Annotated in this window: 54 protein-coding genes; 22 read left to right on the top strand and 32 right to left on the bottom strand. The window is 72.1% G+C overall.

Annotated features, from left to right (window positions below):
- Window positions 1–262: 262 nt before the first annotated feature.
- The 3 genes from ACTSKS_RS09695 to cmtR (ACTSKS_RS09685) all read right to left on the bottom strand — a co-directional run bounded on the left by ACTSKS_RS09695 (window position 263) and on the right by cmtR (ACTSKS_RS09685) (window position 3231).
- Window positions 263–736 (bottom strand): signal peptidase II, encoded by a 474-nt coding sequence (locus tag ACTSKS_RS09695; RefSeq protein WP_230297579.1) that lies wholly within the window; start codon window positions 734–736, stop codon window positions 263–265.
- 180 nt (window positions 737–916) lie between these two features.
- Complete coding sequence (locus tag ACTSKS_RS09690; RefSeq protein ID WP_170721174.1) at window positions 917–2872, bottom strand: heavy metal translocating P-type ATPase; 1956 nt, start codon at window positions 2870–2872, stop codon at window positions 917–919.
- Window positions 2869–3231, bottom strand: a complete 363-nt coding sequence (cmtR, locus tag ACTSKS_RS09685; RefSeq protein ID WP_036313923.1) for a Cd(II)/Pb(II)-sensing metalloregulatory transcriptional regulator CmtR — start codon at window positions 3229–3231, stop codon at window positions 2869–2871. Before cmtR (ACTSKS_RS09685) ends, ACTSKS_RS09690 begins: the two co-directional genes overlap by 4 nt.
- Window positions 3232–3383: 152 nt before the next feature.
- Between cmtR (ACTSKS_RS09685) and ACTSKS_RS09680 the strand changes: the two genes are divergently transcribed.
- The 5 genes from ACTSKS_RS09680 (at window position 3384) to ACTSKS_RS09660 (ending at window position 7008) form a co-directional block, all read left to right on the top strand.
- Complete coding sequence (locus tag ACTSKS_RS09680) at window positions 3384–4133, top strand: cytochrome c biogenesis CcdA family protein (RefSeq protein ID WP_036313837.1); 750 nt, start codon at window positions 3384–3386, stop codon at window positions 4131–4133.
- A gap of 42 nt (window positions 4134–4175) precedes the next feature.
- Window positions 4176–4916, top strand: a complete 741-nt coding sequence (locus ACTSKS_RS09675) for a DsbA family protein (RefSeq protein ID WP_036313834.1) — start codon at window positions 4176–4178, stop codon at window positions 4914–4916.
- A gap of 61 nt (window positions 4917–4977) precedes the next feature.
- Window positions 4978–5637, top strand: a complete 660-nt coding sequence (locus ACTSKS_RS09670; protein WP_036313831.1) for a vitamin K epoxide reductase family protein — start codon at window positions 4978–4980, stop codon at window positions 5635–5637.
- Window positions 5638–5691: 54 nt separating this feature from the next.
- Window positions 5692–6069 carry an ArsR/SmtB family transcription factor gene (locus ACTSKS_RS09665; protein WP_036313828.1) on the top strand — a complete coding sequence of 126 codons (378 nt, stop codon included), beginning with the start codon at window positions 5692–5694 and terminating at the stop codon, window positions 6067–6069.
- 30 nt (window positions 6070–6099) lie between these two features.
- Window positions 6100–7008: a cation diffusion facilitator family transporter gene (locus tag ACTSKS_RS09660; protein WP_036313825.1), complete on the top strand. Its 909-nt coding sequence runs from the start codon at window positions 6100–6102 to the stop codon at window positions 7006–7008.
- A gap of 205 nt (window positions 7009–7213) precedes the next feature.
- Here the strand turns inward: ACTSKS_RS09660 and ACTSKS_RS09655 are convergent, their stop codons facing one another.
- The 4 genes from ACTSKS_RS09655 to ACTSKS_RS09640 all read right to left on the bottom strand — a co-directional run bounded on the left by ACTSKS_RS09655 (window position 7214) and on the right by ACTSKS_RS09640 (window position 11697).
- On the bottom strand, window positions 7214–7831 hold the full coding sequence (locus tag ACTSKS_RS09655) for a recombinase family protein (protein ID WP_036313821.1): 618 nt from the start codon (window positions 7829–7831) through the stop codon (window positions 7214–7216).
- Between the two features lie 124 nt (window positions 7832–7955).
- A complete protein-coding gene (locus ACTSKS_RS09650) occupies window positions 7956–9122 on the bottom strand; it encodes a TniQ family protein (RefSeq protein ID WP_080695849.1) in 1167 nt (388 codons plus the stop codon).
- On the bottom strand, window positions 9119–10036 hold the full coding sequence (locus ACTSKS_RS09645) for a TniB family NTP-binding protein (RefSeq protein WP_049147597.1): 918 nt from the start codon (window positions 10034–10036) through the stop codon (window positions 9119–9121). The genes ACTSKS_RS09650 and ACTSKS_RS09645 overlap by 4 nt, the downstream gene beginning before the upstream one ends.
- Window positions 10030–11697: a Mu transposase C-terminal domain-containing protein gene (locus ACTSKS_RS09640; RefSeq protein WP_102708790.1), complete on the bottom strand. Its 1668-nt coding sequence runs from the start codon at window positions 11695–11697 to the stop codon at window positions 10030–10032. Before ACTSKS_RS09640 ends, ACTSKS_RS09645 begins: the two co-directional genes overlap by 7 nt.
- A 248-nt stretch (window positions 11698–11945) precedes the next feature.
- On the opposite strand from ACTSKS_RS09640, the gene cmtR (ACTSKS_RS09635) reads away from it, so the two are divergent.
- Both cmtR (ACTSKS_RS09635) and ACTSKS_RS09630 read left to right on the top strand, forming a co-directional pair.
- Entirely contained in the window at window positions 11946–12305 is a 360-nt protein-coding gene (gene cmtR, locus ACTSKS_RS09635; protein ID WP_017488126.1) for a Cd(II)/Pb(II)-sensing metalloregulatory transcriptional regulator CmtR, read from the top strand.
- On the top strand, window positions 12302–12904 hold the full coding sequence (locus ACTSKS_RS09630) for a cadmium resistance transporter (protein ID WP_036318100.1): 603 nt from the start codon (window positions 12302–12304) through the stop codon (window positions 12902–12904). Before cmtR (ACTSKS_RS09635) ends, ACTSKS_RS09630 begins: the two co-directional genes overlap by 4 nt.
- Before the next feature lie 371 nt (window positions 12905–13275).
- Here ACTSKS_RS09630 and ACTSKS_RS09625 read toward each other — a convergent pair whose 3' ends face one another.
- On the bottom strand, window positions 13276–14157 hold the full coding sequence (locus ACTSKS_RS09625; protein ID WP_063189949.1) for a manganese catalase family protein: 882 nt from the start codon (window positions 14155–14157) through the stop codon (window positions 13276–13278).
- Between the two features lie 482 nt (window positions 14158–14639).
- On the opposite strand from ACTSKS_RS09625, the gene ACTSKS_RS09620 reads away from it, so the two are divergent.
- Complete coding sequence (locus ACTSKS_RS09620) at window positions 14640–15044, top strand: GNAT family N-acetyltransferase (RefSeq protein ID WP_079118296.1); 405 nt, start codon at window positions 14640–14642, stop codon at window positions 15042–15044.
- A 414-nt stretch (window positions 15045–15458) separates the two neighbouring features.
- A complete protein-coding gene (locus ACTSKS_RS09615) occupies window positions 15459–16529 on the top strand; it encodes a GNAT family N-acetyltransferase (RefSeq protein ID WP_036314953.1) in 1071 nt (356 codons plus the stop codon).
- A gap of 24 nt (window positions 16530–16553) precedes the next feature.
- Here the strand turns inward: ACTSKS_RS09615 and ACTSKS_RS09610 are convergent, their stop codons facing one another.
- On the bottom strand, window positions 16554–17429 hold the full coding sequence (locus ACTSKS_RS09610; RefSeq protein ID WP_036314951.1) for an ArgP/LysG family DNA-binding transcriptional regulator: 876 nt from the start codon (window positions 17427–17429) through the stop codon (window positions 16554–16556).
- A 71-nt stretch (window positions 17430–17500) separates the two neighbouring features.
- Between ACTSKS_RS09610 and lysE the strand changes: the two genes are divergently transcribed.
- Complete coding sequence (lysE, locus tag ACTSKS_RS09605; RefSeq protein WP_036314948.1) at window positions 17501–18115, top strand: L-lysine exporter; 615 nt, start codon at window positions 17501–17503, stop codon at window positions 18113–18115.
- Window positions 18116–18148: 33 nt separating this feature from the next.
- Here lysE and ACTSKS_RS09600 read toward each other — a convergent pair whose 3' ends face one another.
- The 7 genes from ACTSKS_RS09600 to ACTSKS_RS09570 form a co-directional block, all read right to left on the bottom strand.
- Window positions 18149–18736 carry a PIN domain-containing protein gene (locus ACTSKS_RS09600; RefSeq protein ID WP_036314945.1) on the bottom strand — a complete coding sequence of 196 codons (588 nt, stop codon included), beginning with the start codon at window positions 18734–18736 and terminating at the stop codon, window positions 18149–18151.
- Window positions 18736–19248 (bottom strand): helix-turn-helix domain-containing protein, encoded by a 513-nt coding sequence (locus tag ACTSKS_RS09595; protein WP_036314943.1) that lies wholly within the window; start codon window positions 19246–19248, stop codon window positions 18736–18738. Before ACTSKS_RS09595 ends, ACTSKS_RS09600 begins: the two co-directional genes overlap by 1 nt.
- 75 nt (window positions 19249–19323) lie before the next feature.
- Window positions 19324–19665, bottom strand: a complete 342-nt coding sequence (locus ACTSKS_RS09590) for a luciferase domain-containing protein (protein ID WP_060973795.1) — start codon at window positions 19663–19665, stop codon at window positions 19324–19326.
- Window positions 19666–19861: 196 nt separating this feature from the next.
- A complete protein-coding gene (locus tag ACTSKS_RS09585; RefSeq protein ID WP_036314939.1) occupies window positions 19862–20893 on the bottom strand; it encodes a methionine synthase in 1032 nt (343 codons plus the stop codon).
- On the bottom strand, window positions 20890–21936 hold the full coding sequence (locus ACTSKS_RS09580) for a DUF1852 domain-containing protein (RefSeq protein WP_052520042.1): 1047 nt from the start codon (window positions 21934–21936) through the stop codon (window positions 20890–20892). The genes ACTSKS_RS09585 and ACTSKS_RS09580 overlap by 4 nt, the downstream gene beginning before the upstream one ends.
- Window positions 21933–23243 carry a cystathionine gamma-synthase gene (locus tag ACTSKS_RS09575; protein WP_041103384.1) on the bottom strand — a complete coding sequence of 437 codons (1311 nt, stop codon included), beginning with the start codon at window positions 23241–23243 and terminating at the stop codon, window positions 21933–21935. Before ACTSKS_RS09575 ends, ACTSKS_RS09580 begins: the two co-directional genes overlap by 4 nt.
- 1 nt (window position 23244) lies before the next feature.
- Window positions 23245–24594 (bottom strand): O-acetylhomoserine aminocarboxypropyltransferase/cysteine synthase family protein, encoded by a 1350-nt coding sequence (locus ACTSKS_RS09570; RefSeq protein WP_020626562.1) that lies wholly within the window; start codon window positions 24592–24594, stop codon window positions 23245–23247.
- Window positions 24595–24890: 296 nt separating this feature from the next.
- On the opposite strand from ACTSKS_RS09570, the gene ACTSKS_RS09565 reads away from it, so the two are divergent.
- Together ACTSKS_RS09565 and ACTSKS_RS09560 are read left to right on the top strand one after the other, a co-directional pair.
- Window positions 24891–25619 (top strand): class I SAM-dependent methyltransferase, encoded by a 729-nt coding sequence (locus ACTSKS_RS09565; RefSeq protein ID WP_442927495.1) that lies wholly within the window; start codon window positions 24891–24893, stop codon window positions 25617–25619.
- Window positions 25616–26938 carry an MFS transporter gene (locus ACTSKS_RS09560; protein WP_223247479.1) on the top strand — a complete coding sequence of 441 codons (1323 nt, stop codon included), beginning with the start codon at window positions 25616–25618 and terminating at the stop codon, window positions 26936–26938. Before ACTSKS_RS09565 ends, ACTSKS_RS09560 begins: the two co-directional genes overlap by 4 nt.
- Window positions 26939–27059: 121 nt before the next feature.
- Here the strand turns inward: ACTSKS_RS09560 and ACTSKS_RS09555 are convergent, their stop codons facing one another.
- The gene (locus tag ACTSKS_RS09555; RefSeq protein WP_069941395.1) at window positions 27060–28682 is read right to left on the bottom strand and encodes a helix-turn-helix domain-containing protein; all 1623 of its coding nucleotides are present in this window, start codon (window positions 28680–28682) and stop codon (window positions 27060–27062) included.
- A 55-nt stretch (window positions 28683–28737) separates the two neighbouring features.
- Complete coding sequence (locus ACTSKS_RS09550; protein WP_387027469.1) at window positions 28738–29745, bottom strand: IS481 family transposase; 1008 nt, start codon at window positions 29743–29745, stop codon at window positions 28738–28740.
- A 293-nt stretch (window positions 29746–30038) separates the two neighbouring features.
- On the opposite strand from ACTSKS_RS09550, the gene ACTSKS_RS09545 reads away from it, so the two are divergent.
- The 8 genes from ACTSKS_RS09545 to ACTSKS_RS09510 all read left to right on the top strand — a co-directional run bounded on the left by ACTSKS_RS09545 (window position 30039) and on the right by ACTSKS_RS09510 (window position 35715).
- Complete coding sequence (locus ACTSKS_RS09545) at window positions 30039–31133, top strand: zinc-binding dehydrogenase (RefSeq protein ID WP_020626558.1); 1095 nt, start codon at window positions 30039–30041, stop codon at window positions 31131–31133.
- Between the two features lie 37 nt (window positions 31134–31170).
- Window positions 31171–32670: an aldehyde dehydrogenase family protein gene (locus ACTSKS_RS09540; RefSeq protein ID WP_036314923.1), complete on the top strand. Its 1500-nt coding sequence runs from the start codon at window positions 31171–31173 to the stop codon at window positions 32668–32670.
- A gap of 308 nt (window positions 32671–32978) precedes the next feature.
- Entirely contained in the window at window positions 32979–33161 is a 183-nt protein-coding gene (locus ACTSKS_RS09535) for a hypothetical protein (protein WP_020626556.1), read from the top strand.
- Between the two features lie 45 nt (window positions 33162–33206).
- Complete coding sequence (locus ACTSKS_RS09530) at window positions 33207–33620, top strand: VOC family protein (RefSeq protein WP_036314920.1); 414 nt, start codon at window positions 33207–33209, stop codon at window positions 33618–33620.
- Window positions 33621–33700: 80 nt separating this feature from the next.
- Window positions 33701–34213, top strand: a complete 513-nt coding sequence (locus tag ACTSKS_RS09525; protein WP_020626554.1) for a GNAT family N-acetyltransferase — start codon at window positions 33701–33703, stop codon at window positions 34211–34213.
- A 479-nt stretch (window positions 34214–34692) separates the two neighbouring features.
- Window positions 34693–35016, top strand: a complete 324-nt coding sequence (locus ACTSKS_RS09520) for a hypothetical protein (protein ID WP_020626551.1) — start codon at window positions 34693–34695, stop codon at window positions 35014–35016.
- An 8-nt stretch (window positions 35017–35024) separates the two neighbouring features.
- Window positions 35025–35291, top strand: a complete 267-nt coding sequence (locus ACTSKS_RS09515) for a DUF7010 family protein (protein WP_230278152.1) — start codon at window positions 35025–35027, stop codon at window positions 35289–35291.
- A 10-nt stretch (window positions 35292–35301) separates the two neighbouring features.
- The gene (locus tag ACTSKS_RS09510) at window positions 35302–35715 is read left to right on the top strand and encodes a DUF805 domain-containing protein (protein WP_020626549.1); all 414 of its coding nucleotides are present in this window, start codon (window positions 35302–35304) and stop codon (window positions 35713–35715) included.
- A gap of 24 nt (window positions 35716–35739) precedes the next feature.
- Here the strand turns inward: ACTSKS_RS09510 and ACTSKS_RS09505 are convergent, their stop codons facing one another.
- From ACTSKS_RS09505 to ACTSKS_RS09495, 3 genes are all read right to left on the bottom strand, one after another.
- The gene (locus tag ACTSKS_RS09505; RefSeq protein ID WP_036381339.1) at window positions 35740–37167 is read right to left on the bottom strand and encodes an outer membrane protein assembly factor BamB family protein; all 1428 of its coding nucleotides are present in this window, start codon (window positions 37165–37167) and stop codon (window positions 35740–35742) included.
- Between the two features lie 244 nt (window positions 37168–37411).
- Window positions 37412–38680: an aminotransferase class I/II-fold pyridoxal phosphate-dependent enzyme gene (locus tag ACTSKS_RS09500; protein WP_041103388.1), complete on the bottom strand. Its 1269-nt coding sequence runs from the start codon at window positions 38678–38680 to the stop codon at window positions 37412–37414.
- Window positions 38681–38836: 156 nt separating this feature from the next.
- Window positions 38837–42271: a DEAD/DEAH box helicase gene (locus ACTSKS_RS09495; protein WP_442927494.1), complete on the bottom strand. Its 3435-nt coding sequence runs from the start codon at window positions 42269–42271 to the stop codon at window positions 38837–38839.
- Window positions 42272–42405: 134 nt separating this feature from the next.
- On the opposite strand from ACTSKS_RS09495, the gene ACTSKS_RS09490 reads away from it, so the two are divergent.
- Window positions 42406–44091 (top strand): SDR family oxidoreductase, encoded by a 1686-nt coding sequence (locus ACTSKS_RS09490; RefSeq protein WP_442927493.1) that lies wholly within the window; start codon window positions 42406–42408, stop codon window positions 44089–44091.
- Here ACTSKS_RS09490 and crtX read toward each other — a convergent pair.
- The 9 genes from crtX to ACTSKS_RS09445 all read right to left on the bottom strand — a co-directional run bounded on the left by crtX (window position 44076) and on the right by ACTSKS_RS09445 (window position 51391).
- Window positions 44076–44867: a C50 carotenoid glucosyltransferase CrtX gene (gene crtX / locus ACTSKS_RS09485; RefSeq protein ID WP_442927492.1), complete on the bottom strand. Its 792-nt coding sequence runs from the start codon at window positions 44865–44867 to the stop codon at window positions 44076–44078. The two genes, ACTSKS_RS09490 and crtX, sit on opposite strands and share 16 nt — an antisense overlap.
- Complete coding sequence (locus ACTSKS_RS09480; RefSeq protein ID WP_377680964.1) at window positions 44864–45415, bottom strand: hypothetical protein; 552 nt, start codon at window positions 45413–45415, stop codon at window positions 44864–44866. The genes crtX and ACTSKS_RS09480 overlap by 4 nt, the downstream gene beginning before the upstream one ends.
- 1 nt (window position 45416) lies before the next feature.
- On the bottom strand, window positions 45417–45773 hold the full coding sequence (gene crtYh / locus ACTSKS_RS09475; RefSeq protein ID WP_350748492.1) for a C50 carotenoid gamma-cyclase subunit beta CrtYh: 357 nt from the start codon (window positions 45771–45773) through the stop codon (window positions 45417–45419).
- Entirely contained in the window at window positions 45770–46159 is a 390-nt protein-coding gene (gene crtYg / locus ACTSKS_RS09470) for a C50 carotenoid gamma-cyclase subunit alpha CrtYg (protein ID WP_350748495.1), read from the bottom strand. Before crtYg ends, crtYh begins: the two co-directional genes overlap by 4 nt.
- Window positions 46129–47013 carry a prenyltransferase gene (locus ACTSKS_RS09465; RefSeq protein WP_442927491.1) on the bottom strand — a complete coding sequence of 295 codons (885 nt, stop codon included), beginning with the start codon at window positions 47011–47013 and terminating at the stop codon, window positions 46129–46131. The genes crtYg and ACTSKS_RS09465 overlap by 31 nt, the downstream gene beginning before the upstream one ends.
- Window positions 47010–48710 carry a phytoene desaturase family protein gene (gene crtI, locus ACTSKS_RS09460; RefSeq protein ID WP_036384342.1) on the bottom strand — a complete coding sequence of 567 codons (1701 nt, stop codon included), beginning with the start codon at window positions 48708–48710 and terminating at the stop codon, window positions 47010–47012. Before crtI ends, ACTSKS_RS09465 begins: the two co-directional genes overlap by 4 nt.
- The gene (locus ACTSKS_RS09455) at window positions 48707–49603 is read right to left on the bottom strand and encodes a phytoene/squalene synthase family protein (RefSeq protein WP_036384340.1); all 897 of its coding nucleotides are present in this window, start codon (window positions 49601–49603) and stop codon (window positions 48707–48709) included. Before ACTSKS_RS09455 ends, crtI begins: the two co-directional genes overlap by 4 nt.
- Before the next feature lies 1 nt (window position 49604).
- Window positions 49605–50681, bottom strand: a complete 1077-nt coding sequence (locus tag ACTSKS_RS09450) for a polyprenyl synthetase family protein (RefSeq protein WP_010079993.1) — start codon at window positions 50679–50681, stop codon at window positions 49605–49607.
- Window positions 50682–50842: 161 nt separating this feature from the next.
- Window positions 50843–51391, bottom strand: a complete 549-nt coding sequence (locus ACTSKS_RS09445) for a hypothetical protein (RefSeq protein WP_036384338.1) — start codon at window positions 51389–51391, stop codon at window positions 50843–50845.
- Window positions 51392–51537: 146 nt separating this feature from the next.
- On the opposite strand from ACTSKS_RS09445, the gene idi reads away from it, so the two are divergent.
- On the top strand, window positions 51538–52167 hold the full coding sequence (gene idi / locus ACTSKS_RS09440; protein WP_036384334.1) for an isopentenyl-diphosphate Delta-isomerase: 630 nt from the start codon (window positions 51538–51540) through the stop codon (window positions 52165–52167).
- Window positions 52168–52197: 30 nt separating this feature from the next.
- Here the strand turns inward: idi and trxA are convergent, their stop codons facing one another.
- Both trxA and ACTSKS_RS09430 read right to left on the bottom strand, forming a co-directional pair.
- Window positions 52198–52638 (bottom strand): thioredoxin, encoded by a 441-nt coding sequence (gene trxA, locus ACTSKS_RS09435; protein WP_052007086.1) that lies wholly within the window; start codon window positions 52636–52638, stop codon window positions 52198–52200.
- Window positions 52639–52837: 199 nt separating this feature from the next.
- Window positions 52838–53075: integrase core domain-containing protein (locus ACTSKS_RS09430; RefSeq protein ID WP_442927490.1), on the bottom strand; the 238-nt coding region annotated here is incomplete at its 5' end.

Genomic DNA, 53075 nt, shown 5'->3' with positions numbered 1-53075 from the left:
TCCCTCCCTCGGCCGTCGGCCTGTGCACGATCGGCCCCTTGACCACAGGGGTCAGGAGCACCGGGGTCGGGACGCGGATATGGTCTGTCGTTCCCAGGGCCGGGGCTTCTGCTCCATCGCCGACCGGCGTCGAGGCGTGCCACCCACCTGTCGCACCGCCCCACCCCGCCAAGATCACCGTGTGGTCTCGTACGGCGCCGGCAGGTTGACTCCCTAGGGGGGACCGACTGCAGCGGGCCGCGGAGGGGAGTCCTAGTAGTGGTTATCGCGCGACGTCGACGGTGCCCCGGTCGGGCACCGTGGCGGTCAGGAGGACCGCGGCCAGCGCCCCGCCGACAATGAAGATGTCCGCGATGTTGCCGATGAACCAGTTCCCGTAGGCGAGGAAGTCCACCACGTGGCCTTGCCCGAATGACGGTGGGCGCAGGAGCCGGTCACCCAGGTGGGAAGTCACCGCGCCGCCGAGACACCCGATCACGATCGCCCAGGACACGGTACGGACCCGGAGGGTGAACCAGATCGCCGCGGCGACCGCCACCGCCGAGATGATGGTGAAGATCCAGGTCGAGTTGGCCCCGAACGAGAAGGCCGCCCCGGGGTTGTAGGCCAGCTGGAGCCCGAGCAGCTCACCCAGGAGCGGGACTCGCTCGCCCGTGGACAGGCTGTTCTCCGCCCACCACTTGGTCACCTGGTCCAGGACCACTACGCCGGCCCCGATCGCAATGGTCAAGAGCACCAGGGGGTACCTGCGCCGGTGGTTCATTCGTGTCCTTTCGCGATGCGCCCGTTTCCCGGCGCCTCAGTGGATCTGCTGACCCCGGCGCGACCTGTGAAATCGCTGGCAGGTACCGGATGGACCGGACAGGTCGGGTCTCACCGGGCCTGGGCGTCTCTGTCCCGCAGGCACGGTAGGAGCTCATCCCGTGGTGGCGGGTTGGGCTTGCCGGTCGGTGAGGGGTTCCAGGGCGGTGCGTCGGGTGGTGGCGGCGCGCAGGCCGTTGCCGATGACGATGACCTCGGCGACCTCGTGGACCAGGACCACGGCGGCCAGGCCGAGGACGCCGGTGATGGCCAGCGGCAGCAGCACGGCGATGATCAGCAGCGAGAGAATGATGTTCTGATTGATGATGGCCCGGCCGCGGCGGGCGTGGGCCAGAGCTTGGGGGATCAGGCGCAGGTCGTGGCCGGTGAAGGCGACATCGGCGGATTCGATGGCTGCGTCCGAGCCGGTGGCGCCCATGGCGATGCCGACCTCGGCGGCGGCCAGGGCGGGAGAGTCGTTGATGCCGTCACCGATCATCGCGGTGGGCCGGGTGCCGGTCAACTGGTGGACGGCGGTGGCCTTGTCCTCGGGGCGCAACTCGGCGCGCACGTCGTCGATGCCGGCCTGGTCGGCGATCGCCCGGGCGGTGCGGGCGTTGTCCCCGGTGAGCATGGTCAGGTCGATGCCCTGGCCGGTCAGGGTGGTCACGACGGTGGGGACCTCAGGGCGCAGTTCGTCACGGACCCCGATGGCCCCGGCGACCGCCCCGTCGCGGTGGATGATGACCACGGTCATGCCCTGGTCCTCCAGCCCCTGGACCTGGGCCGCCAGGGGGCCGGGGGCCAGCCAGCGGGGGCTGCCGACGGTGACGGTAGCCCCGTCCAGGCGGCCGGTGATCCCGTGCCCGGCGGTCTCGGTGACGCCCTCGGCCGCGGGCGTGTCCGGGGTGGCGGCGGTGATGGCCGCGGCCAACGGGTGGGTGCTGTGCTGTTCCAGTGCCGCGGCCCAGCCCAGCACTTGGTCCTCGGTGATGCCGGGGGCGGCGAGCACGGCGGTGACGGTGGGCTGGTTGCGGGTCAGGGTCCCGGTCTTGTCCACCGCCAGGTGGCGGATCCCGCCGAGGCGCTCGAAGGCGGCCCCGGATTTGATGACCACCCCGAACCGGCTGGCCGCGCCGATCGCCGAGACCACGGTGACCGGCACCGCGATGGCCAGCGCGCAGGGCGAGGCGGCCACCAACACCACCAGGGCGCGGGTGATCCACAGTTCCGGGTCCCCGAGCAGGGACCCGAGGGCCGCGACGAGCACGGCCAGGATGAGCACCCCGGGCACCAGGGGCTTCGCGATCCGGTCGGCCAGCCGGGCCCGGTCCCCCTTCTCGGCCTGGGCCTGTTCGACCAGGTGCACGATGGTGGTCAGGGAGTTGTCGGTGCCGGCGGCGGTGGCGTCAATCTCCAGGGCCCCGGCGGTATTGATCGACCCGGCCGAGACGGTGTCTCCCGGGCCGACCTCGACCGGGATGGACTCGCCGGTGATCGCCGAGGTGTCCAGGGAACTGCGCCCGGTACGCACGATCCCGTCGGTGGCGACCCGTTCCCCGGGCCGGACCACGAGCACCTGCCCGGGTCGCAGGTCCTTGGCCTCGACCTCCACCGTGGCCCCGCCGGCCCGGATGGTCGCGGTCTCGGGCACCAGTTTCAGCAGGGCGCGCAGGCCCGCCCGGGCCCGGTCCATGGCCTTGTCTTCCAGGGCCTCGGCGATGGAGTACAGGAACGCCAGGGCGGCGGCCTCCTCGATGTAGCCCAGGATCACCGCGCCGATGGCGCTGATCGTCATCAGCAGTCCGATCCCGAGCCGGCCCCGGGTGAACAATCCGCGCAGCGCCCCGGGCACGAAGGTCCAGGCGCCCAGCACCAGCCCGACCCAGAACACCACCGTGGCCACGAGACCGGCCCCGGACCATTCCAGGACCAGCCCGGTGAGGAACGCCAGCCCGGAGAGCGCCGGGAGCAGGATGGCTGCATCGCGCCACCACGGCCGGTGCTCCTCGTGCTCCTCGGGTGCACCGGGAGTGGGGGTCGGGGCCTCGCAGCCGCAGGCGGCGCTCACGAGGCCACCTCCGCCGTGTCGCAGCACCGGGGTACCGGGCAGCCCGGGTCCAGGCAGGGCGCGGAGGCATCCACCGCGAGGGTCACCTCGAGCAGACTGCTCAGCGCCCGGGCCAGGTGCGCATCGACGATCGCGTACCGGGTGCGGCGGCCCTGGTGCTCGACGGCCACGATCCCGCAGTCCCGCAGGCAGGCCAGGTGGTTCGACACGTTCGACCGGCTCAGCCCCAGGGCCTGGGCCAGCTCGGCCGGATACCCGGGGCCCTCCAGCAGGGACAGCAGGATCCGGGATCGGGTGGGGTCGGCCATCGCCCGGCCCAGCCGGTTCATCACGTCCAACCGTGTCGCAATCGTCAGCATGTGGTGAACTATACAGCCTGCACTGTAGTCTCTTGCGGGGTTTCGCCCGGGCCGGGCGACCCCGATCGATTGAATCAGTGAGGACCCTCCGTGACTGCCCGTTGCTGCCCCACCTTCCCGCATCGCCGCTGCCGGGGCCGAGGAGGACGGCCATGAGCCTGGGTGGGTTCTTCGCCGAGATGGTCCAGTCCGGGGCACTGCTGGTGGCGATGCCGCTGGCCGTGGTCGCCGGGCTGGTGTCCTTCCTCTCCCCGTGCATCTTGCCGCTGGTGCCCGGATACCTGGGGTATGTCTCCGGGCTGGCCGACCCGCGCCGGGCGGACAACCGGCGCCGGGTGATGACCGGGGTGGGACTGTTCATTATGGGCTTCGCCGCGGTGTTCACCCTCTACGGGGCCGCCTTCGGGGTGATCGGCGGGTGGCTGTTGCAGTGGCAGGACGCGCTGATCCGGGCCTTGGGGGTGTTCGTGATCCTGATGGGCCTGGTGCTCATCGGCTGGCTGCCGTTCCTGCAGAACACCCGGCGGATGTCCTTCCAGCCCAGGACCGGGATCGCCGGGGCCCCGCTGCTCGGGGTGGTCTTCGGCCTGGGCTGGACCCCGTGTATGGGCCCGACCCTCAGCGCCGTGCTGGCGTTGAGCACCACCACCGGGGACCCCTGGCGCGGGGCCCTGCTGGGCTTCCTCTACTGTCTGGGCCTGGGCATCCCCTTCGTGCTGGTGGCGATGGGCCTGGACTGGGTCACCCGAACGCTGGGCTTCGTCCGCCGCCACATCCGCGCCTTCAACATCATCGGCGGGGTACTGCTGGTGCTCGTCGGGGTGCTGATGGTCACCGGGATCTGGACCCTGTGGATCTACCAGCTGCAGAACCTGGCCGGCACCTTCACCACCCCCGTCTAACCCCGCCCGCACACGCCCCCCACCTCACGGATTGGACCGCTCGTGACTTCCCCTGACCCCACCGCTTCCACCCCGTCTTCTCCCACCCCGTCCCGGCAGCGCCGGGCCAAGATCGTGGTCTGGGTGCTGCTGGGCCTGGTCGTGGCCGCCGCCCTCATCGGTTACCTTGTGGCCCGCGGGACCGCCACCGCCCAGCAGCAGGACCCCAACCAGTCCACCGCCCAGTCCACCGGGCAGTCGACTGGGTCTGCCGGTCAGTTGGTGCGGGAGAATAGCCGGGTGCTCTCGCAGGCCCCCAATGAGAAGGCCGTGCTGGTGGAGTTCCTGGACTTCGAGTGCGAGGCCTGCGCGGCGGCTTACCCCTTCGTGGAGGACCTGCGCGCCGAGTATGCGGACACCGTGACCTTCGTGCACCGGTACTTCCCGCTGCCGGGCCACCCGAACTCGGTCACCGCGGCCATCGCCGTGGAGGCCGCTGCCCAGCAGGGCGCCTACGAGTCGATGTACCAGAAGATGTTCGAGACCCAGACCGAGTGGAGCCACACCACGGAGGACCGCAGCCCGGTCTTCCGGGCCTACGCCGAAGAGTTGGGCCTGGACATGGCCGCCTACGATGCCGCGGTGGCCGACCCGGCCACCCGGGACCGGGTCGAGCTGGACGTGGCCGACGGCACCGCCCTGGGCGTGGCCGGGACCCCGACCTTCTACCTCGACGGTGAGCCGCTCACCGTGAACAGCCTGGAAGAGTTCACCGCCGCCGTCGAGGCCGCCACCCAGGACTGACCGCCCGGACCATCCGCGGCCACCCGGGCCAGAGCAGAGGACCGAGAGCAAAGGACTTCCCATGACCGACCGGCTCACCGAGCCCACCGCCCCGAGCGCCGCCTCCCCAGTATCGGCAGCCGGCCCGGCGCCGGCCCCGGCGTGGTTCACCGGGCGCCGGGCCTTCGGCCTGGTGCTGCTCGTCACCGGCGCCGTCGGCTGGATCGCCTCGGCGACCCTGGTCCTCGAACGCCTCGCCCTCTACGAGAACCCCGGCCACACCACCAGCTGTGACATCAACCCCTGGGTGTCCTGCGGACGGGTCATGGGCACCTGGCAGTCCGAGCTGTTCGGCTTCCCCAACCCGCTGATCGGCATCGTCGCCTTCGCCGTGGTGATCTCCACCGCGATGGTCGTGCTCTCCGGGGCCCGGCCCGGCCGCGGGTACTGGCTCGGGCTGCAGGCCGGGGTCACCCTCGGGATAGGGTTCGTGGCCTGGCTGTGGTTCCAGGCCCTGTACGAGATCTACATCCTCTGCTTGTACTGCATGATCGTCTGGGCGGCCATGATCCCCCTGTTCCTCCTGCTCACCGCCCGCAACCTCGCCCACGGCGTGATCCCCGCCCCGCCGGGGGTGGTCCGGTTCGCCACCGGCTGGGCCGGGACCCTCATCGCCGTCGCCTACGTCGCCGTCGCCGGCTCGGTCTTCGTCCAGTTCCTCCCCGCCTTCACCGGCTTCTGACCGGTCCTGGGGCGCGACCTCGCCATTATCGACTGAAGGCGCTATCATCGTCGTATGACGATGATTAAGGAGCCGGGGGTGTCCCCGGCGGCGGGCCTGGGCCCGGCGGCGGCGCTGTTCCACGGGTTCTCCGACCCCACCCGGTTGGCGATCCTGCGGCACCTGGCCACCGGGGAGCACAAGGTGCGCGAGCTGACCGAGCACCTCGGGTTGGCCCAGTCCACGGTCAGTGCGCACCTGGCCTGCCTGGCCGGCTGCGGGTTGGTGGCCTCCCGGCCGGTGGGCCGGGCCTCGCTGTACGCCCTGGCCGCCGAGCCCGAGCTGCTTCAGGTGCTGGCCGCCGCCGAGCGGCTGCTGACGGTCACCGGGCACGCGGTCGAGCTCTGCCCACACTCCGGCACCCCGGGCCCCGACGGCCCCGCCGCGGCCTGAGCCCGGTCCCGGAGAAGGAGGACACAGTTAATGGGTGCACACCACCACGCCTCGCCGGCGCACCGCTGGCGGCTGGCGGTCGCTTTCGCCATCACCACGGCGGTGCTGCTGGCCGAGGTGGCCGGGGCGCTGATCACCGGCAGCCTGGCCCTACTGGTGGACGCGGCGCACATGCTCACCGACGCTGGCGGGTTGCTGATGGCTCTGCTGGCCTCCACCCTGATGGCCCGGCCGCCCACGGCCCGGCGCACCTGGGGGTTCCTGCGCGCCGAGGTGTTGGCCGCCCTGGCCCAGGCCGCCATCCTGCTGGCCGTGGGTCTCTACGCCTTCATCGAGGGCCTGCAGCGACTGTTCGCCCCGCCCGAGGTAGCCTCCGGCCCTCTGCTGCTGTTCGGGATCCTCGGCTTGGCCGGTAACCTCGCCTCGCTGGCCGTCCTCGGCTCCGGCCGCGGGGCCAACCTGAACATGCGCGCCGCGTTCCTGGAGGTCCTCAACGATGCGCTGGGCTCGGTGGCCGTGATCGCCAGCGCCCTGGTCATCGCCACCACCGGCTGGGCGCAGGCCGACGCCGTGGCCGGGATGCTCATCGCCGTGTTGATTGTGCCCCGCACCCTGAAGATCCTGGCCGAGGCCGCGCACATCCTGCTCGAATCCACCCCCCGGGACCTGGACCTCGCCGAGGTTCGGGACCACCTTGAAGCGGTGCCGCACGTGGTGTCCGTGCACGACCTGCACGCCTCCCAGATCGCCACCGGGGTCCCCGTGCTCAGCGCCCACGTCGTCGTCGAGGACCACTGCTTCCACGACGGGCACGCCCCCCAGATCCTGGACCAGCTCCAACACTGCGTCGCCGAGCACTTCGACGTGGCGATCGACCACTCCACCTTCCAACTCGAACCCGCCGCCCACGCCCACCACGAACACCCCACCCACCACTGACCCAGTGGGGCTGGTTGAGCAATAGACGCGTCCGCAGGAGGAACCCCCCACCGGACACACCCGCAGCCGACATGGATGAACAGTGGCACGCCACTAGGGACATCCCGCATGACCCGTCCGGTGGTCCGTCCCGCGACGGCACGTCATACGACACGCCCCCGGGTGGGTCACCATCGGCGGCACACAGCTCCGCAGCCCGCGGTGGTCATCGGCGTTGGGCCAGCACCTTCTGTCCGGCTTCGCGCAGTTCCCCGGTGGGTGAGACGTGGCGGTAGAGGGTCTGGCGGGTGATGCCCAGTTCCTTACACAGGGCACCGACGTTGGTGTCCTTGTTCCCCATCGAGGCCATCGCCAGGCGGATCTTGGCCGGGGTCATCTTGTAGGGCCGGCCGCCCTTGCGGCCTCGGGCCCGGGCCGAGGCCAGGCCGGCCTTGGTGCGTTCGGAGATCAGCTCGCGTTCGAACTCGGCCAGGGCGGCGAAGATCCCGAACACCAGCTTGCCGGAGGCGGTCGTGGTGTCAATCGCCGCCCCCTGGCCGGTGAGCACCTTCAGGCCCACGCCCCGCTCGGTGAGCTCGTGCACGATGTTGACCAGGTGGCGCAGGTCCCGGCCGAGTCGGTCCAGCTTCCACACCAGCAGGGTATCCCCGGCCCGCAGCGCTTTCAGGCACGCGGCCAGATGGGGACGGTCATCGCTCTTGCCGGAGGCCTTGTCCTCGTACAGAGCCTCCGGTTCCACGCCGGCTTCGAGCAGGGCGTCGCGTTGCAGGTCGGTGGCCTGGGAGCCGTCAGCCTTAGACACCCGCATGTACCCCACGAGCACCGCCCACCACCCCTGTCATTTATTCGATCGTTTATGTGACACGAGGCCCGCAGAGCGAGATGTTGAGAAATATTGTCACGTAACCGGTCATTTATTCTACGTCTCGCAGACGGTCACGGCGCAGCTATGGTGACAGGTAGTCCGAAGGGATGCCGAGCTCGGTGAAATTGCTCCGGACGCCTTGGATCACTTCGTCGTTGTCGCGGCGGTACATCGTGCAGAAGTTGAAGAGTTGGCGGGCGGTCTCGGGGGTGGTCCGGGCTTCCTCGACGACGGCCTGAAAGTTCTTTTTGATCTCCTGCCAACGGATGGCGGTGGGGTCCGTGGTTTGTTCGGTGCTGCCGGGGTCGCGGGAAATGTCCGGTTGGGGCAGGAACACCTCGGCTTCGCGTCCGGGGCAGGTCATGGCCCGGGTTTCGAACAGGTGTATCGCGGTGGCGGCGGCTTCCAGGGACTGGAGTTGGCGCTGATCGGAGAGTTCCTCGTAGGGGCGCCACGGGCCCTGTCCGGCGCGGACCGGGTGGCCGGTGCGGTCCCACACCTGTCGTGTCAGCCGGCCGGGTGCGCCGCATTCGATGATGGTCGCGCCGAGCTCGTCGAGCAGCGTCCTGAGTAGTCGGAACCAGAGGCCTGCGTGCACCCGGTGTCGGGGAAGGGCGACGGATCCTGTGGTCAGGGCCTGCCAGGTCCGCTGGTCCATGCTCCGGATCGCCGCCCCGACCGGTCGCGGCTCGGGCCTACCCGGCGAGACGTGCCAGAAGTCGTGGTAGCCCACCGGGCCGTTGTGGCGTTCGAGTCGGCAGTGGTGGACGGGGCAGGAGAGCATTAGGGGCACCAGCCACGCCAGTTGGTAGGGGCAGGGAGGGGTGGATTCCATGGTGCAGCGCGGACAGGCCCGGTGTTGCCAGCCGGCATCCGTGGGCAACCAGGCCCGCCAGTCCTCCACGGTACGGTCGCGTCTCCTTCCCCGGGGCAGCAGTACCGCCAGCTGGCGGGTATAGGTGGTGTAGGCCTCCGCCGCTGGCTCGAGTTGGTCCAGCAGCCAGGGGGTCTGCCCGCCGAGAGTCATGGCCCGTATGGTGTCGGTTCCGGTTCTGGTGCGGCCGGCTAGCTGGTTGATGAATTCCTCCGGGGCGGCCACGTCCAGGTCCCCGGGGCGGGAGATGCAGAACCCGGTATCGAGAACGAGGTCCTCGACCTCGGCCCCGTAGCGGTGGGCTATCCGGCGCAGCCAGGAGGTGAGTGCCTCACCGGTGACCGGGGCCGGGTGCACCGGCCACCGAGTGCTCACAGCAGCTCGCGTTCGAAGACCCGGCGGCGTTCGGTCGGCCCGGTGTAGTTAGCCATCGTCAGGGTCCGGTGGTCGATGGCCTCGAGGCCGGACTCGACGGCGGCCACCGCGGCCGCGGTCAGCAGGTGGGCCAGCTCCCCGATGGTGCCCTCGCTGCGGGCCAGCAGGTAGCGGGCCATGTCCTCGGTGTCGATCACCGATGGTTTCCGGAGGGGGAAGGAGGCGGCGAAGCTGGCCAGCAGGGATCTCGCCTGGTCGTCGGCCTCCCAGAGCGGGAGCACGAAGGGTTCGAAGCGGTTCTCCAACTGGTCATCGGAGCGCACCGCCAGGTAGGCCTCGCGGGTGCCGACCCCGACCAGCGGGATGCGCAGTTCGTTGCCCAGAAACCGCAGTAGGTTCAGGAACTCCCGACGGGTGTCCCCGCGACCGGCCAGCACGTTGTGCAGCTCATCAACGACCAGCATCCGCGCCCCGACCTCGCGCAGCAGGGACAAGGCGAGGCGTTCGAGCTCCACCAGACGAGGCCGGGGCCGCAGGGGTGCGCCCAGGACGGACAGGATCGCGGTGTAGAACCGCAAGGGTGATGGTTCCGAGGGCATCTGCACGCACACCACCGGGACCTGCTCCCGGTCCGGTTCGGAGCTGGGCGGGTGCTGCCGGCGGAAGCGCTCGATGATCATCGACTTGCCGTTGTTTGTCGGGCCCACCAGTAGCAGGTTGGGCATGCGCTGCTTCGCCGGCCAGCCGAGCATGGTCTCCAGACGCTCGACGGCCTCGACCGCCTTCGGGTAGCCGATCCAGCGGTCCGCGCGGATCCGCTGGACCCGCTCGGCCGCCGGCAATCGCGCCACCGGCTGCGCGGCCGGGTGCAAGTGGGACAGCTCCAGCGGCTCGTACTCGTTGGCATTCACCATTGCTCGATCTCCCCGAACCGGGCCACCACATCCAAGTCCGTTGGTACGACCGGTGGTTCCGGCACCGGGGGCGTCGGCCTCGTAGTGGTCGTCCCGGTCTGGGTGCGGCGTTGCCTCTCGCGGCGGGTGCGCTTGGTGGTCTTCTGGGCGGTCTCGGAGATGGTGCGCATCTGCTCGATCATCCGGAACAGGCCCGACTCGTCGACTTCGGTGGCCCCACGCTCGCGCAGCCGGGCCAGAGCCTGCCGGTGCTCCCACACGCTGACCGCCGGGTTCGACAACGCCCGATACGGGACCTCGATGTACGCGGTGCCCTCGGGGTCCAGCACCCAGATGCGGCTGATATCGCGCGGATCCCGCCGGATGAGGAACCGCTCCAGGGCCTCGCGGCGTGCGATCCACGGCTTGAGCGCATTGGCGAAATAGTGGACATGGTCCAGAACAAACCCGGTGCGCGTGAGCTTGCGGCGGAACACGGGCAGAAAGTCCACTAAGAACGCCGTTGGGTTGGCCGTCGTCATCGGGGTACTGGTCGCTGCGACCGACTCGACCCACCGTCCGGCCGGGGTCTGGCCCAGCGTGGAGTGCACCGTGTCGTGGTAGGTCGCCACAGCCAACACCAGCCACCGCTCCAACTCGGCAATCGTCAGTGCGGCCATCTTCTCGGCGTCGTACGCTCCACGCTCGACTGGGTTCGAAAACGTGGTCCCCGGCAGCTCGTGGATCTGTCGCATGGCCGTGCCGATGACCCGCTCGACGATCCCGCCGTAATGCGGCCGGCCCAGCGGGCGGTAGTCGAGGCTGATACCGTGCTGGTCGCACCCGCGGGTGAGCGCTTCGCTCTTGAACTCCCGAGCATTGTCCACATACAGGGCCTTCGGCTTGCCACTCATCGGCCAGGCCGCGTCGATTCCGAGCCGCTCCAGCCAGGGCCGCTTGTCACCGGCCGCATGGGCCAGGCACAACCCCACCGACACCGCCGAGGGCGGCTCCAAGGTCACCACCATTCCAACCAGACACCGACTGCACACGTCGATGGCCACCGTCAGATACGGCCGTCCGATCGGCTGACGGTCACGGTCATCGACCACGATCAGATCCATGACCGTGTGATCGATCTGCACCTGGTCCAGGATCGACTCGACTACCGGAACCTCGTCCCCGGCCGATTGCAACGGCCGGACGCTCTCGGCCCCCTCGCGCCGCCGGCCCACCTCGACCGGATTCATCCGAGCGATCCGCGCGGCCACCGTGTTCCGTGCCGGAGCCGGCAGCCCCTGCACGGCGCAGGCCCGCGTGATCTCCCGATGCAGGGAGGCAATGCTGCGCTTCTGCCGGGTCAAGTACCGCTGGCACACCAGCTCACGGATGATCTGCTCCACTGGCTCCGTCAGCCGGCCCCCACCCTTGCCACCATCCGATCGCCGGGGGACAAGATCAGTGACCAGGCCCGAGCCCCGCCGGTACCGCTCCAGCAGCACGTACACCCGGCGCCGGGAGATCCCCAGCTCCATCGCGGCTTCGTCGACGGCAGCCAGTCCCACTGGATCGTGCTCGGCCAGGCGACCGATCACCCCGGCCCGCAACCGGGCCTGCTCCCACTCACGCTCGGGCACCGCAAGCACGCCCGGTCCAGCCATCTCATCCTGGTCGCCGTCCACGCCCGCCTCCTCATAGAGAACAGGACTACTGAGCAGATGCGACGCTAGTGCACAGGACTACTGAACGACCAGGGCTCGGGAGTCGACGACACCACCCCCGAGAGGACGGGCCCGAGAGCGCAGTCGACTTCTGAAAATGACACGAGGACTGAGCTCGCTCGACGTACGGTGAAGGATCCCCTTACGGGCATGCGATCTGGGCTGACGCCTGTGACCGAGTGTTCAGTTCGCGCTGTATAGTTCAATCCATGATGACTATTGCTTCGCGTCTCGACGTGATGAACCGCCTGGGTCGTGCACTGGCCGACCCCACTCGATCCCGGATCATCTTGACCCTGCTCGACCATCCCGCTTACCCGGCGGAACTGGCCCGAGATCTGGACCTGACACGCCCGAACGTGTCCAACCACCTGGCATGCCTGCGCGATTGCGGGATCGTCGTCTCCGAGCCCGAGGGTCGTCGGACACGATATGAGATCGCCGATTCGCACCTGGCGCAGGCGCTGACGGCACTGGTCGATGCCACCCTGGCAGTGGACGAAGACGCCCCGTGCATCGATCCCGCCTGCTCGCTTCCCGGATGCGACGCAGCTGGGGAGGGCGCATGAGCCTCACCTCGGTCTTGCAGGCGATGGGCCTGTTCGCAGCGACCAACATCGACGACATCATCGTGCTCTCCCTCTTCTTCGCGCGAGGGGCAGGCCAGCGCGGCACTACCGCCCGCATTCTGGCCGGCCAGTACCTCGGATTCGCCGGCATCCTCGGTGCCGCGGTCCTGGTGACCATCGGCGCCGGAGCATTCCTGCCCTCGGCAGCCATCCCGTACTTCGGCCTCATCCCTCTGGGCCTCGGCCTCTGGGCCGCATGGCAGGCCTGGCGCGGAGACGATGACGACGATGACGACGAGGCCAAGGTTGCCGGCAAGAAGGTCGGCGTGTGGACAGTCGCAGGCGTCACCCTTGCCAACGGCGGCGACAACATCGGCGTCTACACCCCTGTCTTCCTCAGCGTGGAACCTCTCGCAGTAGTCGCCTACTGCATCGTCTTCCTCGCGCTCGTCGCGGTCCTGGTGGCCCTGGCAAAGTTCGTCGCCACCCGCCCCCCGATCGCCGAAGTGCTCGAACGCTGGGAGAACATCCTCTTCCCCATCGTTCTCATCGGCCTCGGCATCGTGATCCTCGTCAGCGGCGGAGCCTTCGGACTCTGACGTAGCGGCAGCGATCCAAACGGCCCCGACCGGGCGCACCCCTCTCGGTTCAGACCGCGACACCTACCTGCAGCCAGTCCTGCGTGATCGCGGCAACAAGACCGCCACGGAGCGCTGCAAAAACCCCGCCACCAAGCGAACGAAGCCACAGGGCAGGGCGTGTAAAGGGGTATACCCGCGTGGACGTGGGTCAAGAACACTCCGTGCGACCACGCAGCCCTGTCCGAAGCGCCCGCATCCCCTCAAGAATGGCGAGGCACATTCTCGCCACAATCCGTGCCAGGGAGATGCGGCCTCTTACATGGACAGACGACACGGGCCCGCCTGCCGGAGCAGACGGGCCCGTGCACTGCCTCATCGGGAAGGTCGGGTCACTCGCGGTGCAGCTTGTCCTGCACCGTGCCCGCCAGCTTCTCGAGGCGGTTGGGCACCTCCGTCGTCCCGTAGAAACGGGAGTCCGGGTGGGTGGGCGGGGGCAGGGGGACCCCCGCCGGCGGCTCGGACGAGTAGGAGAACTCGCCCTTGCCGTCCGGGGTGGGGCCTGCAGCCCACGAACCCTCCGCAGTGGCCTGACCGTCAGAGAACTCATAGTGCGTGTACGAGTGCTCCGTGGCCTCCTTCTTCTGCGGGAAGTTGCTCGGCACCGGCATCTCCTCCAGGCCGTCTTCCTGCAGCTCCTTCACAGCCGCCGCCCACTGGTTCTGGTGCATCGTGTCCCGGGCCAGAAGGAAGGAGAGCAGCTCCCGGATGCCCGGGTCATCGGTCATGTGGTAGAGCCGGGCCACCTGGGTGCGGCCCTGCATCTCGGCGTTGAGGTTGGCGGTCATGTCGGCCAGCAGGTTGCCGCTGGCCGTGACATACGCTCCGGTCCACGGATTCCCCATGCTGTCCACGGGGCGAGCACCGGCACCGGCCACGATGGCCTGCTGCAGGTCGGTGCCCCCGATGACGGCGGCCACGGCCGGGTCATCCTGGATGGCGTCGGTGGTGATCCCCACCGGGGCCTTCTCCAGCAGCTGGGCCACCATGGTGGCGAGCATCTCGACGTGTCCGAACTCCTCGGCCGCCGTGCTGAAGAGTAGGTCCCGGTATTTGCCCGGGATGTGGGCGTTCCATGCTTGGAAGCTGTACTGCATGGCCACGGTGATCTCGCCGTACTGCCCGCCGATCACCTCCTGCAGCTTGCGGGCGTAGACCGCGTCAGGCTTCTCGGGGCTGGAGACGTGCTGAAGCTTCTGCTTGTGGATGTACACGAGAGACTCCCTCGATCGGGTCAGACGCGCGAAGGCCCGAGGGGCTCCACGCCGGACATCATCGACGCTACGCGGGTCTGACCGACCCGCGTAGAGCTGACCCACGCCAGAACTGCGCCGGTCACCAGCCGCGCCATGGACGCCAGCCCCACTCGGGGGGTGAGCGCTTTCGCCATCCTCCGCCTGCGGATGCGGCGGGTGGGTGACTCTCAGAGGCACGCGGCACAACCGGTCGTTTGTGGCTGCGCTTCCACGAGCACGAGACCAGCCCCTCACACTCCGAGCGTCTCGCCCTATCTCCACTGCGCCTCTGCACTGCTATCTTCCTAGCCATGTTCACTCTCTGACGGCATCGCGCTGAACACCCCACCATCACGAGAGGAACAACTGTGCCCACTGACCTTCTGACTCTTCACTTGCCGCAGCTCTACCCTGCTGACCAGCTCCCTGGAGGACTCGACTTTCGAGGGTTGGACGTTGGGATGGCCGACGATCTGGCCCAGTGCTATCTGATGAGCTACCCACCCGACGTCGCTGCCTCCGATCTAGACGAGGCGCGCGAGGAGATGAACGCGACCTTCCGCGGTGACTACGGAAAGCTGCGCGCCGATGCGAGCACTACAGCGTGGGTGGGTGGCCGTCTCGCCGGAGCCATCATGGTGGTCACCCACTCGATCTGGGACGAACACCTCACTGGTCCGTTCATCATCGACCTCTTCATTGATCCCCACGCACGCGGGAAGGGGATCGGGCGGGCTCTGGTCCAACACGCCATCGCAACCTGCTGCGACGCCGGTGACCACACTCTGAGTCTGCGCTTCGGACAGGGCACCTCCGATGCGGCCATGAGGATCTACCAGCGGCTCGGATTTCGCCCCGTGGGATAGGCAGATTCGGTCGTTAGTGACGAGGGGCCCTGCCATGCGCCGTGTGCGCCACCTCCGGCCCTGCCCCCCGCCGCACGGCCCGCCACAACCAACCCGCCAGAGCGGCAGCCGCCCGTACGTTTCGGGCGATCCCCGGGACCCGCGGGGGCGCCCACCTGGACACCCAGTGTCACCCCGGCCGGATCCCGCCCGATATGCGAAGAGTTCCCCGCGCGTCGTGGGGAACTTTGCCTGCATCTCGACAGCAAAGGCCCTTGCCCACCGATCCGCGTCGTGACACAGTTCACCCCATGATGCAGCAGCAGTGACCCCGTGGGTCGGACGACCCACCACCGGCCTCCCCGCGCGCCCGTCTCGAGCACGGCTCGACGGGCGCCTCTGCGCCCACCCCTTTCTTCAGAAAGCAGTCACCGCATGCCTGACATCATCGAATTCCCCCTGCCCGCCTCGTCGGACGACCCCCACTGGCGGGCCTACTGCCACCTCGGAGACGAGTACAACCACGAGCTGATCGGCACGACCGAGTGGGACGAGACCCCCAGGGACGCGCTCATCCAGGCCGCCGCCGAGACCGACCACACGCAGCGCCGCTACCTGGCGTACGTCGACGGCGAGGCGGTCGGCTACGCCCGCGTCCTGATCAACCACGTCGACGACCCTGACGCGGCCGCCCTCAACGTCTACATCCACCCGCGGCACCGCGGACGCGGCCACGGCCGCGCACTGGCCGAGCGGCTCGTCCTGGACACCGCCGGCCTCACCCGTTTCGAGACCTGGCCGCTGACGCCGCGGCCGGTGGCCGGGCAACGGACGCTCACCCCGCCCAACGGCGCCGGTGCGGTGCCCGCCGAGCATCCGGGTGTGCGTCTCGCCCAGTCCTACGGCTTCGCGCTCGTCCAGACCGAGCGGGTGAGCCGGTATGACTTCGCCGATCCCGGGATCGACCCCGCCGTCGCCCTGGCCGAGGCCGAAGGCGTCTCGTCGGACTACGAGCTCCACGCCTGGGAGGGCGCGGCCGACGCGTCCCTGCAGGACGACGTCGCCGTCCTCAAGGCCCGCATGGCCACGGACGTGCCGTCCGGGGAACGCACCGTGGTGGAGCAGGTCTGGGATGCGGCCCGCGTGCGTCGCATGGACGAGCAGATCCTCACGACCGGGCGGCTCTTCCGCGCGGTGGCGCGGCACCGTGCCACCGGTCGGATCGTCGCCCTGAGCGAGCTGGTGGCGCCCCGCTCGCGCCCGGACGGGCTGATCGACCAGTGGGACACCATCGTGCTGCCCGAGCACCGCGGCCGCCGCCTCGGCATGCGCGTGAAGGCGGCGAACCTCATCGCCGTCCGCGACGCGCTGCCCGGGGCCCGCGCGATCATCACGTGGAACGCCGAGGAGAACCGGCACATGCTCGACGTCAACGAGGCACTGGGCTTCCGGCCGGTGCTGGTCGAGGCCTCCATGGAGGCGCCGGCACCGCTGCGACGTCGCTGACGGCCCGCGCCCCTTGGTGCCGCCTCACCCCCGCTCGAGCGTCCGCTGGGCCGCCTCCCGCACCGCCCGCGTGAGCCGCACCAGGCGCGTCACGGGCAGTGTGGCCGCCTGCCAGTACAGGGGCACGAGGACGTCGTCGAGCCCGGGCACGCGGACCAGCCGGCCGGCGCGCACGTCCTCGACGGCCTGGGCGTCCACGAGCATCCCCCACCCCAGGCCGGCCCGGACGGACCGGTGGAACCCGTCGAACGACGGCGCCAGGTGCGTGGGCGGGGCGACGTCCAGCCCGGCGCCGCTCAGCGCGAGGCGCTGCAGGTCGTCCTTCGCGTTGTAGCGCATCATGGGCATCGCGCCGAGGTCGACGACGTCGCCCGCCGCGTGCCGGGCGCGCAGGGCGGGCGAGGCGAGCGGGACGTAGCGCATGCTCCCCAGCGGCTCCGCCGCACACCCCTGCACCGGCTGCGGCTCCGTGGTGACGGCGGCCAGCACCTCGCCCCGGCGCAGCAGCCGGGCGCTGTGGTCCTGGTCCTCGACGTGCAGGTCCAGGACCGTGTCGTCCCAGTCGGCGGCCTCGGCCAGGACGGGCCCGAACCACGTGCCCAGCACGTCGGCGGGCACGGCCAGGGAGGTGACGCTGCGCCCGGCCGCCGTGCGGCCCAGCCCGGCCCACGCCTCCTGTTCGAGCACCCGCATGTGCCGGGCCACGCGCACCAGGCCGACGCCGGCCTCAGTCGGCTCGCAGGGTGTGCCGCGCCGGAGCAGCACCTGGCCCACCTCCCGCTCCAGGGCGCGGATGCGCTGGCTGACCGCCGAGGCGCTGACGCCGAGCTCGTACGCGGCCGCCTCGAACGAGCCCTCGTCCGCGATCGCACGCAGCGCCTGCAGCTGATCAAGGTTCATGAAGCAGAGCTTAGGCACCTGCAGTTCTCTTCGTTTGGCTCAGGCCCGGCCGGGCCCTAGCGTCCTCACCCATGTGGACCCTCGCCGGCACCGGCCTGCTCACCGGACTCGCCCTCATCGTCGCCATCGGCGCCCAGAACGCCTTCGTGCTCCGCCAGGGCGTGCGCCGGGAGCATGTGGGCGCCGTCGTGCTGGTGTGCATGGCCTCGGACGCCGTGCTGATCCTGGCCGGGACCGCCGGGGTGGGTGCGCTCGTGCAGGCCGTGCCGTGGCTGCTCGAGGTGCTGCGCTGGGGCGGCGCCCTGTACCTGCTCTGGTTCGCGGTCTCCTCCCTGCGTGCCGCGCTGCGCCCGCAGGGGCTCGTCGCCGAGCAGGCGCCGCGCACCGCGGGTTCGGTCATCGCCACCACGCTCGCGCTGACCTGGCTCAACCCGCACGTCTACCTGGACACCGTGGTGCTGCTGGGCAGCCTCGCCAACCAGCACGGTCCCGACGCGCGGTGGGTCTTCGCCGCCGGCGCCGTCGCCGCCTCGGTCCTGTGGTTCACCGCGCTCGGCTACGGCGCACGCCTGCTGGCCCGGGTGCTCGCCGACCCGAAGGCGTGGCGCGTGGTGGACGTGGTGATCGCGGTGGTCATGGCGGTGCTCGCGGTCCGGCTCATCGCCGGTTCCGGCGTGTGGGGGTGAGCCGACAGACGCCGGTTCTGGCGTCGGGCTGAATCAAGGTCGCTCAACGTCGACCCGCCAGAGCTGGGCTCGTGCGGCCTCCGCGAACAGGGGTGCACCGCACGGCACCAGCCGCTCAAGGACGTCCCTGACGGTCAACGGAGGATTCCGTGTCGCGCCCGCTTGGGCTGCGAGGGCCGTCATCACTCGAGCCGGGTCCAGGTCGAGCTGGTTCATGAAAAACTCATCCGGACTCTGCACCTCGATGTCGAAGGACTCAACGACCTCCCGCGGGAAGTCCTTCAGATTCGCCGTGACGATCAGGTCAGCACGTCCCTGGATCGCGGCGGCGACCACATGCCGATCATCGGGGTCCGGAAGATCAATCCCGGGCACGAGCTGCTCCCACCCCTCGACCCGCGCGTCGTCGAAGGCGGCGTCCATGACCCCGGCACGGTGACGCGCCGCCCCCGACGCACGCATGTCTGGATGCATCGCTTCCAGTGCGCGCACCGTCTCGTCGAGGATCCGCCCGCTCCATACCGGCCGATAGAGGCCCGCCTCGGCCAGATGCAGCAAGGTGTCCGCTTGGGCGATGGGCACGAGGACGCACGCGTCGAGCACCGCGCTGAAGCGCGCCACTACCCGCGCTCACCCCGGAGGTCGGCGCGAGCCTGACGCAACGCCTCGCGGTAGGACTCCGCCTTCTGGTCGTAGAGCCCCGCAGACGAGGCCTCCCCTACGAGGTCGCTCAGCGAGGCACGCCGCTCCCCGCGCTTCCGCTGCTGATAGGACACGACGTCTTGGAGCCGGATGCGTCGGTGCCGACCACCGGTCGTCCTCTCGTACGGCAACGCGCCCTCCTCGAGCAGCCTCACCAGCGTGGGACGACTGATGCCGAGGAAGTTCGCCGCCTCCTGTGTCGTGAGCAGCTGGTCGACGGGTGCCACCGTGATGGCCTTGCCCACCCGCATCGCCTCGACGACGTCCCGCAGGACGTTGAAAGCCTCTGGCGGCAGGGGGACCTTCTGCCCATCAGGGCCGACCAGGGCGGCCGGCTGCGTCAGGCCGTCGAGGAACCTGCCGACGTCGAGCATCTCCTCGAGGTCCGTCGGCGGCAGCACCGTGTGCTTGTCATTCACCGTCGCAGTCATGGAACAAGACTACCCGCGAAAACGAAAAATTCGCAGTTTCCTCTCGCGTCCGCTTCCCCGCTCCGGGGCGCTGCGTCAACCGCGCGCGTAGGCGAGCGACTCCTCGATGATCCCGACGACGACGGCCAGCTCCGCCTCGTCCCGCGGACCGTAGAGCATCCACTCCGTGCCGAAGTCCGCGTAGCCATGCGGTTCGAGCCATCCGAGCTCGGTCAGACGAACGCCGCGCTCGGGCGCCAGGACGAGGTGCACTGACGTGTCGTCCACCCCATGCAGGTGCACCGGCTCCCAGCGCCGGCCTGGTGAGAGGTTGACCTCCGGGGTGCGCTCCTCCGGCCGGCCTGTCAGGTGGACGGCGCGCGACGTTGCTGGCGAGACGGTGCTGTGGCCCTCCTCGACGCCGTCGAGGGCGAACACCGCAGCGACCAGACGGCCCCACAGCTCCGGCGATGATCGCTGATCAAGCTGTCGGTGGGGCCCCTCGGTCGACGTCGCGGGACGACTGCCCGGCCGGGGATCGTCAGCGGTGAGCCGGACACGGGGGCTCGCATCAGGATCCATGCAGACGATCCTGACGGGGCCCCGCCGGCCAGGCAAGGCCATCAGGCCCCCCTCACTCCCCGCCCAGCTCCTCCCGGAGGATCCGCGCGCCGGCCACGAGCGCGGCGGTCTTGTCCCGCGCCACGGAGCGAGCCAGCGGCGCCATGCCGCAGTTGGTGCTCGCGATCAGCTTGTCCGCGTCCACGAACTCGAGGGTCTCCCGGAGGGTCGCCGCGACCTCCTCGGGCGTCTCGATCTCGTCGCTCGCCACGTCGATCGCGCCGACCATCACCTTCTTGCCGCGCAGCAGGCCGATGAGCTCCGCCGGCACCCGGGAGTGGTGCCGCTCCAGGGCGATCGTGTCGATCGTGGACTCGCGCAGCAGCGGGAACGACGTCTCGTACTGGCGCCACTCCTCCCCGAGCGTGGCCTTCCAGTCGTTGTTCGCCTTGATCCCGTAGCCGTAACAGATGTGCACGGCCGTCTCACACGTCAGGCCCTCGGCCGCACGCTCGAGCGTCGCCACGCCCCAGTCGCGGACGTCGTCGAAGAACACGTTGAACGCGGGCTCGTCGAACTGCACGACGTCGACGCCCACCGCCGCCAGCTCCCGCGCCTCCTCGTTGAGGATGCGCGCGAACTCCCACGCGAGCTTCTCGCGGCTGCCGTAGTGGCGGTCGGCGAGGGTGTCGATCATGGTCATCGGCCCGGGCAGGGTCCACTTGATGGGCCGGTCCGTCCGCGCGCGCAGGGCCTTCGCGTCGTCCACGAACACCGGCGCCGGCCGGCCCACCTCCCCGACGACGGTCGGCACGCTCGCGTCGTACCGGTCGCGGATCCGCACCGTCTCGCGCCGGTCGAAGTCCACACCGCCGAGGTGCTCGATGAACGTGGTGACGAAGTGCTGGCGGGTCTGCTCGCCGTCGCAGACGATGTCGATGCCCGCACGCTCCTGATCGGCCACGGCGAGGGCGAGCGCGTCGAGCTTGCCCTCGCGCAGCTGCTCCCCCTCGAGCTTCCAGGGCGACCAGAGCGTCTCCTCCTCGGCGAGCCAGCCGGGCTTCGGCAGGCTGCCGACGAGGGCGGTGGGGATCAGGGTGGTCATCGGGTCTCCTCGGTGTCTCGTGCGGCGTGGGCGGCGGCCCAGCGTTCCAGCAGGTCGCGGTGCGGGCCCACGAAGTGCTCCTGCGTGTACTCCCCCTGCTCCCGGCCGAGGCGGGCCCGCTCCTCGCGGTCGTAGGCGATCCGGGTCTGCGAGAAGTCGCCGTGGTCCAGGCGCGGCCGGTAGACCTCGCCGGCCCCGGCGTTCGCGTTGTAGATCTCCGGCCGGTAGATCCGCTGGAAGGTCTCCATGGTGGCGATCAGCCCGGCCAGGGAGAGGTTCGCGTGGTCGTTGAGCAGGTCGCCCCGCGAGTAGAACGCCAGCGGCGCCACGGCCCCGCGCGGCAGGAAGCACCGGATCCCCAGGCCCATCCGGCCGAAGTAGCGGTCCGTGCGGGAGGGCTCGTCCTGGCGGTACTCGACCCCGAGCACCGGGTGCTCGTTCGTCAGCCGCCGGTAGGTGCGGCTCGTCGACACGCTGATGCAGATCACGGGCGGCTGCGGGAACCGCTCCCGGTACGCCTGCGAGTCGAGCAGGTGCTGGAACAGCCGCCCGTGCAGGTCGCCGAAGCCGTCGGGCTCCTCGGTCCCCGGCGACGTCGCCGCGTGCGCGGGCAGCACCACGGAGAAGTCGTGGTCGCGGACGTAGGAGGAGAAGTTGTTCCCCACACTGCGGCCGAGCACAGCGCCCGTCGCACGCTCGACCACCCGCACGTCGAGCATCTCCATGAGCGGGAAGTCGACATCCGCGCCGTCGTCGGCGGTGAAGTGCACGTCGATCGAGACGATCTCGATCCGTGCCGTGTAGCGGTCCCGCTCCGGGTTGTCCCAGGGGGCGAGGTCGTTGAGGCGCCCGTCGATCATGGCCAGGGCGGCGCGCAGGTTCTCCCGCCGGTCCGCACCGCGGGCGAGGTTCGCGAAGTTCGTGGTGGCGCGCGTGCTGGCGGCGGGCGTGTAGTCCTCGTCGAACGGCGTGGTGTGGATGCTGAACGTCAGGTCGTCCACGCGGGTGGGCGCGGTGCTCGGGACAAGGGTGGCGTGGCTCATCGGGTCCTCTCCGGGGTGCGGGCGTGGGTGGTGCGGTGGTGGGCGGGGGCGGGACGGGGCACCGCGGACGACGACGGCGCCCCGCGGCCGGCGGCGACGCGTGCGGCGCACTCGAGGCCGGCCTCGAGGTCCGCCTGCAGGTCGGCCACGTCCTCGATGCCGACGGAGAGCCGGACCAGGTCCGTGGGGACGGCCAGGGGCGTGCCCCGCACGGAGGCGTGGGTCATCTCGGAGGAGTAGCAGAGCAGCGATTCGACCCCGCCGAGGCTGACCGAGAGCGCGAACAGCTCGGTGGCCTCGGCGAACGCGCGGGCCGCGGCCTCTCCCCCAGCCAACCGGATGGAGACGATCCCGCCGAAGCCGTCCATCTGCCGCGCGGCGAGTGCATGGCCCGGGTGGTCGGGCAGCCCGGGGTAGAAGACCTGGGCGACCTCGGGGCGGCCCTGCAGCCAGCCCGCGAGCGCGGCGGCGTTGGCGCCGTGCCGGTCCATGCGCAGGCCGAGCGTCTTGAGGCCGCGGGCGGCGAGGTAGGAGTCCTGCGGGCCGGCGACCGCACCGGCGGCGAACTGCTGGTAGGCCACCGCCTCGGCCAGCGCCCGGCCGCGGAACTCGCGGTCGGCCACCACCACGGCGCCGCCGAGCACGTCCGAGTGCCCGCCGATGTACTTGGTGGTGGAGTGCACCACGACGTCCGCGCCGAGGTCGAGGGGCCGCTGGAGGTAGGGCGAGGCGAACGTGTTGTCCACGACCAGCAGCGCGCCGGCGTCGTGGGCGATCTGCGCCCAGGCGGCCAGGTCCGCGATGCCGAGCAGCGGGTTGGACGGCGTCTCCACCCACAGCAGCGCGGTGCGGCCGGGACGGACGGCCGCGGCGACCGCCGTCGGGTCGGTGATGTCCACGGGGGTGTTGGACACGCCCCACGGCTCGAGGACGGTGGTGATGAGGCGGTGGGTGCCGCCGTAGCCGTCGCCGCCCAGCACGATGTGGTCGCCGGGGCGCAGCACGGCCCGCAGGAGGGCGTCCTCGGCGGCGAGCCCGGAGGCGAACGCGAACGCCCGGTCGCCGTGCTCGAGGGCGGCGAGCTGGGTCTCGAAGCCGTTCCGGGTCGGGTTGGAGCCCCGGCTGTACTCATGCCCGGCGCGCAGCACGTTGATGCCGTCCTGCACGAAGGTGCTGGTCTGGTAGATCGGCGGCACCACGGCGCCGGTCAGCGGGTCGGGCTCCTGGCCGGCGTGCACGGCGGTGGTGGTGAAGCCGCGGACGGCGGGGCGGGACACGGAGCGGGTGGTGTGGTGGACGGCGGTCATCTCAGCGCACCTCCTGGGTGACGGCGGCGGTCTCGGGGACGGCGGGCGTGGCGGCGGGGACGGCCGGCCCGGCGGCGGACACCGCGGCCAGGGCACGGTCCAGGTCCGCGATCAGGTCGTCGGGACACTCCAGCCCGATGGAGAGCCGGACGGTGGTCTCGGCGATCCCGGCGGCCTCGCGCTGCTGCCGCGTCAGGCGGCAGTGCGTCATGGTCGCCGGGTGGGAGACGAGGGACCGGGCGTCACCGACGTTGACCACCAGCTGGAACAGCTCGAGCGCGTCGAGGAACGGGGCCACGGCCTCGGGGCCGCAGGCCAGGTCGAAGGAGAACACCGAGCCGACGCCGTCCGGGAAGTCGCGGGCGGCCAGCGCCGCGCTGGGATGCCCGGCCACACCGGGGTGGTGCACCCGCGCGACCGCGGGGTGCCCGGCCAGGTGTTGGGCCACGGCCAGCGCGGTGGCGGTGTGGCGGGCCACGCGCAGGTCGAGCGTCTCGAGCCCCTGGATGAACTGCGCCGCGCTCGCGGGGGCGAGGGTGGGGCCGAGGTCGTGCAGGAACTTGCTGCGGGCCAGCGTCAGGTAGGCGCCACGGCCGTGCCGCTCGACCAGCGTCTGCCCGCCGTAGCGGGCCTTGGGCCGGGCCAGCTGCGGCCACCGGTCCGGCGCCGCGCCGTAGTCGAACGTGCCGCCGTCCACGATCGCGCCGCCGAGCACCGCGCCGTGTCCGCCGAGGAACTTGGTGGCCGAGTGCACGACGACGTCGGCGCCGTGCTCCAGCGGCCGGTAGAGGGCCGGCGTCGCGAGGGTGCTGTCCACCACCACCGGCACACCGGCCGCGTGGGCGAGGTCCGCGAGCGCGGGCAGGTCCGGGAGGGTGGCGAGCGGGTTGGTGATGGCCTCGAGGAAGAACGCGCGCGTGTCGGGCCGGACCGCGGCGGCCCACGCGGGCGGGTCCGCCGGGTCCGCGAAGGTGACCTCGATGCCGAAGTCCGCGAACGTGTCCGTCAGCAGGTCGACGGTGCCCCCGTAGAGCTGGCTGGAGGCGACCAGGTGCTTGTCGCCCTGCAGCAGCGCCAGCAGGGACAGCGCGACGGCGGCCTGGCCGGTGGCCGTGGCGATCGCGCCGATGCCGCCCTCCAGTGCGGCGAGGCGGTTCTCGAACACCGCGACGGTCGGGTTGCCCGTGCGGCTGTAGGTGAAGCCGGGGGTCTCGAGCCGGAACATCGATGCCGCCGTGGCGTGGTCCGGGAAACGGAACGCCGTGGTCTGGTGGATGGGCGGGACGACCGGCCGGTGGGGTGCGGCGGGCTCGTAGCCGGCGTGGACTTGCTGTGTGGCGTGACGGGGCATCTGCTCTCCTCCATCGGTCCTGGCGGTAGCACCGGGCCTGCCGTTCCCGGGGGTCCGGGTCCGGCGGGCGGGTTGCTGCGGCGTCGTCGAGCCAGATCTCTCGGCCGCTCTGGATGGGTGGTGAGCCCATCCCACGCGGTGGGCCGCCGCGAGTCCAGCGGGCGGCCGGCTCGCGCGTCACATGAGCCGCCACCGCGCCATCCAGGACCGGCCGGAGCCTCTCCGGGGCGCGGCGGGCCGTGGCAGACCCGTGTGACGGACCGGCGTGGAGGGGGGGGTGTGTCAGACTCCCGGGCATGACGCAGAGCACACCGGGCGGACCGGCCACGGGCCTGCCCGACTTCCGTCCCTCGGGCAACCAGGGCGTGGACCCGGCGCTGTACGAGATAGAGAACGCGGCCATGGACCGTGAGGGCGCCCTCTGGGCGGCGCTGCAGGAGGCGGCGCCCTGGACCGGGCGGACGCTGCTCGACCTCGGTGCGGGCACCGGCTTCTGGCTGCCCCGCTACGCCGACGCGGCCGAGACGATCGCCGTCGAGCCGGACGCGCGCCTGCTGGGGGCCGCCCGCGCCCGCCCCGGCGGGGCGCGCGTGCTCTACGGCTCGGCCGAGCAGATCCCGCTGCCGGAGGCGAGCGTCGACGTCGTGCACGCCCGGTTCGCGTACTTCTTCCCGCACCCGCGCTGGGACGTCCGGCCCGGCCTGGACGAGGTCACCCGGGTGCTGCGGCCCGGCGGCGCGCTCGTGGTGATCGACAACGACACCGAGCGCGGCCAGTTCGCCGAGCTGCTGCGGGCGAGCACGAACGCCGCGGCGCAGGGCCAGGACACGTACGCCCGCGAGTGGTGGGCCGGCATCGGGGCCGAGACCCGCGAGGTCATGAGCTCGTGGACCTTCGACTCCCGCGCCGACCTCGAGGCCGTCCTGCGGCTGGAGTTCGAGCGAGGGGTCGCCGACGCGTGGCTCGCCGAGCACCCCGCAGCGACATCACTGAGCTACGGCTACCTGCTCCACGTGTGGCGGTGAGCACGGACCCGCGTCGCCAGACGCCTGCCCCCCGCGGCTCTGACACTGGGACGCCCCCGCTGCCGGAAGGACGGGCGCGGTGGCTGGTCGCCTCCAACGCCCTCGACGCGGGTGGCCGGTCCGCCACGGACGTCGCCCTGGACGTCCTGGCGGTGCTCCTGCTCGGCGTGGGCGCCGACGGCATGGGCGTGCTGATGACGCTCTCCGGGTTGGGATTCCTCCTACTCGGCGTGCCCCTCGGCATCGTGGTGGACCGACACCTCAGCCCGCGGCTGCTCGCGGCCACCGGCCTCGCCAAGGCGGCGGTGCTCGGCTCGCTCGTCGCGGCGTGGGCGCTCGACGCGCTCACGTTCGGTCACCTCGCCGCCGTCATGACCCTGCTGGGCGTGCTCACGGTGCTGGCCGAGACCACCCAGACCGCGCTCGTGCCGCGCGTCGTGCCGGCCACCGCCGTCGCCCGCCTGACGGCGCGGCTCGAGTCCGCCGACGCCGCCCTCGTGTTGATCGTGCCCGCCGCGGCGGGCGTCCTCGTCGGGTCGCTGGGCGCAGGGCCCGTGCTCGGCATCGCGACGGCGTTCCTCTTCGCGGCGGCGATCGTCGCGCTCCGGGTGCGGTTGCGGCCCTCCGCCGCGGCGGACGTCCCGGACGACGACGGGGACCCCGGCGTCGCGGACGTCCTCTCCCGCTGGGCCCGGTTCGGGAAGGACGCCGCGGAGGGGTGGACGGTCCTGCGGCGCACCCCGGTCCTGTGGCTGCTGACGATGGGGTCGGTGGCCGCCAATGTGGGCATGGCCCTCTTCGCCCCGGTCGAGGCGGTCTGGATCCTGACCGACCTGCGGCTCGGGCCGGAGTTCCTGGGCATCCAGATCACCGCGGGCGCGGTCGGGGCACTGACGGCCTCGTCCCTGGCGGGCCGGGCCATCGACCGCCTGGGCGAGCGCCGGTGCATCCTCCTCGGCTCGGTCGGCTGCGCCGTGGCCGTGGGGCTGCACCTGCTGGCCTACGCCGACCGCGCTCATGCCGGGCCGTGGCTGCTGGCCGGCGCCGCCCTCTGGGGGTTCATGGTCCTGCTCGGGAACATCACCCAGGCTGCCGTGACCGCCCGCGCCTGCCCCGAGGGCACGCTCGGGCGGGTCACCGCGATGCGCCGCACCCTCACCCGGGGCTCCGTGCCGCTGGCGACCCTCGCGGGAGGTGCGCTCGGGGCGACGCTCGGGGTCGGCTGGGCGCTCGCGGGGTGGCAGGTCCTGGCGGTGGTCTCGCTGGCCGCCGTCGTGCCGGCCGCGCGACATCTCGGGCCGAGGACGGCTGAGCGCTGAATCCGCGCGACCGATGCTCCTTGCGCGGGCCGTCCGGAATAAGGACGACCCGCGTAGAGAACGTCGGCCCGGCGCGGGACCACCCCGCCGCGCGTCCAGCCCGGCACCCGGCTGGCCCCGCTCAGCCTTCCTGCGTGATGCGCAGGGTGCGCAGGCGGCGGTAGAGCGTCGCCCGGCTCACCCCGAGCGCGGCGGCGGCCCGCACCTTATTGCCGCCGGCCGACTCCAATGCGTCGATGATCGCCTCCCGCTCGGCCCGTTCGAGGCCCAGGAGGGGGACAGTCCCTTCCCCACGGTGTGATGCGGGCAGCTCAGCCACCGTCACACGGCCGCCCCCAGCCCTCCGCCCAACACGGCCCACGACGTACTCCAGCTCGACCAGGTTGCCCGGCCAGTGCTGCTGCGCCAGGACGCGCACGGCCTCCGGGGAGAACATCGGCGCCGAGGCGCCGTGCACCTGGGCCGCCATAGCCGCCAGCAACGCCGGGAACTCGGCGAGCCGACGGCGCAGCGGCGAGAGCTGGACGCGATGCTCCGTCAACGCGAGCACGGCCGAGACATCGGTCGTCGGCTGCACCTGGGCGGTCATGACAATCCGGCACCGCCCCTGTCGGAGGGCTCGTCTCAGTCCTGGCAAGAGCCGAGGTTCCAGCGCGTCGACGTCGTCAACCACCACCGGCGGGCCGGGCCGCCGCACGAGGGCCTCGAGCCCCCGTAGCCAGGTCGTGTCCTCGGGGGTCTGGGCGCGGCCGACCTCGAGTATGACGGCGTCGGGGCCAGCGATCCTCCGGGCGGCCGCCGTGCGGCCGGAGCCGGGCTCCCCGATCACGCTCACCGAGCCCCGTGCCTCGCGGGCCGCTTCGACGGCCGGAGCCCAGGTCCCGCGCCCCGCCCCCGGCGTGGGACGCGGCGTGGTTTCCGTCGCGGCCCTCTCCAACCGCATCAGGGTCATGCCAGACGCCTCGGACACGTCCGCGACGCTGAAGCCCCCCGCCACGCCCACATCGCCACCGTCGAGCTCCCCCCGCCGCGCTCGCACCGCCAGGGCCCGCAGCTCCGATCCGTCGAGACACCGCACCAACCGCTCCGCCGCGGCATTCAGGAGGATCGACTCCTCACCCACGCCCACCACGGCACTACCCCGGCCCCGGGTGAGGCGGCGGAACTCCGTCAGAAGCCGCAACTCGTCTGCGTACGTGGCCGCGCCTAGCGCCTGCTCAATCTGTCGTCCGAGGTGCCGGGCCAGGCCCTCCACGAGCGTCGGCGTCGCCCCGGCGAACGTCACCACGCTGAGCGCCCCATGGACGCGCCCGACGCCCGGATGCGCGAGGGGCACCCCGAAGCAGGAGAAGGCCCGGAACGCGTCGAGATAGTGCTCCTCCCCGTCGACGGCGACGCCTCGGCCCAGCTCAAGGGCGGCGCCGATCCCGTTGAACCCCGCCGCCTCCTCGGCCAGGCAGACCCCCACATCCAGCCCCCGCCGCCGAATCTGCTCCCCCAACGCCGATTTCCATGGCCCCACGAGGCGGATCAGTCGTCCGCTGCGGTCGGAGGCAAAGAGGAAGAGGTCAAGGCCGGCGAAATCACGCGCCACGTCGGCCAGGGTGGTGGCGACCGCATGGTCGAGTGCCGCCGCGCGTGCCCGCACGTCGAGAGTGGCAGTGGTCAGCGTGTCGTCTGCGCGCACCCCGTGCAACCGGGACCGCCGCCAGCCGGATTCCGTCTCGAGGCGATTCGACACCATGACGGTTATGCCCGCCCGTGCGGCCACTCTGAGATGCACATCACGGTCGAGAAGCCTAGGTGTAGGAGGGCATGACGTTGTTGACTCGGGTCGGTGCCAGTGAGGCCGGAGGAGCGTCTCCGCAGGAGGTATGCGGCCGATGGTAGTTGTAGTGATTCACCCACACCTGAAGGGCCTCACGCCGAGCCCGCTCTGAGGAGTACGGGCGGGCGTAGAGGACCTCGTCCACCATCAGCCGGTTGTAGCGTTCGACCTTCCCGTTGTGACGCGGGGTGTAGGGGCGGATCCGGTGATGCCGGCCCCCGAGCGAGACCACCTTCCGGGTGAAGTCCACGGCCCGGTAGTTGTTGCCGTTGTCCGTGATCACCCGGTCCACGGTGATGCCGTGGGCGGCGAAGAACGCCCTCGCCCGGCAGAAGAACCCGATCGTGGTCACCGTCCGCTCATCCTCCAACGCCTCGGTGTAGGCCAGGCGGGTGTACCCGTCGATCGCCGAGTGCAGGTAGGTGTAGCCGACCCGTCGGCCAGGCCCGCGCTTGGCTGCTCGCGCGTTCTCGGAGTCCCGGCCGTGAGCACGCCAGCCGCCCCCCTCGGGGATGCGTCCGATCTTCTTCACGTCCAGGTGCACCATGTGCCCCGGGCCGCGGGCGGTGATCTTCTGGGGTCGTTGGCGCAGGTCTTCTCCGGCCGGGGTCAGGTCCCGTAGGCGGGAGATCCCGAGTCGGTGCAGCCACCTCCCCACGGTGCGCAGGCACAGCTGGTGGCCTTCGGAGGCGAGGTGGTGATGGATGCGCCGTGCGGACCACTTGCGCTCCCGCCGCAGGGCGTGGATCTGGGCGACCAGGACCGGATCGAGCTGGGCAGGTGAACGGTGCGGCCGGCTGGGCAGGTCCTGAAGGCCGGCTTCTCCCTGGGCGCGGTAGCGGGCGACCCAGGTGGCCACCGTGGGCCGGCTGACGCGGAACTCGGCGGCCACGTGCGCCTGCGGGATCCCGTCGTGCAGGTGGCGTTGGACCATGCGCAGCCGGCCGGTCGGGGTCAGGGGTGCGTTAGCGTGAGTCATGAGTGGGTCTCTTCTGGCAGGTGGGTGGTGTAGGAACTTCCATCCTGCGGGGCGGGGCCCACTCGTCTCATCTCAGCCGGCGCCTCGTGGCAAGAACCTCATGACCCACAACACCTAGGCCGCCCGTCCGCACATCACCAGGACCCCCGCCGTCAGGATGGGCCACCGCCGCCGCGGGTGTCGCAGAACTGCACACCCCGCCCCTACGGCACCGGTCATAGCCTGACTCTGCCACATGTGATCTAGGTCATATTCAGGCGACAGGAATCGACCCTAGTGAATGGAGAACGATTATGCGCGCAGCGCTCGCAATGAAGGTCGGGGGCAAGTTCGAGATCCATGATGTGGTGATCGACGACCCGGTGGGGCGGGAGGTCTTGGTGGACGTGAAGGCCTCCGGCCTGTGCCACTCGGACCTGCACCTCATCGACCACGACTTCGGCCTGCCCCTGCCCGCCGCCGGAGGGCATGAGATCTCCGGTGTCGTCGCCGCGGTCGGCCCCAGCGTGACAAGCCTGAAGCCGGGCGACCGCGTCGTCGCCTGTCTGATCGCCTACTGCGGGGCCTGCGCGCGGTGTCTCGCGGGCCAGACCACCCTGTGCCTGAATCAGGAGGCTGTGGTGCGGGGGCCGGAGGAGAAGCCACGCCTCACACTTCAGGACGGCACGCCCGTCGCCCAGTCCGTCAACGTGGGCGGATTCGCCGAGCAGGTACTCGTCCATGAGAACCAGCTAGCCGTTGTCAACGAGGACATCCCCTTCCCGCAGGCCGCGCTCATCGGTTGCTCGGTCGTCACCGGTGCTGGCGCGGCCATCAACACGGCCCACGTACGGCCCGGTGACACGGTGGCCGTCGTGGGCGTCGGTGGCATCGGCCTCAATGCCGTGAGCGGTGCCCGTCTATGCGGCGCCAAGCGCGTGATCGCGATCGACCTGGACGACTCCAAGCTTGAGGCGGCCCGCCGGTTCGGCGCCACCGACGTGGTCAACTCGGGCTCCGGGGACGCCGTCGAGGCGGTCCTCGGGATCACGGGCACCGGAGTGGACCACGCGTTCGAGGCCATCGGGTTGCCAGTGACCCAGCAACTCGCCCAGGACGTTCTCGGACCTGGCGGAACCGCGTACCTGATCGGCATTGCCCCGCCCGGGACCACGGCCCAGTTCGGCGCCTCGCTCGATTCGCTGTTCGCACAGCGACGCCTGCAGGCGGTGGCCATGGGCTCCTCCAACATCCAGCGCGACATCCCGCTGTACGCCGACCTGTACGTCCAGGGACGTATGGATCTGGACCACATGGTCTCCCAGGAGATCTCCCTCGATGAGATCAATACCGGGTACGAGCGGCTCCTCAACGGCGAGGTGATCCGTTCCGTCATCACCTCGTTCTGATGCCCCACTCCCCATCTCACGACTCCTAGGACGCACCATGACTGAGACATCGAACTCCCCTATGACCGCGCGAGTACGCGCCTTCCTGGACCGCCCCCATCGCCTCCTGATCGGCGGTGAATGGGTCGACGCGGCGTCCGGGAAGACCTTCGAGACCCGGGATCCTGCCACCGGCGAGGTGCTCGCCACGGTGGCGCACGCCGAGCAGGCCGACATCGACGCCGCCGTCGCCGCGGCCCGTGCCGCCTTCGACGAGGGCTCATGGGTGCGGATGCGGCCGAATGTACGCGAGGACCTGCTGTGGCGGATCTCCAACCTGATCACCGAACGCCTCGAGGACTTCGCGCTCCTGGAGTCCCTCGACCAGGGCAAAGGCGTGGGCATCGCCAGCGCCTTTGACGTCCGCGCCGCTGCGGACTGCTTCCGTTACTACGCGGGCTGGCCCTCGAAGCTGCAGGGGGCCGTCAATGCTCCATCCATGCTGCTGGCCCCGCCCGAGGCCGAGTTTCACTCCTACACACGGCGCGAGCCCGTGGGCGTGTGCGGTCAGATCATCCCATGGAACTTCCCGCTGTTGATGGCGGCCTGGAAGATCGCCCCCGCACTGGCCACGGGCAACACCGTGGTCCTCAAGCCCGCGGAGCAGACGCCGCTGACAGCACTGATGCTGGGCGAACTGTTGACGGAGGCAGGCGTGCCGGCTGGCGTCGTCAACATCGTCACCGGCCACGGCGACGCCGGTGCTGCGCTCACCGCCCACCCTGACGTGGACAAGGTCGCGTTCACCGGCTCCACCGAGGTGGGCAAGAAGATCGTGGGGGCGGCGGCCGAAAACTTGAAGAAGGTGTCGCTCGAGCTGGGAGGCAAGTCCCCCAACATCGTGTTCGCGGATGCCAACATCGACGCCGCCGTGGACGGGGCGCTCATGGGATTCACCCTGAACTCGGGTCAGGCCTGCGAGTCCGGCACGCGCGTGTTCGTGCACGCCGACGTCTACGACCGGTTCAACGAGGCCCTCGCCGCGAAGATGCGCCAGATGAGCATCGGTCCGGGCACCGAGGACGCCGCCATCACCCCGCTGGTCTCCCAGGAGCAGCTGGACCGGGTGATGGGCTTCGTTGAGGAGGGCAAGCGGGACGGTGCCGTCGCTCTGACGGGCGGGCAGCGGCACGGCGACGCCGGCTTCTACGTGGAGCCCACCCTCTTCACGGAGACCACCCCGGAGATGTCCATTGTCCGCGAGGAGATCTTCGGCCCGGTGGCCGTCTCCGTGAAGTTCACCGACGAGGACGAAGTGATCCGCGCCGCGAACGATTCGGTATACGGCCTCGCCGCCGCCCTGTGGACCCGGGACGTCTCCCGTGCCCACCGCGTGGCCGCACGGCTCAAGGCCGGCACGGTGTGGGTCAATACCTTCCATGCCCTGGACTCGCAGCTGCCGTTCGGTGGCTTTCGGCAGTCCGGCTGGGGCCGGGAGCTGGGCGCGGAGAGCTTGGAGCTGTACACCCAGGTGAAGTCCGTGACCATCGCACTCTGACAGACGAACGCCAGTCGGTCAGCCGCCGCGGGTGGGATCCTGCGGCGGCTGACCGACATCGGTGGTCATTCACAGGGGCGCCTGCCGCATCCGCCCGTCGCGGCAGGGCTGAGGGCAAGGCCCTGCATTTCAGCGACGCAATCCGGCGCTACGACGCCGGCTCCACGACGCTGACTTCAACCGCGCCTGGATCTTCCTGTGTCTGATCCGAAGATCGGGCCGGTCACGCTTTTCGCATTCGCCTCTCAGCCACCGGTACGGCCACCGCAAGCGGGAGCGCCGCAAGTCTCGGTCCCATCCGTGGCCTCGTGCCCACCGCACGGCTGATCCCCCGCCACCGGATGGGCGGCGAGGGATCAGCCACTGATCGAGGCGGTGCGCTCGGGGTCGGCTGGGCGCTCGCGGGGTGGCAGGTCCTGGCGGTGGTCTCGCTGGCCGCCGTCGTGCCGGCCGCGCGGTGGGTGGATGCGGGGCGCGACGACGTCGACTGAGGCCGAGACGCTGACGCGGACACCGAGGTCGCTTAGTGTGTGGCCATGGTCACTCGCCCCGTGCTCCAGCAGCCGGTGATCGACGCCGTCGACATCCGTTCCGTCGCGGAGTTCTACCGCGAGCTCCTCGGCCTCCACTACCGCGCGGGCGACGAGCTCGCGGACGGTCGCGAGCCGGACAGCGCGGACTGGCTCGTGCTGCTGGACGACGACGGCCGCCGCGTCCTGACATTCCAGCGCACCGACGAACTGAAGCCCAGCACGTGGCCGTCACCCGAGGTGCCGATGCAGCTGCACCTGGATTTCACCGTGCCGGACCGCGATTCCCTCGACGCGGCCCACGACCACGCCCTGCGCCTGGGCGGGCGCCTCGTCCAGGACCGCTCCGACGACGAGGACGAGCCCCTGTACGTGTTCGCGGACCCGGCCGGCCACCCCTTCTGCGTCTTCGTGGGGTGAGCGCGGCAGACCGCGGGGGTGGTTTCACGCACATGTCGAAGACAAAGAAGCCGGTTCAGTGCCGTCGGTAAGGTCGTCGGGTGATCCCGCAACCCACCGATCGACTCACGTTCCGGTGCATGACCGACGCTGACCTCGACGACATGTGCAGGCTCCGCGGAGACGCGGAGGTCATGCGCTACTACCCGCGGGCCAAGTCGCGCAACGAGGTGCAGCGGTGGATCAACTGGTCGAAGGACAACTACGCCAAGCATGGGTTCGGCCTGTGGGTCATCGAACACCGGACCACCGGCGACTTCATCGGTGACTGCGGCCTGACCTGGCAGAACGTCGACGGCCAGGAGGTCCTCGAGGTCGGCTACCACGTCCTGCCTGAACGCCAGGGACAGGGACTGGCAACCGAGGGGGCCTCTGCCTGCCTGCGACACGGGTTCGAGACCCTCGACGCAACGATGGTCACCGCGATCATCAACCCCGACAACATGGCTTCCCGTCGCGTGGCCGAACGAATTGGCATGACCGTGTGGAAGAGGACGCGCGATCCCAGTAGAGCGCCGATCGTGGTCTACAGCAGCCACGGCCAAGAGGCATGACGCACTGAACTGCCGCCATGGGTGCGTGCCCACTGAGGAGACACGCCCTGCGCCCAGCCGGCCAGGCGCTTCTGCGTCTTCGTGGGGTGAGCGCGGCAGACCGCGGCGGCTCAGCCCTCGAGCCGCTGGTCGAACTCCTCGTGGTCCAGCTGGCGGTGCATGCGGTCATCTTCAAGATACGGTGCCGTCCATGCATCTGGACCCGGCCGAGACGAACCGCCGCGCCTACGATGACGCCCGCGTCGTCGCGGGGATCGCCCCGGCGGGGACCGCGTCGAGTGGCGGCGGGGCACGGCGGAGCTGATCGAGCCGGCGTCGGTGGACCTGGCGGTGGACCGCGTCTGGAGCGGCTGGCACGGCCGCCCATTCGACGCGGCGGAGCACCCGCTGATGATCATCGGGGCCTGTCCACAGGGGGCCTGACCCGTCCACCCGTCATGGCAGGATGACGCATGTCACACGTGATGCGAGGGGGAACCATGACGGACACGACCACGGCCCGCCCCATGCGGCCGGCCCACTTCGACGACGACCCGCCCGTCCGCGGGATCGGCCACCTCCGGCACCCGGTGGTGTGGGGCGGGCTGATCGGGGTGGTCGGCGGCGGCGCCTTCCTGTTCGGCGGGATCGCGGGGCTGCCGGCCGAGCACCAGGGCACGCTGCGCGGCAGCGCGATCGCGCTGATCGGCTTCACGTTGGTGGTCGTGCTGCTGCGCCGGCGGGTGCTGCCCGCCGTGCAGGCGCCCGCCCGCGGCGCGTCTACGGGATCGCCGTCGTCACGATGCTGGCGCTCCTCCCCGTGACACGCCTGGTGGCACTCGCGCTCGACGCACCGACGGCGCAGATCGCCCTGGTGGCCGCCGTGGTGGGCGGCCACTTCCTCCCGTTCGCCCGGGCATTCCAGGCCCCGGTGTTCTGGTGGATCGGCGGGGCGATGGCCGTGCTGGGGCTCGCCGGTGCCGTAGTCGCGGTTCTCGGCGATCCCGTGGCCGGGCCCGCGGGGGCGGCCGAAGCGGGAGCTGCGATGCTCGTGATCGTCGCGGCACAGGGTCTGCTGGCGTCCCCTCGGCAGGACTGAGGGCCGGACCATGACCATGCTTCAGGCCATCCGCCGCTACTACGCCGGCTACGCGCAGTTCAGCGGGCGCGCGTCCCGCGCCGACTTCTGGCTCGCGGCGCTCTACGTGTGGCTCCTGCAGGCCGTCGTTCACTTCGTGTCCACCGTCCTGGACGTGTTCCTCCTCGGCTCCCCGGACCTGTCCCTCCGCGACGCGGCCGTCCTCCTGGTGGGGATCACGCACGCGCTCCCCTCGCTCGCCCTGCTCGCCCGGCGCCTCCACGATGCGGGCTTCAGCCGCGCGTGGCTGTTCCTCGGGCTGGTACCGTTCGTCGGCCCGCTCACGCTGCTCGTGTTCGCGCTCCAGCCGTCCGCCCCGCGCCTCGGACACCCCGCCGATGCGTCGGACCCGGTTCCGGCGGGGGCCACGGCCGCGCGGCGCTGACCCCCGCCGCCATGTCCGGCCCGATCAGTGGTCGTGGTCGTCGTGGTCCTCGTCACCGTGCGCGCCCTCCTCGGGCTTCACGGACTCCGGCTGGCCGGTGACCACGGCCATCTCGACCGGGGCGAACTCCAGGTCCTTCTCCAGGACGGTCTCACCGGTCTCCAGGTCCACGGCCACGAGCCTCCGGTTCTCCGCGTCCGTCACGTAGGCGGTGTTCCCGGCGACCTTCAGGATCGGACCGGGCTCCTGCCACTCGTCCTTCTCCTTCCACGGCTCGATCACCGGGTACTCGGCGGTGACCTCACCGGTCTCCTCGTCGATCACGGTGACCTCGCCGTCGTAGGTCAGCACGACCGCGGAGCCGTCCTCAGCGCGGCCGAGCGAGCGGAACCAGTAGGACGAGCCGAGGTCCACGGTGGTGAGCTCATCGGTGCGGGTGTCGATGAGGGCGATCCCCGTGGGCCGCTCGACGGCTTCCTTCGGCTCCTCCTCGACCTTGTGATCACCCAGGACGATGGGTGAGTCATGCAACCCGAACAGGTTCCCGGAGCGCTGGTACTCGGTCTCGACCTCCACCTTGTGGAACTCGCCGTCCCGGTACACGACGGGCCCGTTCTCGCAGCCCATCACGACGACGTCGCCCGCCTCCGTCGGCTGGGCCGCGGCCTCGCCGTGGCTGCCGGGGCAGTCGTCGGTCTCGGCCGTGACCTCGCCGGTCTTCGGGTCGATCACCTGGAGCGTGTTCCGGGAGTCCTCGGTGCCCTGCGTGGTGAAGAGGGTGCCGTCGGAGAGCTCGAGCGCCACGCCGTGGTGCGGGTCCTCGGTCTCGGCCTCCGTCATGACGGGCATGAGGTCCGGGGTCGCCTTGTCCAGGTGGGTCGAGTCGAAGGTCCGGATCGCGCCCGTGCCGTCCGCGAAGAGGGTGGTCTTGCCGTTGTGGGTGACGACGTGGCCGGGATGCTCACCCGGGAACGTTACGCCGGTCATGCCGGGCGCGGACTCGTAGTTGTGGACGTGATCGCCGTGGGCCTTGGCCTGGATGCCGGTGGAGAACACCTCCCAGCCCTTCCCGGTGGTCACCAGGACGTCCTTGCCGTTGCCGGCGTTGCTCAGCCGCGTGAAGCCCGTGATGTCCTGCTCCTTCACCACCTCACCGGACTCGGCGTCGAGCAGCGTGAGCCCGTCCTCGTGCGAGAGCAGGATGCGCGGCGTCACCGCGGAGACCTCGGTGGTCTGGGTCGGGTCGACGCGGTCCTCCGCGGAGACGGAGGAGGCCGCCGTCGCCTCACCCGCCGGCGACTGGGCGCCGCCCGCGGCGGAGGCGGGTGCCGACGTCGGGCCGGACGGGTCGGCGTCCGCGCCGCACGCCGTCAGGGCGATGGCCGCGGCGGCGAGGGTGGCGGAGAAGGTGGCGGTGCGCGTGGAACGGCGCTGCGGGGCGAAGTGGGACACGGGGAGCCTTTCACGAGGGCGAGAAGATGCGACTGATTCACAATAAGAACTGTTGCGGATGGTTCGCAATACTGCGGTGGACCCCGCCCCGGCATCTCGGCGGCGCCGACGGCGCGCCCCCGTCGCGGGAACCGGCACGTGACGCCCTCGACGCGGCGACCGGGCCGTCAACGGCACGCCGCTCGGGCGCCACTACCGGCTGGGCGGCTGAGGCGTCGGGCGGTGCGGCGCGCGGCGGAGCCCGTCAGGCCAGGCCGCGCGCCGCATGCCAGGCGGCGATCCGCTCGAGCGCCTCGTGGACGGCGTCCGGGCCGGCGGCGAAGGAGAGCCGGACGGACTCGGGCCCGTGGACGGCGTCGAAGTCGTCGCCGGGGGTCAGCGCGACGCCGGCCTCCTCCAGCAGGGCGGCGCAGTAGCCGACGGCGCTGCCGAACTCCGCCAGCATGCCCGGGGCGAGACGGGCCCAGAGGTAGAAGGCGCCGTCGGCGGGGGCGGCGTCGGCCCAGCCGAGCCGGGGCAGGGCGGCCAGCACGACGCCGCGCGTCGCCGTGAAGCCGCCGGCCTGCTCGGCACAGAACGCGTAGGACTCCTCGCTGAACGCGTGGACGGCCGCCTCCTGGGCCGCGGCGGGCGGGCAGAGGGCGACCGAGCCGGCGAGGCCGTCGACCGCGGCGGCGAGGTCGTCCGGCATGAGCATCCAGCCCAGCCGCCAGCCGGGCATGCCCCAGTACTTGGAGAACGAGCTGACCACGAGCGCGGTGCGGGAGGTGCGCCATGCGCAGGCGCCGAGCCCCTCCCCGTCCGTGTGCACGATGCCGTGGTAGATCTCGTCCGAGACGAGCCGCACACCGCGTTCCTCGCACCAGCGGGCGAGTTCGGCGAGCTCGGCGGCGCTGACCATCGTGCCCGTGGGATTGGCCGGGGAGGCGAGCACGAGCCCCGCGACCGGGCCCTCCGCGAGCGCCGCCTCCAGGTGGGCGACCGTGGGCTGGTAGCGGGTGCCGGCGTCGACGTCCACGTCCACCACCTCCACCCCGAGCGCCGTGAGGATGTTGCGGTACGCCGGATAGCCGGGGCGCGGCAGGAGCACGCGGTCCCCCGGGGGGAACGCCGCGAGGAAGCCGAGCATGAACGCCCCCGAGGAGCCCGTGGTGATCGCGACCTGCTCGGGGCGCACGTCGAGCCCGTACCAGCGGCGGTAGTGGCCGGCGACGGCGGCCCGCAGCTCCGGCAGGCCCAGCGCCGGGGTGTAGGTGAGGGCACGGCCGGAGGCGTGGACGGCGGCGGCCGCGGCGTCGACGGCGGGCGGGGCGCCCCCGCCCGGCTCCCCCGCGCACAGGCTGACGACGTCGTGGCCGGCGGCACGGAGTTCGGCGACCCGGCCGAGGATGCTCATCACCGTGAACGGTGGCACCTGAGACCGGGCGGACGGCGCGAAGGCGGGGGTGGCGGTGGGGGCAGGGGCGGCGGTGCTGGCGGGGTCGGCGGTGCTGGAACGGGACGGGCGACGCATGGCCCGAGGCTACCCCCCGCTTTCGTTCGGGAAACGGCGCCCCGGGGACGACTTTCGTTGACGAAACGGGCGGGCGGGCCGCCGTTTCCCGAACGAAAACGTCGCGACACGCCGCCGTTTCCCGAACGAAAACGTCCGGCCCGCCTCGCGCGGCCCTCACTCCTCGGCGCCGAGCATCTCCCGGATGTCCTCGGCGGTGAGGGAGTCGGTGAAGGCGCCGGCGCCGGAGTCGTCGGACTCGTCCATGAGCGCGCCGAACAGCTCGGCCTTGCGCCGCTGCAGCTCGAGCACCTTCTCCTCGATCGTCCCCTCGGACACGAGCCGGTAGACCATCACGGTCCGCTCCTGCCCGATCCGGTGCGCCCGGTCCACGGCCTGCGCCTCCGCGGCGGGGTTCCACCACGGATCCATGAGGAACACGTAGTCCGCCTCGGTCAGGGTCAGGCCGAAGCCGCCCGCCTTCAGGGAGATCAGGAACACCGGCGCCTCGCCCTCGCGGAACCCGCGGATCACCTCGGCGCGCCCGCGCGTGGACCCGTCCAGGTACGCGTGCTCGATCTCCAGGTGGTCCAGCTCCTCGGCCACCACGCGCAGGAAGGACGTGAACTGGCTGAACACGATCACCCGGTGGCCCTCGGCAATCACCTCGGTGAGGTCGTCGAGGAACCGCTCGAGCTTCGAGCTGGGCACGGAGGCGTACTGGTCGTCGACGATCTGCGGCGCCAGCGCGAGCATCCGCAGCAGCGTGAGCGACTTGAAGATGGTGAACCGGTTGCCGTCCATGTCCCCCAGCAGGCCGAGGACCTTGCGCCGCTCGCGCTGCAGCACGCGGTCGTAGAGCTTGCGGTGGGCCGGCTCGAGCTCCACCTGGAGGATCTGCTCCTGCTTGGGCGGCAGGTCCTTCGCCACGAGCTCCTTGGAGCGGCGCAGCATGAACGGGCGCACGCGGCGGCGCAGGGCCGCCATCCGCTCGGGGTCCCCCCCGGTCTCGATGGGGGTCACGTAGGCCTCGCGGAACCGGCGGTGGCTGGGGAACAGGCCCGGCACGACGACGCCCAGCAGCGCCCACAGGTCGCTGAGGGAGTTCTCCATCGGCGTGCCGGTGATGGCCAGCCGGAAGGGGGCGCGCAGGTCCCGGGCCACGGCGTGCACCTTCGCGGCGCGGTTCTTCAGGAACTGCGCCTCGTCGAAGACCACCCCGCCCCAGTCCAGTCCGCCGTACTGGCCGGCGTCGATCCTCAGGAGCGTGTAGCTGGTGACCACCACGTCCGCCCCCGCCACCTCGTCCGCCACGGCGGTGCCGCGCTTGCGGGTGGTGGTGTCCAGGACGCGCACGTCGAGGTCCGGGGTGAACTTCTCGGCCTCGGCCGCCCACACGGACACCACGGAGCTGGGGGCCACCACCAGGAACGGGGGCCGCTCGGGCCGGGCCTGGCGTGCGTGGGCGAAGAGCGCGAGGGTCTGGACGGTCTTGCCCAGGCCCATGTCGTCGGCCAGGATCCCGCCGAGGTCCTGCTCCCACAGGAACGCGAGCCAGCGCAGGCCCTCCTCCTGGTAGGGACGCAGGTCGGCCTTCAGGCCGGCGGGGCGCGGGGCCTCGGGGAGGCGCTCGACGGCGGCCAGACGCCCGACGGCGGCGGTCCACTCCGGGTCCTCGTCCACCTCGTCCGCGAGCTCCTTGAGGTCCTCCCAGAAGCCGACCTGGTGCCGTGAGACGGGGGTGTGCTCCGGGGTCCACTCCTGCAGGGTGGCGGCCTCGGAGAGCAGGGCGCGCAGGCGGTCGAAGGCGGGGTGGTCGAGGCCCAGGTAGGAGCCGTCCGCGAGGATCAGCGTGGTCTTGCCCTGCACGAGCGCGGTGAACAGCTCCACGAACGGCAGCACGTGCCCGTCCACGGAGACCTGCACGCCGAGGTCGAACCAGTCGTTCTGCGTGGCCTTCGTGCCGACCTCGATGCGCGGGGCGGCCTTCAGCTCGCGGTAGTCGGGGCGGTCGCCGGTGACGTCCACGCGCACGTGGTCGGCGCGCTGCAGCAGCGGCAGCACCTGCTCGGAGAACCGGGCGGCGCCCACGCCCTCGAGGACCTGCTCCTCGGCGCGGCCGGCGCGCGGCCAGAGCTCGGCCACGGCGCGCAGCACCGCGTCCTCGTGCCGGGTGTCCCGCAGGGGGTCGCCGCCGGCGTCGAGGCCGAGTTCGCGGGGCGGGTCGAAGTAGAGCCAGGACCAGCGCAGCACGAGCTCGTGGCCGGGTCGGAAGTCGGCGCGCAGCCGCAGCACGGGCGGCTCGAACTCGGGCAGCTCCACGGAGGCGTCGCCGCTGGTCACGGGCAGGGCGCCACGCAGCCGCGGGTAGATCCGGCCGAGGAACTCCTCGCGGTCCGCGGCGGGCACGCGCACGGGCCCGCCGGCGAGCACGAGCTGCTGCACGGCCTCGGGGACGGGGCGTGCGGCGGGGATCAGGTGGAGCACGGCCTCCTCGTCCGTGAGCTCCACGCGGTAGAAGCCGATGCCTCCCACGGCGTGCACACCGCTCAGCCCGGGGCCGGGCTGGGCCGGGTCCAGGGACGGGGCCACGTCCAGGCCGCCGTCGGGGGCGCGGGTGACGTCCAGCCCGACGGCGACGGGCGCCTCCAGCACCACGTCCGTCAGCAGCCCCAGCGGCACGAGCTCCACCCCGACCTCGCGGGCCTCCGCGAGCAGCTGCCAGATCCGCGGGGAGTCGAAGACGTGCAGACCGAACCAGGCGTCGCCCGGGTAGGAGTCCTCGGCCTGGACCTGACGCCAGATCAGGCGCATCGCCCGCTCCTGGGCGGGGGCGAACTCGGCGCGCGGGAACTGGAACGCCTTCCACGTCAGCCCGCCCTTGATCCACGTCCCCTTGGCCCCGCGCTTGAGCGGGCGCACGGTCACGTACAGCGGGCGGCCCTCGCGCACCTGCTCCTCCCCGGCGGTCGCCGGGCTCCACTGCTGGAACGCGTTGCGGGAGGACTCGGCCACGAGCTCCACGCCGATCGCCAGCGCGGGCGGCGTGCCCACCCGGCGCGGGCCGTGGAGTCCGGCCAGCGGCTCCATGACCCGTCGCCAGTCCAGGCCGGCAGGGGGTGGGGGTGCCGCCCCGTCCGCGGCCGGGGCGTCGATGCCGGCCGGGCCGCCGTCGTCGTGGCCCCGTCCGGCGGGCGCGGGCAGCGCGTCCGCCGTGGTGACCATCTCGGCGAGCTTGCGGCGGGCGTCGTCGAGGGCCTGGTCGGCGTCGAGGCGGACCGCCTGGTAGAGCGCCGCGGCCACGTGCTTGCAGTCCGTCCCGACCGGGCACGTGCAGCGCCCGCCCACCGGCTCCATGAGGGCGCCGGCGCTGTCCGCCGCGGCGGCGTCGTCGTAGGCCTCCTGCAGCTGCACCTGCACCCGGTAGGGGCTGGGCGCGGTGCCCTGGACGGAGGCGCTCAGACGGCCGGTGGCGGCGTCGTAGCGCAGGCGCCCCACGGCGCCCGACGCGGCCACGGCGAAGCCGCGGTCCGCACTGGTGGGCCCGACGACGGCGCGGATGGCCTCGGTGCGCAGGTGCGGCAGGACGTCTCCGGAATCTGCAGTGGCCATAGCGAGCAGTCTTTCACGGACCGTGCCGGGCCCGCTCCGACCGACGCCGGCCCGGCGGCGTGCCGACCCCTGGGCCCGGGGTCCGCACACCCGAGACCTTCAGGCCGGCCCGCCCCGGACCCTAGAGTGCGCCTATGGCGTCCACACAGCCCTCCCCCGTCCCCGCCGGTGCCACGCCGGCGCCCCACACCTCCCCCCTCGGCCTGTCCCTGCCGGAAGGCCGGGGCCGTCGCGTCCTCGTCACCGGTGCCACCGGGTACGTGGGCGGGCGCCTCATCCCCGAGCTGCTCGCCGCCGGCTTCGACGTCCGGGCCGGCGCCCGCAACCCCTCCGACCTCGCGGACCGGCCGTGGTCGGACAGCATCGAGGCGGTGGAGCTCGACCTCACCGAGGCGGACCTCGTCGAAGCCGCCATGCAGGACGTGCACACCGTGCTCTACCTCGTGCACTCCATGGGCGGGGGCGGCGACTTCGTGGCCCAGGAGCAGCGGATCGCGGACATCGTGGGCACCGCCGCGGACACGGCCGGCGTGGCCCAGCTCGTCTATCTCTCCGGCCTGCACCCGGACACGATCCCCGTCGCGGAGCTGTCCGACCACATGCGCTCCCGCGCGCTCGTGGCCGAGCGTCTCGAGCGGGCGGCGACCCCGGCACTGACGTTCGAGGCCGGGGTGATCATCGGCTCGGGCTCCACCTCGTTCGAGATGATCCGCCACCTCGCCGAGCGGCTGCCCGTGATGCCCGGCCCGTCCTGGCTGAAGAACCGGGTGGAGCCGCTGGCCATCCGCGACGTCCTGTACTACCTGCTGCAGGCCTGCGCCCTCCCGGAGCCCGTGCAGCTGAGGGCCCAGATCGGCAACGGACATCCCCAGTCGTTCGCGAGCGTGCTGGTGGACTATGCCAAGGCCGCCGGCCTGTCCCGGCGCATCGTGATCCCCACCCCGTTGCCCTTGAAGACCCTGGCGGGCTTCTGGATCGGCACGGTGACCCCCATCCCGGTCGGGGTGGCCCTGCCCCTGGCCGCATCCCTCGCCGAGGAGGCGGTCGTGGAGGACCACTCGGTCCGCGACCTCATCCCGGACCCGCCGGGCGGGCTGACCTCCTACATGGACGCCGTGCGGCTGGCGCTGAAGCGGGAGAAGGAGGGTCCCCTGGACGTCACCTTCGACGCGGACATCCAGAGCTCCGCGGACCCGGCCGCCCCCCTGCCCTCGGATCCCGAGTGGGCCGGCACCACGGTCTACACGGACGAGCGCGAACGCGAGTCCGACCTGCCCGCGCAGGAGGTGTGGCCGGTGATCGAGTCGGTGGGCGGCGCCAACGGATGGTATTCCACCCCGCTGCTGTGGAGGATCCGCGGGCTGATGGACAAGCTGGCCGGCGGGCCCGGCCTGACCCGCGGCCGGCGGGACCCGGACCACCTGCGACGCGGCGACGCCGTGGACTGGTGGCGGGTGGAGGACGTGGAGCCGGGGCGGCGGCTGACGCTGCGGGCGGAGATGAAGGCGGGCGGGCGGGCCTGGCTGCAGCTGAGCACCGAACCGCGGGAGGGCGGCGGCTCCGTCTACCGCCAGCGGGCGGTCTTCATGCCGGACGGCCTGCTCGGACGCGCCTACTGGACCGCCATCCTGCCCTTCCACGCCGTGGTGTTCCCGGAGATGGCCGCGAACATCCTGGCAGAGGCCCAGCGACGGCACGACGGCGGCGAGCGTCCCCGCAGCCGCGGCCTGCTGCGGCCGCTGGTGGACCGCCTGCCCCTGCGTCGCAACCCGCTGGACAGGCGAGCGCGCGACGCCGACGGCGCTCAGTCGCAGGACTGACCGTCGGGGCCACGCCCCCAGCGGGACCGGGGGTGTGCCCGGGCCGCCCGGCGCAGCCAACGCCGCCCGGGGGACAGTCGGGCCCAGTTGACCTGCAGGGTGGTGACGGCCATCCGGCCCTGCCGCACCCGCTGGCGCAGGGAGTGGAAGATGCGCCCGGCGACCTCCACCCGCAGGTCCGGATCGAACCGGATCCGGCGGCCGGCCAGGGCCAGCTGGAAGGACAGGTCCAGGTCATCGTGCACGTCCCCGCGCTCGCGGTGGACCCGGGTCCGCACAGCCTGCCACGCCTCGGCGCGCAGGGCGCAGTTGGAGCCCCAGACGGGGGTGGCCGCCACCGCGGCGCCCGCCCCCCAGCGGTACGCGCCGGTGTAGAGCGCCGCCCGCACCCGTCCCCGGAGGCCGGGCTGGTCGTGGAAGGTCCCCGGCCCGGTGAGGGCATCGAGCCCGGGGTCGGCGTCGAACCGGGCCACGATCCGTTCGAGCCAGTCCGCGGGCATCCGCGTGTCGGCGTCGCAGCGCACCAGCAGCTCCCCCACCGCAGCGTCCAGGCCGGTGGCCGCCGCGGCCGGGACCCCGCGGCGCGGCTCGTGCACCACCCGCGCGCCGGCGGCGCGGGCGAGCACCGCCGAGTCGTCCGCGCAGCCGTTGTCCACCACCACCACCTCCAGCGCCGGCCGGCTCTGGGCGGCCAGCAGTGCGAGGCACACGCGCAGGTGGTCGGCGTCGTCGAGCACCGGGACGACCACGGAGACCGTGGGGCGGGCCGGGGTCACCGGATGCGCTCCCGGCGCACGGCGAGGGCGGCGCCGACCCCGGCGCCGACGAGGTCGGCGGCGAGGTCGCCGATGGTGTCCGTGTAGCCCACACCGATCTCGGGGGTCACCGCCGTGTGCCCCCACCATTCGGCCAGCTCCCACACCACGCCCAGGGCCACGGCGGCGGCCGCGATCCCCAGCCCGGCCAGGCCCCGGCCGAGCAGAGCCACGGCCTGCCCGGCCTCGGTCCCCCGACGCCGGAGCCATGCCCCCACCACCAGTGCCGTCAGACAGGCGACCACGGCGGAGGCGACGGCGTGCACGAGCAGGTCCAGCCACGGCACCCGCGGGTAGAGGCCGATGACGCTCAGCCACCCGGCCAGCAGCAGGACCGCCTGTGCTGCCCAGTCCAGGGCGCCGCCCGGGGCGAGCCAGCGGGTGAGCCACTGGGAGCCGAACACGAGCAGCATCGCCGCCGCGGACGGCCATCCGGCGTGCACCGCCGAGACCGGGACGAGGATCAGGCCGAGCGCGCGCAGCAGGTCTGCGGGGATCAACGGCAGCATGTCAGCGATCGTCCGGGTGGGGGCGGCGTCGCGGCCGACGGCCGCGCCGATCGGCACGACGACGGCTCGTCAGCAGCAGCCAGAGCGCCGGCAGCAGCAGGGCGGAGCCGAGCGGGTAGGCGAAGTCCTCCACGGGTGCCCGACCCACGTAGGCACCCACCAGCAGCTCATGACCGTAGTCGAAGAGCCCCGCGGCGATCATCACGTTGTCGAAGACCGCCGTGAGCACCCACAGGGCCACCAGGGTGGCCGCCACGGCCCGCAGGTGCCCGCCCCGCACGCGGCCGACGAGGACGGCGCCCATGAGCACGGCCAGGGCGAAGCCCACGAAGACGAGGACGAGGTCGAGGAAGGTCACCGGCTCCCCCGACCGGTCGGATCGGCCGGCGTCGCGGCACGGGCGTCGCGTCCTCGGCCGCGCAGCAGGCGCAGCGTCCCGGTGAACAGCACCATCGTGATCTGGCTGAGGAAGAGCAGGAAGAACCCCTCCTCCAGGGGCAGCTGGGGGGCGAGCATCACCCCGGTCATGTAGGGCGACTGCCGGTGCAGGAACACGCCTTCGGCGATCCCCCACAGGTCCCAGGCGAAGAAGTAGGCCACCCCGGCGGCCAGCACCAGCAGCGCCGGGAGCGGGCGATGCCACAGGAACAGCTCGAAGCGCCGGTCCACCAGCAGCATGCAGCCGATGACACCCAGCAGGGCCAGCAGGTAGATCATGCCGCTGCCCCCCGGGTCAGCGCCCACCCGATCAGCAGCAGGGTCACGAGGAAGCCGGTCACGTAGTTCAGGGGGAGGAACAGCTGCCAGCCGCGGTGGGCCGCGCCCGAGGTGGCGTCCGTGATGCGGCGGAAGCGCAGGGCGTTCACCACGTAGGGCACGGCCAGCAGCGCCGCGAGCGGGCCCGGCGGCTCGGTGGCCAGCAGCAGCAGGCCCGCCGCCGTGTACAGGCCGGCGGCGAGCAGGACGGTGCGCCGGGCGCCCAGCACGGTGGCCACCGAGGCCAGGCCCCCCTCCCGGTCCGGCACCACGTCCTGCACGGCCCCGAACATCTGCGAGGCCATGCCCCACAGGAAGAACGCCCCCAGCAGCGCCGCCAGGGCGGGCGTGGGGGTCGCCCCGGCGAGCACGAGGCCGTAGACCGCGGGGGAGACGAAGTGGGTGGCGGAGGTCGCGGCGTCCAGGAAGGGCCGCTCCTTGAACCGCAGCCCCGCCCAGGAGTACGCCACCACCGCGAACAGGCTCACCGCCAGCACCAGCACGGCGGCCCACTCGCCCCGCACGGCGGACCAGCCCGCGAGCACGGCCACGAACGGCACGGGCAGCAGCACCGACCACGCCAGCACCCGGCGGCGCACCGCGGGGTCGCCCAGCACGGAGCCCTCCACGCCCCCCTTGCGGGGGTTGCGCAGGTCCGAGGCGAAATCGAACACGTCATTGATGCCGTACATGGCCAGGTTGTAGGGCACCAGGAAGAACACGACGCCCAGGACCACCAGCCACGCGGGCAGCCCCCCGGTCAGGATCGCGGCGGCGGCGAACGGGTAGGCCGTGTTCACCCAGCTGACCGGCCGGGACGCCCAGAAGAGGGTGCGGATCATGTGCCGCTCCCCCCGGGGCCCGCGGGCCGGGCCCTGCGCGCGTCGTTGCGCAGTTCGTCCCGGACCACTTCGGCGGAGATCAGGCACATGGGCACCCCGATTCCCGGGCGCACCGAGGAGCCCGCGTACATCAGGCCGGCCACGTCCGCGTCCCGCACCGAGGGGCGGAACATGGCCGACTGCGCCAGCGTGTGCCCGGGGCCCAGCAGCGAACCCCGCCAGGCGTGCACGTCCGCGGCGAAGTCACCGGGCCCGTAGGTGCGCCGCACCACGATGCGCTCGGCCAGGTCGGGGATCCCGGCCCAGCGGGCCAGCTGATCGAGGGCCCGGTCCGCCACGGCCTCCACCTGGGCGTCCCCGGCGCGGTCCACCCGCCAGCTCTGGCCGTCACGGACCCGGATGCCGCCGCGCCCCCACCCCGGCTCGGCGGGGGCCGGGACGAGGATGAAGAGGTTCTCGTCGCCCTCCGGGGCCACGCCCGGGTCCGTGGCGGAGGTGCGCGAGACGTAGATCGACGTGTCCGCGGCGAGGTCCTCCCCCCGCTCGATGCGCCCGAAGTTGTCCTCCCAGTCCGCCGTGAACAGCAGGGTGTGGTGGGCCAGCTGGGGCAGGGATCCGCGCACCCCCACGCACACGAGCACGCCGGAGGGACCGGGGTCGCGCCGGTCCCACGTGGACTCCGCGACGCGCCGGCCGGGAGGCAGCAGACGGGTCTGCACGTGGTGCAGGTCCGCGGCGGCCACCACCACATCGGCGTCGAGGCGTCCCGCGGCGCCGTCGTCGGACCGCCAGGCGACGCCGGTCACCCGGCCCGGGCGGCGACGTCGGCCCTCGTCCCCGCGGGCTGCTCCCGGCCTGGGCAGGCGGGCGGCCAGGCGTCCGAGGCGGCCGGCGGGGGCGGGACGGTCCACCACCTCGACGGCGGTCGCCTCGACCCCGGTGCGGATCTCCACGCCGACCTCGCGCACGACCTCCGCCATGGCGTCCACCAGGGCCGCGAAACCGCCGAGGGGGTACTGCACGCCGTCGGCGAGGTCCAGATGGGACATCAGGTGGTACATGGCGGGGGCACGGTCGGGGGACGTGCCGAGGAAGACCGCCGGGTAGCCCAGGATCTGGCGCAGCCGGGGGTCCTGGAAGCGGGCCGCGACGTGGGAGCGCAGGCCCCCCAGCAGCTGGGGCCCGAGGGCCGGCAGGGCGCGCAGGACGTCCGGGTGGGCCAGGGCGGCCGGCCGGCGGAAGTCCGTGTAGAGGAAGTGGTCCTTGGCGAGCCCGTAGATCCGGGACGCGGAGTCGAGGTAGGCCCGCAGGCGGCGCCCGGCGCCGGGCTCGAGGGACTCGAACAGCGCCTCCGCGTGGCCGGTGCGCACGTCCACGGGGGGCTCGTGGAGGTGTTCCTCGAAGTACACCCGGTAGCCGGGGTCCAGGCGGCGCAGGTCCAGCCGTTCCGCGGCGGAGGTCCCCATGAGGCGGAACCAGCGGTCGATCACCTCGGGCATCAGGTACCAGGAGGGCCCGGTGTCGAAGGTGAACCCCGCCTCGGACCAGCGTCCGGCACGGCCGCCCAGGACGGCGCCGCGCTCCAGCAGCGTCACCCGGTGCCCGTCACGGGCCAGCAGGCCCGCCGTGGCCAGTCCGGCGAACCCGCCGCCCACCACCACGGTGCGCGGGCCGGGAGCGGTGTCCCGGGCGCTCATCGGCGGCCTCCCCGGCGGCCCCGTGCCAGGACGCGGGCGGCGATCCGGGCCTTCTGGCGGTCCGGCACCCGGATACGGCGGTGGGCCAGCTCGGCCGCCGGGGTCGCCTCGATCCGGTCCACCAGGGCCGCGAACAGTCCGTGCGCCAGGGCCACGGCGCGCCCGGCCCCGGGGTCCAGGGCACGGATGCCGGGAAGGGCGGCGTCGAGGTCGGCGCGGACCTCGGCCACGAGCTCGGCCTTGCGCGCCTCGGTGAGCACGCCCGGTGCGGCACCGGGCAGGTAGGTGCGGCCCAGCTCGTGGTGGTCCGCGGCCAGGTCCCTGAGGAAGTTGACCTTCTGGAACGCCGCCCCCAGCCGGGAGGCCTGCGCGCGCAGCTCCTGCCGCTGGCCCGGGGTCCGGGCCCGCGTGCCGGGGAGGGAGAGGAAGACCTGCAGGCACATCAGTCCCACCACCTCGGCCGAGCCGTGGATGTAGGCGTCCAGGGATTCGGCGCCGTGCTCGCGGATCCCCAGGTCCGCGCGCATGGAGGCGAAGAAGGGACGGGTCAGCTCCGGGGTGATGCCGTGGCGACGGGCCACGTCGGCGAAGGCGTGCAGGACCGGGTCGGTGGCGAAGCCCGACGCCATCGCGGCCTCACATGCCCGCTCATAGTCGTCCAGGGCGGCGCGGACCCCGGCCTCGTCGAGCCCGGCGGCCACCGCGACGCCGTCGACCACCTCGTCGGCGACGCGGACCATGGCGTAGATCGTCGCCACGTCCTGGCGTGCCTGCCGGGGCAGGGTGCGGCAGGCCCAGGAGAAGGACGTGGAGTAACGGCGGATCACCTGGGCCGCTGCGGCGTGGGCCGTCCGCGTGTACAGCGCGGCAGGGATCGGGGCGGGCGCGGCCATCTCAGGACCTCCGGGTCAGCACGGCGTGGCAGGCGTCGGCGAACTCCGCCCGGACCGTCTCGTCCAGGGGCAGGGCCGCGATGCGCTCGCGGGCGCGGACGGTGAGCTCGGCGGCGACGTCGAGGGCGTGCTCCCGGGCACCGGCCGCCTCGAGGGCGCGGCGGGCGGCCTCGATGTCCGCGGGGGTGGCCGGGCCCGCGTCGAGCAGGGCGCGGACGGCGGGGATGCGGCGGCCGTGGGCGGTGAGCACGGTGGCCTTGCCCTCGCGCAGGTCGCCGTCGGCGGACTTGCCGGTCTCCCCGGGATCGCCGAACACGCCGAGGACGTCGTCGATCACCTGGTAGGCGGCGCCGAGGTCGGCGCCGGCCTCGCCCATCGCCCGGGCGAGGTCGGGATCCGCCCCGGCCAGGAGGGCGCCGGCGCGCAGGGGCGCGCCGACCGTGTAGTGCGCCGTCTTGAGCCGTTGCATGGCGAGGATGCGGTCGGGATCGGGCTCCTCACCGGTGTGGCGGGACAGCCCCAGGAGCACGTCCTCGAGCTCGCCGGCCGCAGTCACGGCGGCGGCGTCGAAGACGACGGCGGCGGCCTCGGCGGCCCGGGCGGTGTCGGCGGCACAGGTGGCGGCGAGCCGGAACGCCTGGGTGAGCAGGACGTCCCCCGCGATGAGGGCGACGGCGACCCCGGCGTGGGCGGCGTCCGCAGCGGGCACCCCGCGGGCCTCGAGGCGGTGCCGGGCGGAGGCGTGCACGGCGGGCTGGCCGCGCCGCAGCACGTCCCGATCGATGACGTCGTCGTGGACGAGCAGCGCGGTGTGCAGCAGTTCGAAGGCGGCCCCGAGTCGGTCGACGGCAGCGCGGCCGGACGGAGGGACCGGGTCGGCGGTCGCCAGGCGCCAGCCGAGCTCGACGAGACGGGGGCGGATGAGCTTGCCGGCGCCCACATGGACGTGGAGCGAGTCGAGCAGCTCGGCGAAGGCGGCGGATCCGGGTGCCTGGGCCGCGGCATGCCGGAGCGCGGCGTCCAGCTCGGCGGTCACCCCGGAGAGCGCGGCCTCGCCGCCCGTCCTCGCTTCACCCATGGCGCCTCCTCGGTGGCGGACACGACGCGGCACCGACCGCCGCATCTGTTCGACCGTCTAACTTCTGGACGCAGAAGACACTACGGGCCGCGCCGGTCCCGCGTCCATCCGCGGCGGTCCCGGGCGGCGCGATCTCACGACGCACGGGGCCGCCGGCGGGATCAGGCGTCGGCGGACGCCGTCTCCAGGGTGATCTCCGGGTCCACGATCTGACCCTCCCACTCACCGGAGACCCCGTACACGACGCAGTGCTTCTCGTCGGTGCCGTAGTTGCCCAGCTCGGAGGAGGTCAGGACGGCCCCGTTCAGCTGGTCCTCCTTCTCCTCGCTCAGGCGCTGGGCCTGGGCGGTGCAGGTCTGGGCGGCGGCCGGGTCGGCCTCCTCACCCTCGGCCACGGCCGGCACGGCCCAGAGGTACTCCGCGGTGTGGGCGCCCTCGCAGTCGGTGGTCTCGAAGGAGGACAGGTCACGGGCGCCGAGCGGGGCGGTGAAGCACGTGCCGGCCTCGTAGTCGGCCGGGGCCGCGGACAGCGACGACGCCGAGGCGGACGACGACTCCGCACCCTGCGCGGACGCGGAGGCGGGCGCCGTCGTCGAGGCGGACGCGTCGGCGTCGGACGAGTCCTGACCGCCGCACGCGGTGAGGGCCAGCAGCGCGGCAGCGGACACGCCGGCAAGACGGGCGGAACGGGACAGGGCGGCGAAGGCCATGGGGGTGCTCTCCTCGAGTGACGTGGGACGCGCCGGGGTGTGGCGCCGACCTCAGCACTCTAGCCACGCCCGGCCGTCGGGATCGGACTGAGGTGACGTGGCCCACATCTGATGGGTGGCCCGGCTCGCCTGCCACACTGAGAGGCATGCAGACCCCGGCCACGCCCTCCCCGCCCGACCGCCCCTCCCCCGTCGCCCGACCGTGGTTGGCGGCCTCGGACGTCCCGGTCGCAGGCCCCGACGACGTCGAGCGCGTGGTCCTGCTGTCCCCGGAGGGCGAGGCCGTGGGCACGGAGGCCAAGGCCACGGTCCACCGCCGCACCGAGGACGGCGGCACGCCCCTGCACCTGGCCTTCTCCTGTCACGTGTACGACGAGGCCGACCGGTTCCTGCTCACCCGCCGGGCGCTGGGCAAGGCGGCGTTCCCCGGGGTGTGGACCAACGGGTTCTGCGGGCACCCCGGCCCCGGCGAGTCCCCCGCGGAGGCCGTGCTGCGCCGCGCCCCGCAGGAGCTGGGCGTGGAGGTGTCCGACGTCGTCGAGGTGCTCCCCGACTTCCGCTACCGGGCCGCAGACGCCTCCGGCATGGAGGAGCACGAGATCTGCCCGGTGTTCCGGGCCCGGATGCACGGCGACCCCGCCCCGGAGCGGGACGAGGTCGCGGAGTGGTGCTGGGTGGAGCCGGCCGATCTGGCCGCCGCCCTGGCCGCCGTCCCCCGGGCGTTCAGCCCGTGGCTCGTGGAGCAGTGGCAGCAGGGGGCGTTCGACCCGCGGTGAGCGGCCGGCGCGGCGACGCCGCGCGGGCCGTCAGCGGCCGTTGACGTCGTCGAGGTGGGCGGCAGTGGACTGCACGGCCTCGTCCTGCGCCGGCTCGGCGTCGCCCTGCTGGCCCTGCTGCTCCTCGGCCAGGCGGCGGACCTCTGCGATGTCGAGGCCCTTGACCTGGTCGAGCAGCTGCTCGAGCGCGGTGCCCGGCAGGGCGCCGGCCTGGGAGAACACGAGCACGCCGCCGCGGAAGGCCATGAGCGTGGGGATGGAGGTGATGCCGGCCATCGCCGCCAGCTGCTGCTGGTCCTCCGTGTCGACCTTGGCGAACACGACGTCCTCGTGCTTCTCGGAGGCGGCCTCGAACACGGGGGCGAACTGGCGGCACGGGCCGCACCAGCCGGCCCAGAAGTCCACGAGCACGGTGTCGTTCTCGGCGACGGTGGAGCCGAACTCCTCGAGGGTCAGGTCCTTGGTGGCCACGGTGGGTCCTTTCGTCAGCGGGGCCGACGCGCTCACGCCGGCGATCGTCCTGCCGACCACAACGGACACCCCGCCGCACCTATTCCGCCCCACCCCGCTTTCGTTCGGGAAACGGCGGCGTGTCCCGGCACTTTCGTTCGGGAAACGGGCGCCTTCCACGCACTGTCGTGGCCGAGACGGGAGCCGTCGTCGCCGCTTCCTAGATGTAGGAGGGCATGACGTTGTTGACTCGGGCCGGGGCCAACGAGGCCGGAGGGGCGTCCCCGCAGGAGGTATGAGGCCGATGGTAGTTGTAGTGGTTCACCCACACCGCCAGGGCCTCACGCCGAGCCTGCTCTGAGGTGTAGGGGCGGGCGTAGAGGACCTCATCGACCATCAGCCGGTTGTACCTCTCCACCTTCCCGTTATGGCGCGGGGTGTAGGGCCGGATCCGGTGA

The organism is Micrococcus sp. TCR-5 (assembly GCF_052220525.1).
GTDB classification, from domain to species: domain Bacteria; phylum Actinomycetota; class Actinomycetes; order Actinomycetales; family Micrococcaceae; genus Micrococcus; species Micrococcus luteus.
This window is presented reverse-complemented; position numbering and strand designations above follow the sequence as displayed.

What these genes read in the sequence shown, in the direction of transcription:
- cmtR (WP_036313923.1), bottom strand. Translation starts at nt 3,231, where the DNA reads ATGCTGACGATTGCGACACGGTTGGACGTGATGAACCGGCTGGGCCGG.
- ACTSKS_RS09665 (WP_036313828.1), top strand. Translation starts at nt 5,692, where the DNA reads ATGACGATGATTAAGGAGCCGGGGGTGTCCCCGGCGGCGGGCCTGGGC.
- lysE (WP_036314948.1), top strand. Translation starts at nt 17,501, where the DNA reads ATGTGGACCCTCGCCGGCACCGGCCTGCTCACCGGACTCGCCCTCATC.
- ACTSKS_RS09565 (WP_442927495.1), top strand. Translation starts at nt 24,891, where the DNA reads ATGACGCAGAGCACACCGGGCGGACCGGCCACGGGCCTGCCCGACTTC.
- ACTSKS_RS09595 (WP_036314943.1), bottom strand. Translation starts at nt 19,248, where the DNA reads ATGACTGCGACGGTGAATGACAAGCACACGGTGCTGCCGCCGACGGAC.
- ACTSKS_RS09645 (WP_049147597.1), bottom strand. Translation starts at nt 10,036, where the DNA reads ATGGTGAATGCCAACGAGTACGAGCCGCTGGAGCTGTCCCACTTGCAC.
- ACTSKS_RS09555 (WP_069941395.1), bottom strand. Translation starts at nt 28,682, where the DNA reads ATGGTGTCGAATCGCCTCGAGACGGAATCCGGCTGGCGGCGGTCCCGG.
- ACTSKS_RS09490 (WP_442927493.1), top strand. Translation starts at nt 42,406, where the DNA reads ATGGCGTCCACACAGCCCTCCCCCGTCCCCGCCGGTGCCACGCCGGCG.
- ACTSKS_RS09540 (WP_036314923.1), top strand. Translation starts at nt 31,171, where the DNA reads ATGACTGAGACATCGAACTCCCCTATGACCGCGCGAGTACGCGCCTTC.
- ACTSKS_RS09615 (WP_036314953.1), top strand. Translation starts at nt 15,459, where the DNA reads ATGCCTGACATCATCGAATTCCCCCTGCCCGCCTCGTCGGACGACCCC.
- ACTSKS_RS09500 (WP_041103388.1), bottom strand. Translation starts at nt 38,680, where the DNA reads ATGCGTCGCCCGTCCCGTTCCAGCACCGCCGACCCCGCCAGCACCGCC.
- ACTSKS_RS09585 (WP_036314939.1), bottom strand. Translation starts at nt 20,893, where the DNA reads ATGACCACCCTGATCCCCACCGCCCTCGTCGGCAGCCTGCCGAAGCCC.
- cmtR (WP_017488126.1), top strand. Translation starts at nt 11,946, where the DNA reads ATGATGACTATTGCTTCGCGTCTCGACGTGATGAACCGCCTGGGTCGT.
- ACTSKS_RS09495 (WP_442927494.1), bottom strand. Translation starts at nt 42,271, where the DNA reads ATGGCCACTGCAGATTCCGGAGACGTCCTGCCGCACCTGCGCACCGAG.
- ACTSKS_RS09580 (WP_052520042.1), bottom strand. Translation starts at nt 21,936, where the DNA reads ATGAGCCACGCCACCCTTGTCCCGAGCACCGCGCCCACCCGCGTGGAC.
- ACTSKS_RS09550 (WP_387027469.1), bottom strand. Translation starts at nt 29,745, where the DNA reads ATGACTCACGCTAACGCACCCCTGACCCCGACCGGCCGGCTGCGCATG.
- ACTSKS_RS09530 (WP_036314920.1), top strand. Translation starts at nt 33,207, where the DNA reads ATGGTCACTCGCCCCGTGCTCCAGCAGCCGGTGATCGACGCCGTCGAC.
- ACTSKS_RS09660 (WP_036313825.1), top strand. Translation starts at nt 6,100, where the DNA reads ATGGGTGCACACCACCACGCCTCGCCGGCGCACCGCTGGCGGCTGGCG.
- ACTSKS_RS09480 (WP_377680964.1), bottom strand. Translation starts at nt 45,415, where the DNA reads ATGCTGCCGTTGATCCCCGCAGACCTGCTGCGCGCGCTCGGCCTGATC.
- ACTSKS_RS09445 (WP_036384338.1), bottom strand. Translation starts at nt 51,391, where the DNA reads ATGGCCTTCGCCGCCCTGTCCCGTTCCGCCCGTCTTGCCGGCGTGTCC.
- ACTSKS_RS09465 (WP_442927491.1), bottom strand. Translation starts at nt 47,013, where the DNA reads ATGATCCGCACCCTCTTCTGGGCGTCCCGGCCGGTCAGCTGGGTGAAC.
- idi (WP_036384334.1), top strand. Translation starts at nt 51,538, where the DNA reads ATGCAGACCCCGGCCACGCCCTCCCCGCCCGACCGCCCCTCCCCCGTC.
- ACTSKS_RS09545 (WP_020626558.1), top strand. Translation starts at nt 30,039, where the DNA reads ATGCGCGCAGCGCTCGCAATGAAGGTCGGGGGCAAGTTCGAGATCCAT.
- ACTSKS_RS09630 (WP_036318100.1), top strand. Translation starts at nt 12,302, where the DNA reads ATGAGCCTCACCTCGGTCTTGCAGGCGATGGGCCTGTTCGCAGCGACC.
- ACTSKS_RS09570 (WP_020626562.1), bottom strand. Translation starts at nt 24,594, where the DNA reads ATGCCCCGTCACGCCACACAGCAAGTCCACGCCGGCTACGAGCCCGCC.
- ACTSKS_RS09455 (WP_036384340.1), bottom strand. Translation starts at nt 49,603, where the DNA reads ATGGCCGCGCCCGCCCCGATCCCTGCCGCGCTGTACACGCGGACGGCC.
- ACTSKS_RS09450 (WP_010079993.1), bottom strand. Translation starts at nt 50,681, where the DNA reads ATGGGTGAAGCGAGGACGGGCGGCGAGGCCGCGCTCTCCGGGGTGACC.
- ACTSKS_RS09680 (WP_036313837.1), top strand. Translation starts at nt 3,384, where the DNA reads ATGAGCCTGGGTGGGTTCTTCGCCGAGATGGTCCAGTCCGGGGCACTG.
- ACTSKS_RS09520 (WP_020626551.1), top strand. Translation starts at nt 34,693, where the DNA reads ATGACGGACACGACCACGGCCCGCCCCATGCGGCCGGCCCACTTCGAC.
- ACTSKS_RS09510 (WP_020626549.1), top strand. Translation starts at nt 35,302, where the DNA reads ATGACCATGCTTCAGGCCATCCGCCGCTACTACGCCGGCTACGCGCAG.
- crtI (WP_036384342.1), bottom strand. Translation starts at nt 48,710, where the DNA reads ATGAGCGCCCGGGACACCGCTCCCGGCCCGCGCACCGTGGTGGTGGGC.
- ACTSKS_RS09575 (WP_041103384.1), bottom strand. Translation starts at nt 23,243, where the DNA reads ATGACCGCCGTCCACCACACCACCCGCTCCGTGTCCCGCCCCGCCGTC.
- ACTSKS_RS09620 (WP_079118296.1), top strand. Translation starts at nt 14,640, where the DNA reads ATGGCCGACGATCTGGCCCAGTGCTATCTGATGAGCTACCCACCCGAC.
- ACTSKS_RS09670 (WP_036313831.1), top strand. Translation starts at nt 4,978, where the DNA reads ATGACCGACCGGCTCACCGAGCCCACCGCCCCGAGCGCCGCCTCCCCA.
- ACTSKS_RS09610 (WP_036314951.1), bottom strand. Translation starts at nt 17,429, where the DNA reads ATGAACCTTGATCAGCTGCAGGCGCTGCGTGCGATCGCGGACGAGGGC.